Origin of the sequence: Pseudomonas sp. IT-P74 (assembly GCF_949768175.1) — a bacterium.
In the GTDB taxonomy this organism is placed as follows: domain Bacteria; phylum Pseudomonadota; class Gammaproteobacteria; order Pseudomonadales; family Pseudomonadaceae; genus Aquipseudomonas.
Genome location: NZ_CATKQD010000044.1, coordinates 1 through 56,643 on the forward strand (window position 1 = coordinate 1; position 56,643 = coordinate 56,643).

Genomic DNA, 56,643 nt, shown 5'->3' on the forward strand with positions numbered 1-56,643 from the left:
TAAAAAAAGCACCCCGCAGGGTGCTTTTTCTGTCGCTGGAAGCTTAGCGCTTCAGCGAGGCCGGCAGGTGCGGCTGGATCGCCGTCAATACTGCCTTGAAGCACTTGGTGTTACCGGCAACGACGTGGCCTTTTTCAAGGAAGTCGTGACCGCCGGTGAAGTCGCTCACCAAACCGCCGGCTTCCTGGATCAGCAGGGCGCCTGCAGCCATGTCCCACTCGGACAGGCCCGACTCCCAGAAGGCGTCGAAACGGCCGGCGGCCACGTAGGCCAGGTCCAGGCTCGCCGAACCTGCGCGGCGGATGCCGGCAGTCTGGCCAACCAGGGCGCGGAACATGCCCAGGTAGTTGTCGAGGTTGTCCATCTGGTCGTCACGGAACGGGAAGCCGGTACCCAGCAGGGCGCCGTCCAGGCTGGTGCGGCCGCTGACGCGCAGGCGACGACCGTTCAGTTGAGCGCCGCGACCACGGCTGGCGGTGAATTCTTCCTGGCGAACCGGGTCCAGAACAACAGCGTGCTCAAGACGACCGCGGTATTTGCAGGCAATGCTGACAGCGAAGTGAGGAATGCCGCGCAGGAAGTTGGTGGTGCCATCCAGCGGATCGATGATCCACAGGTACTCTTCGCCTTCGATGCCGGTGCCGGCGTGCATGCCGGTCTCTTCACCCAGGATCGAGTGATTCGGGTAGGCCTTGCGCAGGGCGTCGATGATTTTCTGTTCGGCGGCGCGATCCACCTCGGATACGTAATCCTTGGCGTCTTTTTCGTCGACCTTGATGGTATCCAGGCGCTCGATGGAGCGGAAGATCAATTCACTGGCGCTGCGGGCGGCGCGCAGCGCGATATTCAGCATGGGCTGCATGGATGTGTCACCTAAGGTTGTTAAAGAAAGCCGGGCATTCTATCAGAAAGTTTCTACAGGAGAAGGACGGCGTTCGCTTTCATGGCTTAACGGTAGGATGAGCTGTAAGATTCCGCTCCCGATTATCGTGTTCGAGAGCGCCTCCCTTGCTGCAAAACATTCGTGTCGTCCTGGTCAATACCAGCCATCCGGGCAATATCGGCGGGGCTGCGCGTGCCATGAAGAACATGGGGCTGTCGCGGCTGGTGCTGGTCGAGCCTCGTGTGTTCCCGCATCACGAGGCCGATGCCCGCGCCTCCGGTGCCGGTGACATCCTTGAAAACGCGCAAGTCGTCGCCACCTTGGAAGATGCCTTGGTCGGTTGCAATCTGGTGCTTGGCACCAGTGCTCGCGACCGGCGCATTCCCTGGCCGCTGCTCGATCCCCGCGAATGCGGAACGAAAGTGGTCGAGGAAGCCGGGCAGGGCGCGGAAATCGCTTTGGTGTTCGGTCGTGAAGACTCCGGCCTGACCAACGAAGAGCTGCAGCGATGTCATTATCACGTTCACATTCCATCAGACCCGGAGTTCAGTTCGTTGAACCTTGGGGCGGCGGTGCAGGTGTTGGGTTATGAAGTGCGCATGTCCTGGCTGGCGGCCCAGGGTCAGCCGAGCAAGGTCGAGAAGGACGAAGTGGCTTCGGTCAAAAGCGCCGAGCTTGCGACCATGGATGAGCTGGAGCGATTCTATGAACACCTGGAACAGACCCTGGTGGCCATCGAATTCCTCGATCCGGAAAAGCCACGGCACTTGATGGCGCGCCTGCGCCGGTTGTACGGACGCAGCTCGGTCAGTCGGGCGGAAATGAATATTTTGCGTGGCATCCTCACGGAAACCCAGAAAGCGGCCCGTGGTGAGCTCCTTAAGCGGAAGGATTAATGATGTTCGAGCGTTTGCGTGAAGATATCCAGAGCGTATTCCACCGAGACCCGGCGGCGCGTAACGCTTTTGAAGTCCTGACCTGCTATCCCGGCATGCATGCCATCTGGATTCACCGTTTGTCGGCGATGCTGTGGCGCGCGGACCTGAAGTGGCTGGCGCGGCTGGTGTCGAACTTCGGGCGCTGGTTGACCGGGATCGAGATCCATCCGGGGGCCAAGGTCGGCAGGCGCTTCTTCATTGACCATGGCATGGGCATTGTCATCGGCGAAACCGCCGAGATCGGCGATGACGTGACCATTTATCAGGGCGTGACCCTCGGTGGTACCAGCTGGAATAAAGGCAAGCGCCACCCGACGCTGGGTGATGGTGTCGTTGTCGGTGCCGGCGCCAAGGTGCTTGGCCCGTTCACTGTTGGTGCGGGAGCCAAGGTTGGTTCCAACGCCGTGGTGACCAAGGAAGTGCCGCCGGGCGCCACTGTGGTGGGTATTCCGGGGCGGATCATCGTCAAGCCCGACGAAGAGCAGGACGCCAAGCGCAAGGCCATGGCCGAGAAGATCGGTTTTGATGCCTATGGCGTGACTGAAGACATGCCTGACCCGGTGGCGCGTGCCATCGGTCAACTGCTTGATCACCTGCAGGCGGTCGATGGGCGTCTGGAGGGGATGTGCGGAGCGTTGAAGGACTTGGGCAGCAATTACTGTGCGAAAGATCTGCCTGAGTTGCGTGAAGAAGACTTTGCCTGTGTGAAGGACAAGGATCAGAGTCAGGCCAGTTAGACCGAGTTGGGCTTATCGCGAGCAGGCTCGCTCCTACATTTGAAATGCGTTCCCCTGTAGGAGCGAGCCTGCTCGCGATGAACGATGACTCGGTATTACTGGCTGTTCACAGCCAGCCTTTGCTATGATGCTGCCGCTCTTTTGCGGGTAATCCTGACTAAAGTACTAGGTCTTATAGTTGACTTAAATACTCGGGAATTGCATACTCGCCTCATTCCGATTTCCGTGGTAATTGTCCATGCGACTGACTACAAAAGGCCGATACGCCGTGACCGCCATGCTCGATTTGGCGTTGCACGCGCAGCACGGGCCCGTGTCCCTGGCCGATATCTCCGAGCGCCAAGGCATCTCCCTGTCCTACCTCGAACAGCTTTTTGCCAAATTGCGCCGTAGCAATCTGGTGTCCAGCGTCCGTGGTCCAGGCGGCGGCTACCAGCTGTCCCGCGACATGCAGGGCATCCAGGTCGCCCAGGTGATCGATGCGGTGAACGAATCGGTCGATGCAACCAAATGCCAAGGGCAGGGTGATTGCCATTCCGGCGACACTTGCCTGACCCACCACTTGTGGTGCGATCTGAGCCTGCAGATTCACGAATTTCTGAGCGGTATCAGCTTGGCTGACCTTGTGACTCGCCGTGAGGTGCAAGAAGTAGCCCAGCGTCAGGACCAGCGCCGTTGCAACAGCAAGGCGCCACGCCTGGACAAGATTGAAGCGTCCGCCGTCGAATGACAGCCGAAGAGCTAGCGGCACGCCAGCCAGCCTGATTTAGGAGATAGTCCATGAAATTGCCGATTTACCTTGATTACTCTGCGACCACCCCGGTTGATCCGCGTGTTGCGCAAAAAATGAGTGAATGCCTGCTGGTCGACGGAAACTTCGGTAACCCGGCGTCCCGTTCCCACGTGTTCGGCTGGAAAGCCGAAGAGTCCGTCGAAAACGCCCGTCGTCAGGTCGCTGACCTGGTCAACGCCGACCCGCGTGAAATCGTCTGGACCTCCGGTGCCACCGAATCCGACAACCTGGCAATCAAGGGTGCGGCGCATTTCTATGCCACCAAGGGCAAGCACCTGATCACCACCAAGATCGAGCACAAGGCTGTCCTGGACACCATGCGCCAGCTGGAGCGTGAAGGTTTCGAAGTGACCTACATCGAGCCTCGTACCGATGGCCTGGTGACCCCTGAGATGATCGAAGCCGAACTGCGCGACGACACCATCCTGGTTTCGGTCATGCACGTGAACAACGAAATCGGCACCATCAACGACATCGCAGCGATCGGCGAACTGCTCCGTTCCAAGGGCATCCTGTTCCACGTCGACGCCGCTCAGTCCACCGGTAAGGTCGAGATCGACCTTTCGAAGCTGAAAGTCGACATGATGTCGTTCTCCGCCCACAAGACCTACGGCCCTAAAGGCATCGGCGCCCTGTACGTCAGCCGCAAGCCGCGCGTACGTATCGAGGCGACCATGCATGGTGGCGGCCACGAGCGCGGCATGCGTTCCGGCACCCTGGCGACCCACCAGATCGTCGGCATGGGTGAAGCTTTCCGCGTAGCCAAGGAAGACATGGCTGCCGAGAACGCGCGCATCAAGGCGTTGAGCGACCGCTTCTACAAGCAGGTCGAGCACCTGGAAGAGCTGTACGTCAACGGCAGCATGACCGCCCGCGTTCCGCACAACCTGAACCTGAGCTTCAACTACGTTGAAGGCGAGTCGCTGATCATGGCGCTCAAGGATCTGGCGGTGTCGTCCGGTTCGGCCTGCACCTCGGCATCCCTTGAGCCTTCGTACGTGCTGCGCGCCCTGGGCCGCAACGACGAACTGGCGCACAGCTCGATCCGCTTCACCTTCGGCCGTTTCACCACCGAAGAAGAAATCGACTACGCCGCGCAGAAAGTCTGCGAGGCCGTTACCAAGCTGCGCGCTTTGTCGCCGCTGTGGGACATGTACAAAGACGGCGTCGATATCTCGAAGATCGAGTGGGCGGCACACTAAACAAAGAAGCCGCCGGATACAGGTCCTGTAGCAGCGCGGCGGTAAACGCAGCGTAACTACAGGGTCTCAAGAGCGGCCCTGATGAGTGAGGATTGAGAATCATGGCTTACAGCGAAAAGGTCATCGACCACTACGAAAACCCGCGCAACGTCGGCAAGATGGACGCGCAAGATCCTGATGTCGGCACCGGCATGGTCGGCGCTCCGGCGTGCGGTGACGTGATGCGCCTGCAGATCAAGGTCAACGACGCCGGCATCATCGAAGATGCCAAGTTCAAGACTTACGGCTGCGGTTCGGCTATCGCTTCCAGCTCCCTCGCCACCGAGTGGATGAAGGGCAAGACCCTGGACGAAGCGGAAACCATCAAGAACACCCAGCTGGCTGAAGAACTGGCCCTGCCGCCAGTGAAAATTCACTGCTCGGTACTCGCTGAAGACGCCATCAAGGCGGCTGTTCGCGATTACAAGCAGAAGAAAGGCTTGATCTGATTTTTGGCGACGAGTAAGGAGTCACCGATGGCTATCAGCATGACAGAAGCGGCTGCTCGACACGTGCGGCGCTCCCTCGACGGGCGCGGCAAAGGTGAAGGGATTCGTCTGGGTGTTCGCACCACAGGCTGTTCCGGCCTTGCCTACGTGCTGGAGTTTGTCGACGAGGTGGTTGCAGAGGACCAGGTGTTCGAAAGTCACGGCGAAAAAGTGATCATCGACCCGAAAAGCCTGGCCTACCTGGACGGCACCGAGCTCGATTTCGTCAAGGAAGGGTTGAACGAAGGCTTCAAGTTCAACAACCCCAACGTGCGCGGTGAATGTGGCTGCGGCGAAAGCTTCAACATCTGAGGCTTGTCGTGGGTACTCCTTGTCATTTCGCTTTATTTGAGCTGCAGCCGAGTTTCGATCTGGACCTCGATCAGCTGGCTACGCGCTACCGTGAGTTGGCGCGCAGTGTTCATCCGGACCGCTTTGCCGACGCTTCCGAGCGTGAGCAGCGCTTGGCGCTGGAGCAATCGGCGAGCCTCAACGAGGCCTACCAGACGCTCAAGAGTCCGCCCAAGCGCGCGCGTTACCTGCTCGCCCTGAATGGTGGCGAACTGCCGCTGGAGGTCACGGTGCATGATCCGGAGTTCCTTCTGCAGCAGATGGAGTTGCGTGAAGAGCTCGAAGACCTGCAGGACAGCGCCGACCTCAATGGCGTTGCCGTCTTCAAGCGTCGCCTGAAGGCTGCCCAGGATGAACTGAACCAAAGCTTCGCAGCTTGCTGGAACGATGCCGCTCACCGTGAACAGGCCGAACGCCTGATGCGGCGCATGCAGTTCCTCGACAAGCTCACCTACGAAGTGCGCCAGTTAGAAGAGCGCCTCGACGATTAACCCAGTGCCGCTCCGGTCGCACGCCTGATATACAGATAAGTCCTGATAACGATGGCCCTACTGCAGATCGCCGAACCCGGCCAAAGTCCTCAACCGCACCAGCGTCGTCTGGCTGTGGGGATCGACTTGGGCACTACCAATTCGCTGGTCGCTGCATTGCGCAGTGGTCTTTCCGAGCCGCTTGCCGACGCAGAAGGGCGGGTCATCCTGCCGTCTGCCGTGCGCTACCACGCCGATCGCGTCGAGGTTGGCGAATCCGCCAGGCTGGCCGCCGCCACCGATCCGTTGAACACCGTGCTGTCGGTCAAGCGCTTGATGGGTCGTGGTCTGTCCGACGTCAAGCAGCTGGGTGATCAGTTGCCGTACCGCTTTGTCGGTGGCGAGTCGCACATGCCGTTCATCGAGACGATCCAGGGCCCGAAAAGCCCGGTGGAAGTGTCCGCCGACATCCTCAAGGTCCTGCGCCAGCGCGCTGAAGCGACTCTGGGTGGTGAATTGGTGGGTGCGGTCATCACCGTTCCGGCCTATTTCGACGACGCCCAGCGTCAAGCCACCAAGGACGCGGCCAAGCTGGCCGGTCTGAACGTGCTGCGCTTGCTCAATGAGCCGACCGCTGCAGCCGTGGCTTACGGCCTGGACCAGCACGCCGAAGGCCTGGTCGCGATCTACGACCTGGGCGGCGGTACCTTCGATATTTCGATTCTGCGCCTGACCGGCGGTGTCTTCGAGGTTTTGGCTACCGGTGGCGACAGCGCCCTGGGTGGTGATGACTTCGACCACGCAATCGCTGGCTGGATCATCGAGAGCGCCGGCCTGTCCGCCGATCTCGATCCGGGCGCGCAACGCAATTTGCTGCAAACTGCCTGTACGGCCAAGGAAGCCCTGACCAATGCGGCGGCCGTTGAAGTGGCCCATGGCGACTGGAAAGCCGAGCTGACCCGCGAAGCCTTCAATGCGCTGATCGAGCCGATGGTCGCTCGCAGCCTGAAAGCCTGCCGCCGCGCCGTTCGCGACTCCGGTATCGAACTGGACGACGTGCATGCCGTGGTCATGGTCGGTGGTTCGACTCGTGTGCCTCGCGTTCGCGAAGCCGTTGCCGAAGCCTTCGGTCGCCAGCCGCTGACTGAAATCGACCCGGATCAAGTGGTCGCCATCGGTGCTGCGATCCAGGCCGATACCCTGGCCGGCAACAAGCGCGACGGCGACGAACTGCTGCTGCTCGACGTGATTCCGCTGTCCCTGGGGCTGGAAACCATGGGCGGCCTGATGGAGAAGGTGATTCCGCGCAACACCACCATCCCCGTCGCCCGCGCTCAGGACTTCACCACTTACAAAGACGGCCAGTCGGCCATGGCCATCCACGTATTGCAGGGCGAGCGCGAGCTGATCAGCGACTGCCGCTCCCTGGCGCGCTTCGAGCTGCGCGGCATTCCGGCGATGGTGGCTGGTGCGGCGAAGATTCGCGTGACCTTCCAGGTCGATGCCGATGGTCTGCTGAGCGTTTCCGCTCGGGAACTGGGTTCGGGCGTTGAGGCGAGCATTCAGGTCAAGCCGTCCTATGGCCTGACCGACGGCGAAATCGCCAAAATGCTCAAGGATTCGTTCCAGCACGCCAATGACGACAAGGTTGCCCGTGTATTGCGTGAGCAGCAGGTCGACGCCCAGCGCCTGATCGAGGCGGTGCAGGCTGCTCTGGAGGCCGATGGCGAGCGCTTGCTCGACGCCGAAGAGCGCCTGGTCATCGACATGCAGGTGCAGGAACTGACCGAACTGATGAAAGGTACCGATGGTTACGCCATCGAGCAGCAGACCAAGCGTCTGTCGCAAGTGACCGACGCCTTTGCTGCCCGCCGCCTGGACTCGACGGTGAAAGCCGCGCTGGCGGGGCGCAACCTGAATGAGATTGAGGAATAACGATGCCGCAGGTCATTTTTCTGCCACACGAGAAGTTTTGCCCCGAAGGCATGGTTGTTGAGGCTGAGCCGGGGATTTCCATCCTCGAGCTGGCCCACGAGCACCACATCGAGATGGAAAGCGCCTGTGGCGGCGTCTGCGCCTGCACTACCTGCCACTGCATCATTCGCGAGGGTTTCGACTCGCTGGAAGAGGCTGACGAGCTGGAAGAGGACTACCTTGACAAGGCTTGGGGTCTTGAACGCGAGTCTCGTCTGGGGTGCCAGGCCAAGGTCGGCACCGAAGACCTGACCGTCGAGATTCCGAAGTACTCGCTCAACCACGCAGCCGAAGCACCGCACTGATTCAAGGAATTGTCATGAAACTCAAGTGGACTGATGTGCTGGAGATCGCGATCCAGCTGGCTGAAAGCAAGCCCGACGTGGACCCTATGTCGGTCAACTTCGTCGATCTGCGTAAATGGGTGATGGAACTACCCGATTTCGACGACATGCCTGAGCATTGTGGCGAAAAGATCCTGGAGGCCATTCAGGCCCACTGGATCGAAGAACGCGACTGAGCCACGCCGCAGGTTAGGCAATACCCGAGAACCCGCGTATAATTCGCGGGTTTAATTTTTCGTAAATTACCGTTTCTGGAGTTACACCATGGCTGTTCAACGTACTTTCTCCATCATCAAGCCTGACGCCGTTGCTAAAAACGTGATCGGCGAGATCACCACTCGTTTCGAAAAAGCTGGCCTGCGCGTTGTAGCTTCGAAACTGAAGCAACTGTCCAAAGCCGAAGCTGAAGGCTTCTACGCTGAGCACAGCGCTCGTGGTTTCTTCAACGACCTGGTTGCTTTCATGATCTCCGGTCCGGTTGTCGTTCAGGTTCTGGAAGGCGAAAACGCTATCGCTCTGAACCGTGAGCTGATGGGCGCTACCAACCCTAAAGAAGCTGCTGCCGGCACCATCCGTGCTGACTTCGCTGACTCCATCGACGCCAACGCTGTACACGGTTCGGACTCCGAAGCCGCTGCCGCTCGCGAAATCTCGTACTTCTTCGCAGCTACTGAAGTAACCACTCGCTAAGCATTGGCTTAAGAGTGAAGGTGAATCCATGACTACATCGACTGTAAAAACTAACCTGCTGGGTCTGACTCAGCTGGAAATGGAAAAATTCTTCGACTCAATCGGGGAGAAGCGTTTCCGTGCCGGTCAGGTAATGAAATGGATTCACCACTTTGGTGTCGATGATTTCGATGCCATGACGAACGTCAGCAAGGCCTTGCGCGAAAAGCTCAAGACTGTTGCCGAGGTCCGTGGTCCGGAAGTGGTCAGCGAGGACATCTCCAGCGACGGCACCCGCAAGTGGGTGGTGCGCGTGGCGTCCGGCAGCTGCGTCGAGACCGTGTACATTCCCCAGGGCAAACGCGGCACCTTGTGCGTTTCGTCCCAGGCAGGCTGTGCCCTGGATTGCAGTTTCTGCTCCACCGGCAAGCAAGGCTTCAATAGCAACCTCACCGCCGCCGAAGTCATCGGCCAGGTGTGGATTGCCAACAAATCCTTTGGCAGCGTCCCGGCAACCGTCGACCGTGCCATCACCAACGTGGTGATGATGGGCATGGGTGAGCCGCTGCTGAACTTCGACAACGTCGTCGCGGCCATGCATCTGATGATGGACGACCTGGGCTACGGCATTTCCAAACGCCGCGTGACCCTGTCGACCTCCGGCGTGGTGCCGATGATCGATGAGCTGTCCAAGCACATCGACGTCTCCCTGGCGTTGTCCCTGCACGCACCGAATGACGCATTGCGTAACCAATTGGTGCCGATCAACAAGAAGTATCCGCTTAAGATGCTGCTCGAGTCGTGCCAGCGCTATATGTCGAATCTCGGCGAAAAGCGCGTGCTGACCATCGAATACACCTTGCTCAAAGACATCAATGACAAGGTCGAGCACGCGGTGGAAATGATCGAGCTGCTGAAGAATATTCCGTGCAAGATCAACCTGATCCCGTTCAACCCGTTCCCGCACTCCGGTTACGAGCGCCCGAGCAATAATGCGATTCGTCGCTTTCAGGATCAGCTTCACCATGCAGGTTTCAATGTCACCGTCCGTACCACCCGTGGTGAAGACATCGACGCCGCATGTGGTCAACTGGTAGGGCAGGTGCTGGATCGCACCCGTCGCAGCGAACGTTATATCGCCGTGCGTGAACTGAACGCCGAAAACGATGTAGCGCAAGACGCCGCGAAATAACCAAGAGAGGATCTCTATGTCCCTGCGCTTTGCGCTGCTTTTGCTGTTGGCCAGCCTGTGTGCTGGCTGCGTGCTTTCGGGCGATTACAACCCGATGAAGACCAGCAAGGGCCGTGATGAAGCGCGTGAGGCGTACGTGCAACTCGGTATCGGGTATTTGCAACAAGGCATGACCGAGCGTGCCAAGGTCCCACTGAAGAAAGCGTTGGAGCTCGATAGCTCCGATCCTGATGCCAACGCGGCGCTGGGGCTGGTGTTCCAGGCCGAGATGGAACCGGAGCTTGCCGACGAGCATTTTCGCAAGGCACTGTCTTCCCGTCCCGCCGATGCACGGATCCTCAATAACTACGGCAGTTTTTTGTTCGAGCAGAAGCGTTACAGCGAAGCCTACGATCGCTTTGAACAAGCCGCTGCCGATACCCTGTATCCTGAGCGTTCGCGGGTGTTCGAGAACCTGGGCATGACCGCTGCAATGCTCGGTCAGCGGGATCTGGCCCAACAGCAACTGGAAAAAGCCCTGCGCCTGAACCACCAACAACCACGTGCATTGCTGGAAATGGCTGAGTTGTCTTACGAAGACAGGCATTATGTGCCCGCGCGTGACTATTACGACCGTTTTAGCCAGCTCTCCGAGCAAAATGCACGTAGTCTATTGCTCGGCGTTCGGCTGGCAAAAGTGTTCGAAGACCGCGACAAGGCCGCAAGCAAAGGCCTGCAACTAAAAAGACTCTATCCCGGTACGCCGGAATATCAGCAATACCTGTCGGAGCAATGATGAAAGCGGCGCATCCCGAAGTTGTAGCAGCGAATCGCGTAAACCCCGGTGAGACCTTGCGCCAGGCCCGCGAAAGCAATGGCTGGTCGCTGGCCGAAGTGGCCCTCAAGCTCAACCTCACCACCACTTCCCTGAGCAATCTGGAAGCCGGCGCCTTCGACAAGCTGCCCGGGCATACCTTTGCCCGCGGTTACATTCGTGCCTATGCCAAATTGCTCGGCATGGACCAGGCCGTTCTGGTCCGGCAATTCGATCAATCCACCGGTACCGATTCCCAGGGCAGCAATGTTCACAGCCTGGGTCGTATTGAAGAGCCGGTGCGGGTTTCACACACCATTTTGCGAATCGTCAGCCTGCTGTTGCTGGTCGCGGTGATCGGTGGCGGTTTCGTCTGGTGGCAGGATCAGACCTCGATGCGCACCAAGGACCTGATCGGTCTGGCACCCGAGCACGTAGAAGTCGAAGGCGCCGACGGTACGACTCAGATTCACCCGCTGGACGAGCCGGAAGACCAGGCCGTCGCGGAAGGTCAATCCGAAGGCGGAACCGCCCTCGCGCTGCCACAGGCTGATGCTCCGGCTGAAGCACCAGAACCGGCTCAAGCGACTGCGCCAGCCGCTCCGGCAGCGCCGACCACGCCAGCCGCGCCTGTTGTCGCAGCGCCGGTGACCCCGGTAACTCCGGCTCCGGCAGCTCCAGTCGTTCCGGCCCCGGTGGCGACTACACCGATAGCCCCTGTTGCTCCAGCGCCAGCCGCGTCGGTGGCCGGTCAAGGCCAGGTTCAGGTGCAGTTCACCTCCGATTGCTGGACACAAGTGACCGACGGTAGCGGCAAGGTGCTGTTCAGCGGTCTCAAACGCAAAGGCGACAGCCTGGCAGTCAATGGCAAACCACCGTTTGCCGTGCGTCTGGGCTTTGCCCGCGGCGCTCAGGTCAGCTACAACGGCCAGCCGGTCGATGTCGCTCCGTTCACCAGTGGCGAGACTGCTCGCCTGAAGTTGGGTCAATAAGTCATGCACGGCGAATCTCCAATCAAACGTCGCGAATCCCGCAAGATCTGGGTCGGTAACGTGCCTGTTGGCGGCGATGCGCCTATCGCTGTGCAGAGCATGACCAACAGCGACACCAACGATGTCGCGGCCACGGTCGCGCAAATCAATCGCCTGGAAGCGGCCGGCGTCGATATCGTGCGGGTTTCCGTACCGGACATGGACGCCGCCGAAGCTTTCGGCAAGATCAAGCAGCTGGTCAAAGTACCCTTGGTTGCCGACATTCACTTCGACTACCGGATCGCTTTGCGCGTAGCCGAACTGGGTGTCGATTGCCTGCGGATCAACCCGGGCAACATCGGTCGCGAAGACCGTGTGCGTGCGGTGGTGGATGCCGCCCGTGACCGCGGGATCCCGATCCGTATCGGCGTCAATGCCGGTTCCCTGGAAAAAGACCTGCAAAAGAAATACGGCGAGCCGACCCCGGCTGCGCTGGTCGAGTCTGCCTTGCGCCACGTCGAACACCTTGAACGCCTGAACTTCCAGGACTTCAAGGTCAGCGTGAAGGCCTCCGACGTGTTCATGGCCGTCGAAGCCTACCGCTTGCTGGCCAAGGAAATCGTCCAGCCACTGCACCTGGGCATCACCGAAGCCGGTGGTTTGCGTTCCGGCACGGTGAAATCTGCCGTGGGCCTCGGTATGCTGCTCGCCGAAGGGATTGGCGATACTATCCGCATCTCGTTGGCGGCCGACCCGGTCGAGGAAGTGAAAGTCGGCTACGACATTCTCAAATCCCTGCACCTGCGTTCCCGTGGCATCAACTTCATCGCCTGCCCGAGTTGCTCGCGGCAGAACTTCGATGTGGTCAAGACCATGAATGAGCTGGAAGGGCGCCTCGAGGATTTGCTGGTGCCGCTGGATGTTGCGGTCATCGGTTGTGTGGTCAACGGCCCGGGTGAAGCCAAGGAAGCCCATATCGGCTTGACCGGCGGCACGCCGAACCTGATTTACATCGACGGCAAGCCGTCGCAGAAGCTGACGAATGACAATCTGGTGGATGAGCTTGAACGCTTGATCCGCCAGAAAGCGGCCGAAAAGGTCGAAGCTGACGCTGCCGTTATCGCGCGCGGCTGAACCTGACTGTAGAGCCGAATGAATTTAAGGATTTAAAGTGAGCAAGTCATTGCAAGCCATTCGTGGCATGAACGACATCCTGCCCGAACAGACTCCCCTGTGGCGTCATTTCGAAGGCACCGTTTCGCGCCTGCTGGATAACTATGGTTACAAGCAGATCCGCATGCCGATCGTCGAGTTCACCGAACTGTTCAAGCGTTCCATCGGTGAAGTGACCGACATCGTCGAAAAAGAGATGTACACCTTCGACGACCGCAACGGCGACTCCCTGACCCTGCGCCCCGAAGGCACGGCGGCCTGTGTGCGCGCGGTACTGGAACACGGCATCACCGGCGGCGGCCAGGTTCAGAAACTCTGGTACATCGGCCCGATGTTTCGCCACGAGCGTCCGCAGAAAGGCCGTTATCGCCAGTTTCACCAGATCGGTGTGGAGGTGTTCAACCTCGACGGTCCGGACATCGACGCCGAGCTGATCGTGCTGACCTGGCGCCTGTGGGGCGAACTGGGCATCCGCGATGCGGTCAAGCTCGAACTGAACAGCCTGGGTACCAGCGAGTCCCGTGGCCGTTATCGTGAAGCGCTGGTCGAGTTCCTGTCGCAACACCTGGACAAGCTGGACGAAGACAGCCAGCGCCGCCTGAAGACCAACCCGTTGCGCGTCCTGGACACCAAGAACGCCGAGACGCAGGCAATTCTGGTCGATGCGCCGAAAATGGCCGACTACCTCGACGAAGAATCCCGCGTGCATTTCGAGGGCCTCAAGGCTCGCCTGGACGCCGCCGGCATTCCTTACGTGATCAACCCGAAGCTGGTTCGCGGGCTGGATTACTACAGCAAGACCGTTTTCGAATGGGTCACCGACAAGCTCGGCGCCCAGGGCACCGTGTGTGCCGGTGGTCGTTACGACGGTCTGGTGGAGCAGATGGGCGGCAAGCCGACCGCCGGCGTTGGCTTTGCCATGGGCATCGAACGCCTGGTCCTGCTGCTGGAAACCCTGGAGCAGATTCCGCAAGAGATCTCCCGTCAGGTCGACGTCTACCTCTGCGCCTTCGGTGAAGCCGCCGAACTGGCTGGCCTGACCCTGGCGGAGCGCGTTCGTGACCAGTTGCCCAACCTGCGCCTGCAAGTGAATGCCGGCGCCGGCAGTTTCAAAAGCCAGTTCAAGAAGGCCGACAAGAGCGGTGCGCTGTACGCGCTGATCCTCGGTGACGACGAAATGGCCCAGCAAGTGGTAGGTTTCAAACCCCTGCGTGGCCAGGGCGAACAACAAAGCATTGCCTGGGATGCGCTTGCTGCACACCTGGCCACCTGCGTCGTGCAGGGTTGAAGCTGTCTAAACAGCCGAATTAGCGATTAAGGAGTATTGGGGTGTCGAGTACCGAAGACGAACATTTGATGGAACTGAAGGAATGGTGGTCACGCAACGGTAAGCCCCTGGTCACTGGTGGCCTGTTGGCGCTGGTCATCGTGTTCGGCTGGCAGGCGTTCCAGAAGTATCAGAGCAATCAGTCGCAAGGCGCCTCGATTCTCTATCAGCAATTGCTCGAAACCACGCTGACGCCTGACGGCAAGCCTGATGCGGCCCGTGTTTCGGACCTGGCCGGCAAGCTCAACAGCGAGTTCGGCGGCAGCGCCTATGCGCAGTACGGCAGCCTGTTCGTGGCCAAGGTGGCGGTCGACAGCGGCAAGCTGGACGACGCGGCCAGCGAGCTCAAAGCTATTGTTGCCAAACCGGCCAACCCGGCGCTGGGCGAAATCGCCCGTCAGCGTCTGGCTCAGGTGCTCGGTGCGCAGAACAAGGCCGACGAAGCACTGAAGCTGCTCGAAGGCGTTGCCGACAAGGCATTCCTGGCCACTCGCGAAGAACTCAAGGGCGACCTGCTGGTGCAGTTGGGTCGTACCGACGAGGCGAGCGCGGCGTATCAAAAAGCCAAGGCGGCACTGTCGGATGAAGCGGCGGTCGGTGGCCTGCAAATCAAGCTGGACGACCTGGCCAAAGGGGATGCGTGACGTGATTCGTTGGAAACATGCAGCATTGCTGGCCCTGGCCATTTTGGCCGCGGGTTGCAGCAGCAACAGCAAAAAAGAACTGCCTCCGGCCGAACTGGTCGACTTCAAAGAAGAAGTGGTTCTGCAAAAGCAGTGGAGTCGTTCGATCGGTGACGGTCAGGGCGAAACCTACAACATGCTGGTTCCGGCCATCGATGGCGATACCATCTATGCCGCCGACGTCACTGGCGTGTTGATGGCGATGGACCGCAACACCGGCGACGTCAAGTGGAAGAAAGACCTCGAACTGCCTGTCTCCGGCGCCGTTGGTGTCGGTTACGGTCTGGTCACCATTGGTACGATCAAGGGTGAAATCGTTGCCCTGGACGCGATCAACGGTGAAGAAAAGTGGCGCGCTCGCGTGTCCAGCGAAGTATTGGCGCCGCCAGCCAACAACGGCGACGTCGTGGTGGTTCAGACCCAGGACGATCGTCTGATCGGTCTGGATGCCTCCACCGGTGACCGTCGCTGGATCTATGACAGTACGCCTGCGGTACTGACCCTGCGCGGTACCAGTGCGCCGATCGTGACCAACCGTCTCGCGGTGGCTGGCCTGTCGACCGGTAAAGTGGTTGCCGTGGACATCACCAACGGCGTACCGGTGTGGGAACAGCGCGTAGCGATCCCGCAAGGTCGTTCGGAGCTGGAACGCGTGGTCGACATCGACGGTGGCTTGCTGCTGTCGGGCGAGACGCTGTATGTCGCCAGCTATCAGGGGCGCGTTGCCGCTCTGGACCTGCAAAGCGGCCGTCAGCTCTGGCAGCGTGATGCTTCCAGCTATGCCGGTGTCGCCCAGGGTTTCGGTACCGTGTACGTGAGCCTGTCTTCGGGCACCGTTGAAGGCGTCGACGAGCGTTCCACCACAGCGTTGTGGAGCAACGACTCGCTGGCCCGCCGTCAACTGTCGGCTCCGGAAGTGTTCTCCAGCTACGTTGCAGTCGGTGACCTGGAAGGTTACCTGCACCTGCTGAGTCAGGTGGACGGTCGTTTCGTCGGCCGCGAGCGCATCGACAGCGACGGCCTGCGCGCCCGTCCGCTGGTGGTGGGTGACACGATTTATGTGTATGGCAACAGTGGCAAACTGGAAGCCCTGACCATCAAGTAAGAACTATGCTTGGGGTTAACCACCCCAGGCTGCTTCACTTGTGGGTATGAATGTGGGAGCGAGCCTGCTCGCGATGGACGTCAACGATTACGTTTGCGTCCTGAATAAACGCGGTGCCCTGGCGTTTTTCGTCGGAACGCCGCCCGGAGCCGGCTCGCTCCCACAGACAAGCGCGCAGTGTTGCCCCGAGCACCAGCCGCTGCCTCGCAGCGGCTTTTGTATTTTCTGAAATAACGAAGTGGAGAGCCGCATGGTTCCCGTAATCGCCCTGGTGGGCCGACCGAACGTCGGCAAGTCCACCTTGTTCAACCGCCTGACCAGGACTCGTGACGCCATCGTCGGCGACTTGTCCGGTCTGACCCGTGATCGCCAGTACGGTGAGGCCAAGTGGCAAGGGCGTTCCTACATTCTGATCGACACCGGCGGTATCTCCGGTGACGAGCACGGTATGGACGAAAAGATGGCCGAGCAGTCGCTGCTGGCCATCGAAGAAGCGGATGTCGTTCTGTTCCTGGTAGATGCCAAGGCCGGTTTCACCGCCGCCGACCAGATGATCGCCGAGCATTTGCGCAAACGTAACAAGCGTTCCTACGTGGTTGCCAACAAGGTCGACAACATCGACCCTGAAATGGCCCGCGCCGAATTCGCCCCGTTGGGCATGGGCCATGCGATTCCGATCGCCGGTGCTCACGGTCGTGGCATCACCCAGATGCTGGAAATCGCCCTGAGTGACTTCCCGAAAGACGACGACGAGCTGGAAGAAGGCGAGGAAGAAGACGTCGCCGAAGGCGAGGAAGCCAAGCGCATTCCTGGCCCAAGCGAAAAAGACGGGATCAAGATCGCGATCATCGGCCGTCCGAACGTCGGCAAGTCGACCCTGGTCAACCGCATGCTCGGGGAAGACCGGGTCATCGTCTACGACCAACCCGGTACCACCCGCGACAGTATCTACATCCCGTTCGAACGTAACGACGAGAAGTACACGCTGATCGACACCGCCGGTGTGCGCAAGCGCGGCAAGATCCACGAAGAAGTCGAAAAGTTCTCCGTGGTCAAAACCCTGCAAGCGATCAAAGACGCCAACGTGGTGATCTTTGTGATGGACGCCCGCGAAGGCGTGGTGGACCACGACCTCAACCTGCTGGGCTTTGCCCTTGAGGCCGGTCGTGCATTGGTCATCGCGATCAACAAGTGGGACGGCATGACGCCGAGCGAGCGCGACTTCGTCAAGATCGAGTTGCAGCGTCGTCTGTTCTTCGTCGAGTTTGCCGATATTCACTTTATCTCGGCACTGCACGGCACCGGTGTGGGCAACCTCTACGCCTCGGTACAGAACTCGTTCAAGTCCGCGGTTACCCGCTGGCCGACCAGCCGCCTGACCCAGATCCTGGAAGACGCGGTCAGCGAGCACCAGCCGCCGATGGTCAACAGCCGCCGGATCAAGCTGCGTTATGCCCACCTCGGTGGCGCGAACCCGCCGATCATCGTGATCCACGGTAACCAGATCGAGAAGGTGCCGAAGTCCTATGTGCGTTACCTGGAAAACACGTACCGCCGTGTGCTGAAGCTGGTCGGTACGCCGATCCGCATTGAGTTCAAGGGTGGCGAGAACCCGTACGAAGGCAACAAGAACACGCTCACCGACCGTCAGGTCAACAAGAAGCGTCGCTTGATGTCGCACCACAAGAAGGCCGACAAGAAGCGTCGCGACAAGCGCTGATTGGGGTTTTTCCTGTGGGAAGAAGAGGGCGCCAATGGCGCCCTTTTTCATGCCTGCCGTTTGGGCTATTCTCGGACTCCCCCGCGCCGCCGTAGAGCCGGGTGTAGAGCAGGGAACCACCGATGATCACCAGTAAGCTGCCGAATGTCGGCATCACTATCTTCACTCAGATGTCTCAGCTCGCGGCTCAGACCGGCGCGCTCAATCTGTCCCAGGGTTTCCCCGATTTCGATGCCCCGCAGGCCCTGTGCGATGCGGTCGGCCGGCATATCGCCAGCGGCCATAACCAGTATTCGCCAATGACCGGGCTGGCGCTGTTGCGTCAGCAGATCGCAGCGAAGATCACCCGTAGTTATGGCGTGCAGGTGGATGTCGATAGCGAAGTGACGGTCACCCCTGGCGCGACCCAGGCAATTTTCTGTGCCATCCAGGCGGTTATCCACAGTGGCGACGAAGTCATCGTGTTTGACCCGGCGTACGACAGTTACGAACCTTCGGTGGAGCTGGCCGGCGGTCGTTGCGTGCATGTGCAGCTGGGTCTCGACGATTTCAGCATCGATTTCCAGAAGCTCGCCGATGCCTTGAGCCCGCGTACGCGGATGATCATCCTCAACACTCCGCACAACCCCAGTGGCGCATTGATCAGCCGTGCCGAACTCGACCAGTTGGCAGCCTTGATCCGCGATCGCGACATCTACGTGATCAGCGACGAAGTCTATGAACATCTGGTGTTTGATGGCGTGCCCCACGTCAGCGTGCTGAATCATGAAGAGCTGTATAAGCGCGCCTTCGTGGTCAGCTCGTTCGGCAAGACCTACCACGTCACCGGCTGGAAAACCGGCTATGTGGTAGCGCCACCGGCCCTGACGGCGGAACTGCGCAAGGTGCACCAGTACGTCAGTTTCTGCGGCGTGACCCCGCTGCAATACGCCTTGGCCGATTACATGGCCGAGCATCCCGAGCACGTCGAAGAGCTGCCGGGTTTCTATCAGGCCAAGCGTGATCTGTTCTGCGATCTGCTGGCGCCGTCGCGTTTCAGCTTCACCCGGGTGACCGGCACCTATTTCCAGTTGGTCGATTACTCGCAGATCCGTCCGGACCTCAATGACGTCGAGATGGCCCTGTGGATGACTCGCGAACATGGCGTGGCCAGCATCCCGATCTCGGTGTTCTACCAGACGCCGCCGGTCGGCCAGCGCCTGGTGCGGCTGTGCTTTGCCAAGCGTGAGGAGACCCTGCGTGAAGCAGCGGAAAAACTATGCGTGATCTGAGTGCATTGCCCAAGCTGACCGTTGCGCTGATCCAGACGTCCCTGGCCTGGCACGACCGCCAGGCCAACCTCGAGCATTTCGAGCCGTTGCTGGAGCAGGCTCGCGGCGCCGACCTGATCATTCTGCCGGAGATGTTCACCACCGGGTTCTCCATGGAGTCCGAGGCCCTCGCCGAAGCGGAAAACGGCCCCACCAGCAAATGGCTGCGGGCTCAGGCAGCAAAGCTTGATGCGGTGATCACCGGTAGCGTGATCGTTCAGGCCGCCGATGGCAGTCATCGCAATCGCCTGCTGTGGGCACGCCCGGATGGCGAGGTGCTGCACTACGACAAGCGTCACCTGTTCCGCATGGCCGGTGAGCATAACCACTACACCCCCGGCGAGCGCCAGGTGCAGTTCGAGCTCAAGGGCTGGCGCGTGCGACCGCTGATTTGCTACGACCTGCGCTTCCCGGTGTGGAGCCGTGACGCCCAGGACACCGATCTGCTGCTGTACACCGCCAACTGGCCGGGTGCGCGGCGTCAGCACTGGAACCGCTTGCTGCCGGCGCGGGCGATCGAGAACCTGTGCTATGTGGCGGCGGTCAACCGCATCGGGACTGACGGCAAGGGCTTTGCCTATACCGGTGACAGCCAGGTGCTGGATTTCCAGGGTGAGACATTGCTCAGTGCGGGGGAGGCTGACGGGGTGTTCAAGGTGGTGCTGGATGCGGCGGAACTGGCGGCGTATCGCACGCGGTTTCCGGCGAATCTGGATGCCGATACCTTCGAGTTCACCTGAAATTCGCGGCGCCTGACAGGACCTCATCGCCAGCAGGCTGGCTCCCACATTGGAATGCGATCTCCTGTGGGAGCCAGCCTGCTGGCGATGGGGCCAGAACAGGCAACGCAAAACGGACAGGCAAACAAAAAGGCCCCGAGGTTCACACCCCGGGGCCTTTTGCTTTTCGGCTGACAGTTTACGCCGCTTTCGCTTCCGGCTGGCTCAGCGAACGGTTCAGTGCGCTGAACAGGGCCTTGAAGCTGGCGGTGGTGATGTTTTCGTCGATGCCGACGCCATGCACCGCACGTTCACCGTTCACACGCAGTTCAATGTAGGCCGCAGCCTTGGCATTGGTACCCGCGCCGATGGCGTGCTCGTTGTAGTCCATGATTTCCACCGGTACGGGCAGGCCGGCCACCAGCGCTTCCAGGGCGCCGTTGCCCTTGCCGCGCCAGTGCAGGTTGGTCTCGCCCTGGCCTTGGCTGGCCACTTCCACTTCAACGGCGCTGTGACCGTTTTCTTCCTGCAGGCGATGGCTGACCAGCGCGTACGGGGTGTTGGCCTGCAAGTACTCGCTGTGCAGCAGTGCGTGGATCTGCTGGGCGGTCATTTCCAGGCCCAGGCGGTCGGTTTCACGCTGCACGACCTGGCTGAACTCGATCTGCATGCGACGCGGCAGGCTGATGCCGTATTCCTGTTCCAGGAGGTAGGCGATACCGCCCTTGCCCGACTGGCTGTTGACGCGGATCACCGCCTCGTAGCTGCGGCCGATGTCGGCCGGGTCGATTGGCAGGTACGGTACTTCCCACAGTGCATCGGATTTCTGCTGGGCAAAGCCCTTGCGGATCGCATCCTGGTGCGAGCCGGAGAACGCGGTGTGTACCAGGTCGCCGACGTACGGGTGACGCGGGTGCACCTGGATCTGGTTGCACTCTTCGACGACTTTGCGCACGCCGTCGATGTCGGAGAAGTCCAGCTCAGGGTTCACGCCCTGGGTGTAGAGGTTCAGGGCCACGGTCACCAGGTCGACGTTACCGGTACGCTCGCCGTTGCCGAACAGGCAGCCTTCGACGCGGTCGGCACCGGCCATCAGGCCCAGTTCGGTGGCGGCAACGCCAGTGCCGCGGTCGTTGTGCGTGTGCAGGCTGATGATCACGCTGTCACGACGGTTGATGTGACGGCCGAACCATTCGATCTGGTCGGCATAGATGTTCGGGGTCGCGCATTCCACCGTGGCCGGCAGGTTGAGGATCATCTTGTGCGCGGGCGTCGGGTTCCAGACTTCGATCACCGCGTCGCAGACTTCCTTGGCGAACTCCATTTCGGTGGCGCTGAAGGTTTCTGGCGAGTACTCGAAGGTCCACTCGGTGTCCGGCTGCATGGCCGCGTATTTGACGAACAGCTTGGCGGCGTTCACGGCAATGGCCTTGACCCCGTCCTTGTCCTGGTTGAAGACAATGCGGCGGAAGGAGGGGGAGGTCGCGTTGTACAGGTGAACGATGGCTTTCTTCGCGCCGCGCAGGGATTCGAAGGTGCGCTCGATCAGGTCTTCACGGCCCTGGGTCAGCACCTGGATGGTGGTGTCGTCAGGGATGTGGTTGCCTTCGATCAGGGTGCGGACGAAGTCGAAGTCGGTTTGCGAGGCGGCCGGGAACGACGCTTCGATTTCCTTCACGCCAACCTGCACCAGGGTTTTCCAGAAGCGCAGCTTCTTGACGGCGTCCATCGGTTCGATCAGCGACTGGTTGCCGTCGCGCAGGTCGGAGCTGCACCAGATCGGCGCGGCGGTGATGGTTTTCGATGGCCAGGTGCGGTCCGGAATGTCGATGGTTGGGAACGCGCGGTATTTCGAAGACGGGTCTTTGAGCATGCTCATCGGGAAATCCTTATTGTGTGGGCCGAAAAAAGGCGGCCTGCCGGTGGATCAAAAGTTCTTGGAGTACGGTTTGGGACGAGACACCACGATTCAGCCCGGCAGTCGTGCACTGACGAGGCACAGGCTGCGGTGCTGGCGGAGCTGAATGAGGGTGTGAGAGGTTTTCATGCCTTCAACCCTAACCGCGAGGGTGAAGGTTGGCAAGCAGTCGAAAAAAATTGAGAGGAATACTCGAAGGGCAAGGTTCTGCGAGATTTTATTGTGCGTAACGACACAGATTGTTTTGATGATTGCGCAGGGTTTGATTGGTGCGCAATTGAGATTTTGGTGTGCATGATCGAGTTTCGATGGCTGTGAGTCTGTCATCGCTAGCAGGCTAGCTCCCACAGGGGATTTGTATTGTGAACACGATCCAATGTGGGAGCCAGCCTGCTGGCGATGAAGGTATTCGCCTCAAAACATATCTCAAGGCTGAAACGCACCAATGAAGATAGCCGGATCGACCCGCGCATCGTTCAGGCTGATGTTCCAGTGCATGTGCGGTCCGGTCGCGCGGCCGGTCGCGCCGACTTTGCCAACCACGCCACCACGGGCCAATTGTTGACCCACCTTCACGTCGATTTTCGACATGTGGCAGAACATGCTGATAAAGCCCTGGCCATGGTCGACGAACACCGTGTTGCCATTGAAGAAGTAGTTGCCGATCAGGATCACCTTGCCGGCGGCCGGGGTTTTGATCGGTGTGCCGGCGCCCACGGCGAAGTCCAGGCCGGAGTGAGGGTTGCGCTCTTCACCGTTGAAAAAACGACGTACGCCGAACTTGCTCGACAGCGGCCCGTTCACCGGCTTGTCCAGCAGCAGGTTGCTCGGGGTATTGGGGCTGAACGTGCGGTAGGCGGTAATCTGCTCGGCCAGTTCACGCTCGATGCGCTTGAGATTCTCCGGGTCCGGATTGACCTGCTGGGTGTTCTTCAGGGTGATGCGCTGTTCCGGGTATTTCTTGTTGCCAACTGTAAAACTCAGATGACGACCGCCGCTGCTGAGCGATTGAGCCCCTGGCTTGACCGTCAGCGGCAGGCCGACGATGGCCAGCCAGTTGTTCTGTTCCTTGACCACCAGCACCGGATTGCCTTGATAAGTGGCTTTTGGCGCTTGGGCGGACGTGCCCAAGTCCACTACCGCCACGCCGCCCGGCACCGGTTTGTTCAACTGGCGGGTGATGTAGCTGTCGGCGTGGGCGTTGAAGGTCAGGAGCAGCAACAGCAACGGAGCAAAGAAACGCGGCATGGATCAATCCAGTAAAGAAAGGGTGACGGGCGTCAGGTGATTGTCTTCGACCCGCACTTGCAGTTCGCCTTCGCCCAGCTTGGCCTTCAGGCGCTGGCCGGTATGGGTTTGCGCGGCGTTGCGGATGGCGTTGCCACGCTCGTCCAGCAAAATGCTGTAACCACGGCCGAGGGTCGCCAACGGGCTGACCACATGCAGCGTCTGCATCTGGCTGTGCAACTGCAGGCGACGGTTCTTCAGTCCTTCGCGGATGGCGCGTGGCAGGCGTTCGGCCAGGCTGTCGAGGCGCTGGCGCAGCATTGCCAGTTGCCGCCCCGGATGTTGTGCGGCCAGACGGGTTTCCAGGCGGATCAAGCGTTCGCGACGGGTGTTGAGGCTGCGCTCGAACGCACGGCGCATGCGCATGTCCAGGTCATCCAGGCGTTGCGCTTGCTGGCGCAGGCGCTCGCCGGGATGACGCAGGCGCCGGGAAATGCCTTCCAGGCGCAGGCGATCGCGCATCAAGCGATCACGCATGCGCATCACCAACCGCCGGTGCAGGCTTTCGACCCGACGTACCAGATCGCTGGAGTCCGGTGCCAGCAGTTCGGCGGCAGCGGAAGGGGTGGGCGCGCGAACGTCGGCCACGAAGTCACTGATCGAAACGTCTGTTTCATGGCCGACCGCGCTGACAATAGGCGTCACGCAAGCGTCTACGGCACGGGCCACGGCTTCTTCGTTGAAGCACCAGAGGTCTTCCAGGGAACCGCCGCCCCGGGCCAGGATCAGTGCGTCGAAACCGCGGGCATCCGCCAGTTTCAACGCGCGGACAATCTGTGTCGTGGCTTCGCGGCCCTGTACGGCGGTAGGGATCAGGGTCAACTGCACCTGCGGCGCACGGCGACGGAACACGCTGATGATGTCGCGGATCACCGCCCCGGTGGGCGAACTGATGATGCCGATGCGTTGCGGGTGCGCCGGCAGCGGCACCTTGCGTTCGGCACTGAACAGGCCTTCGGCGCTGAGCTTTTCCTTGAGTGCATCGAAGGCCAGGCGCAAGGCGCCGTCGCCAGCCGGCTCCACGGTGTCGAGGATCAACTGATAATCACCGCGTCCCTCGAACAGCGAGACCTTGCCGCGGACCTTGACCGCCAGGCCGTCCTTCAAGGCCTGGCGAACCCGTGCCGCGTTCTGCCGGAACAGCGCGCAACGCACCTGGGCGCCGCTGTCCTTGAGGGTGAAATACACGTGGCCGGACGCCGGGCGGGCGAGGTTGGAGATTTCGCCTTCGACCCAGATGTTGCTGAACACGTCTTCGAGCAACACCCGCGCGCGGCCGTTGAGCTGGCTGACGGTCAGGACTTCGCGGTCCAGGCCGAGTCTTGCAAAGGGATCTTTAATCATGGGGCGCAGTTTAAAGGCATTCGGTGGTCAATCTCCATGCATCCGCACAATTCCCTTGTGGGAGCGAGCCTGCTCGCGAAGAGGGAGTGTCAGGCAACATAATGTAACTGACACACCGCTTTCGCGAGCAGGCTCGCTCCTACAGGAGGTAAAGTCGTCAGCGGTATTCAAGGAAGATGGAAGAATGAATGTGTTCGAACTGTTGAACCAATGGCCCTTCGGCCCGCTGGACTGGATGGTAATCGGCGCAGGCATCGCCCTGGCCTACATCGTGTTCGGCGTCGCCGGTTTTGGCACCGCTCTGGTGGCGGGACCGATTCTGATTCTGTTCATGCCGCTGTCGAAAATCGTCCCGCTGCTTGTGCTGCTGGACTTTGTCGCGGCGTTCGGCAACCTGTTGCCCTCGCGGCGTGATGTGGCGAAACCGGAACTGCTGCGCTTGCTGCCGTGCATGGCGGTGGGCTGCACCCTCGGCGTGATATTCCTGCTGAACCTCAAGTCCGATCTATTGCTGCTGCTGATGGGGCTGTTTATCAGCGCCTATGCCATTTACAGCCTGTGGATAAAGGTCCGTCCGGCGCAGTTGTCCGCCGCGTGGGCGCTGCCGATGGGGACGGTGGGCGGAATGTTTGGCGCGTTGTTTGGCAGCGGCGGCTTTCTCTATGCGATCTATTTGAACAGCCGGTTGCCCAAGGAGGCGGCCCGGGCCACCCAAAGTGCGCTGATCAGTTGCAGCACGGTGGTGCGTCTGAGCCTGTTTGCAATCGCCGGTGTGTATGCCGATTTGCCGTTGCTGGCGCTGGCGGTTTGTCTATTGCCGGCGATGGCGCTGGGGCTGTGGTTCGGACGACGGTTGACCATGCGCCTGTCCCGCGAGGCGTTCGTGCGCCTGGTGACGTGGCTGGTGCTGGCCAGCGGGATCGCGTTGATCGGGCGTTACTTGAGCACTTGAACATTCAAACTGTGGCGGGGAGCTTTGTGTGGGAGCGAGCCTGCTCGCGATGGAGTCCCCGTCAACACCTATGTGGCTGACACACCATCGCGAGCAGGCTCGCTCCTACAGAAGCGCCTGCAGGTTATTCAGTCGTTGTACTGGCTCAACAACCGCTCCAGGCGTGCACTGAGGCGGCGTTTGATTTCGGTCTCGATGTGCGGGGCGAAGTCATCGATCACGTCTTGCATGATCAACTGCGCGGCGGCGCGCAATTCGCTGTCCAGGTGCAGCAAGTCATCCGGGTTCTTGATGGCGGCGGGCGCCGGCGGCGCCGTGGTAACGGGTTCAACGATGGGGGCAGGGGTTGTCGCTACGACGGGTGGCGAAGGTTCGCTCACGGTGTCGAACAACATCGGAATCTGTTCCTGATCGCCGTCCTCGACCGTGTCGGTCAGCAGAGGCGGTTGCAGGTTGTCATCGCCGAGCAATTGGCGGATCGACTCAAGGTCATCCAGCAGGTGCGCGGACTGTTGCAGCGGTTTTGGAGTGTCCATTGGAAGGCTCAGAGTCGCTGTAATCGGTGATCTTGCAGAGGATAGCCCTGTTCGCGGTAGAAACGGAAACTCTCCCGCGCGGCCGCTCTGATCGTCGGATCCTCCACCACCACTTCCGCCACCCGGGCGAACCTGTTGGCGAAGGTCGGGACTTTCAGGTCGAGATTGACCAGCAAATCCTGATGCTGACCGCAGTCATCGCCCAACCCCAGGACAATCAAACCCTCAGGCTCGCTGTCGGCAGGGCCGTGGGGCACGAAGCTTTCGCCCTTGAACGCCCACAGCCGCGCATCGAGATCGTCACGCTGGGCCGCGTCGCTGCAGTGCAGGTAGATGCGGTGACCCATGCGCCAGGCTTTCTCGGTGAGCTTGCAGGCAAAGTCCAGGCGTGCCGAAGGATCGGCGCTGGGCAGGATATAGAAGTCGACTTTGGTCATTGCGGTTCCAGAGCGGCAAGCGGCGTCACCGGGAAGTGACGCCGCCTTTCAACGGTTTCAGGCTTTGGCGCGGTCCAGCAGGTATTGGGTCAGCAGTGGAACCGGACGGCCAGTGGCGCCCTTGTCCTTGCCGCCGCTGGTCCAGGCCGTGCCGGCGATGTCCAGGTGCGCCCAGTTCAGGTTCTTGGTGAAGCGCGACAGGAAGCAGGCCGCGGTGATGGTGCCGGCTTTCGGGCCGCCAATGTTGGCGATGTCGGCGAACGGGCTGTCCAGCTGTTCCTGGTACTCATCGAACAGCGGCAGTTGCCAGGCGCGGTCGTCGGCGGTCTTGCCTGCGCTCAGCAGTTGGTCGATCAGTTCGTCGTTGTTGCCCAGCAGGCCCGAGGTGTGGGAACCCAGGGCAACCACGCAGGCGCCGGTCAGGGTCGCGATGTCGATGACCGCTTGCGGCTTGAAGCGCTCGGAGTAGGTCAGGGCGTCGCACAGCACCAGGCGGCCTTCGGCGTCGGTGTTGAGGATTTCCACGGTCTGGCCGCTCATGGTGGTGACGATATCGCCCGGGCGCGAAGCGTTGCCGCTCGGCATGTTCTCGGCGCAGGCCAGGATGCACACCAGGTTGATCGGCAGCTTCAGTTCGAGCACGGCACGCAGGGTGCCGAACACGCTGGCGGCGCCGCCCATGTCGTACTTCATTTCATCCATGCCGGCACCCGGCTTGAGGCTGATGCCGCCGGTGTCGAAGGTGATGCCTTTGCCGACCAGCGCGTACGGCTTCTCGGATTTCTTGCCGCCGTTGTACTGCATGACGATCAGGCGCGGAGGCTGGGCGCTGCCCTGACCGACGGCGTAGAACGAGCCCATGCCCAGGGCCTTGATCTTCTTCTCGTCGAGGACTTCGACCTTCAGGTCCTTGAATTCCTTGCCCAGGTCTTTGGCCTGCTCACCGAGGAAGGTCGGGTGGCAGATGTTCGGCGGCAGGTTGCCCAGGTTGCGGGTGAAGGCCATGCCGTTGGCGATGGCGGTGGCGTGGGTCACGGCGCGTTGCACTTCAGCCTGGGCGGCCTTGATGGTCAGCAGGGTGATTTTCTTCAGGGCGCGGGGTTCGGCTTTCTGGCTCTTGAACTGGTCGAAGCTGTACTCGCCGTCCACCAGGGTTTCGGCCAGCAGGCGGGTCTTGCCGTAGCTGTCGCGGCCTTTGATGACCACTTCATCCAGCGCGAGCACTGCATCGCTGCCGCCCAGGCCTTTGAGGGTATTGAGGATGCCGGCGATGATCTTGCGGAACGGGCGGTCACCCAGCTCGTCGTCCTTGCCCACGCCCACCAGCAGCACGCGCTCGGCCTTGAGGTTCGGCAGGCTGTGCAGCAACAGGCTCTGGCCAACCTTGCCGGCCAGGTCGCCGCGCTTGAGCACTGCGCTGATCGCGCCGCCGCTCAATTCGTCGAGTTGTCTGGCAACCGCGCCGAGCTTGCGGCCTTCGCCGACGGAGACCACGAGAGTGGCGGTCTTCAACGTTTCGGGGTTGACGCTTTTTACAACCAGTTCCATGTCCGGGTCCCTGAATTGATGGTTATCACGCATGCGCCCGACACTTTATGTGCGTCGATTGCTTATAGATAGAAAGGCGCCAGGATCGACCGGCGACAAAGGCCGCAGTTTGAACCTCGCTACCGGCGGCTGACAACCCTCGGTTGTACGATTGTAGGAGCGAGCCTGCTCGCGAAGAACCTGAGGCCGCCTCGGGGTTTCAGGCTTATCGCGTAATCGTTGACGACCATCGCGAGCGAGCTCGCTCCTACAAGCCCGGGATGCATTGCGCAGTGACAGGCGCACCCAATCACAGGATAATGCGCCATCTTTTTTCGGCGGCTCTGCCTTGCGGGCTGTCCGATACGTTTGCTTGTTTGGCCGCCTTAGCCTGACAACCCTGGAGTGTCTGGTTTGATCGTCTTCCGTTATCTATCCCGCGAAGTCCTGTTGACCTTGAGCGCCGTCAGTGCCGTGCTGCTGGTCATCATCATGAGCGGTCGCTTCATCAAATACCTCGCCCAGGCGGCTTCGGGTCTGCTGGATCCGGGCTCGCTGTTCCTGATCATGGGCTTTCGCCTGCCGGGTTTCCTCCAGCTGATCCTGCCGCTGGGGCTGTTTCTCGGGATCCTGTTGTCCTACGGGCGCCTGTACCTCGAAAGCGAAATGACCGTGCTCTCGGCCACCGGCATGAGCCAGCAGCGGCTGTTTTGCATGACGCTGTTCCCGGCCACCCTGGTTGCGCTCATCGTGGCGTGGCTGAGCCTGAGCCTGGCGCCACAGGGGGCCAATCAGTTTCAACTGCTGTTGAACAAGCAGGATGCCCTGACCGAATTCGATACCCTGGAGCCGGGGCGCTTCCAGGCTTTGCGTGACGGCACCCGGGTCACCTATACCGAGCGCATGTCCGATGATCGCGTCAATCTGGAGGGGGTGTTCATCTCGCAAAAAAACATCAGTTCCAATAACAAGGATCGCGGGATTTCCGTGCTGGTGGCGGAAAAGGGGCGCCAGGAGATTCGTCCGGACGGCAACCGCTACCTGATCCTTGATAACGGCTATCGCTATGACGGTAGTCCGGGGCAAGCCGACTACCGGGCGATCAAGTACGACGAGTATGGCGTATTGCTGCCAAAACCGGACGTCAGCGACGAAGTCACCGACCGTGACGCGATGCCGACCAGTACGTTGATCGGCAGTGACGACATTCGTATGCGCGCCGAACTGCAATGGCGCATGTCTCTACCGTTGCTGGTGTTCATCGTGACCCTGATGGCGGTGCCGCTGTCGCGGGTCAACCCGCGTCAGGGCCGATTCCTCAAATTACTGCCGGCGATTCTTCTTTATATGGCTTACCTGACCATTCTGATTGCCGCCCGCGGTGCCCTCGACAAGGGCAAGATCCCCGCGGTGTTTGGCTTGTGGTGGGTGCACGGGATTTTCCTGTCCATCGGCCTGGGCTTGCTCTACTGGGAGCCCTTGCGCTTGAAGAGGGCGAGTCGCCGTAGCGCGCTGGAGGTGGCCCGTGGTTAAGCTGGATCGCTACATTGGTAGCAGTGTATTCATGGCGATCCTGGCGGTGCTCGGGATCATTCTCGGTCTGGCGACCCTGTTTGCCTTCATCGACGAGATGAGTGAAGTCAGCGATACCTACACCCTGGTCGATGCGTTGAGTTATGTGTTGTTGACCGCTCCGCGCCGGATGTACGAAATGCTGCCGATGGCTGCGCTGATCGGCTGTCTGATCGGTCTGGGCAGCCTGGCCAGCAACAGCGAGCTGACCATCATGCGCGCCGCCGGTGTGTCGATCGGCCGGATCGTCTGGGCGGTCATGAAACCGATGCTGGTATTGATGCTGGCCGGTGTACTGGTCGGCGAGTACGTCGCTCCGCCCGCTGAAACCACGGCGCAGGCCAATCGCTCGCTGGCCCAGGGCAGCGGTGATGCACAAAGCGCCAAGCACGGCTTGTGGCACCGCCAGGGCGATGAGTTCATTCACGTCAACTCGGTACAACCCAACGGCATCCTGTATGGCGTGACCCGTTATCGCTTCGACAATGAACGGCACATGCTGTCGGCGAGTTTCGCCAAGCGTGCCGACTTCGAAAACGAACAATGGGTGCTGTCGGATGTCACGACCACGCTGTTCCACGAGCGCAGCACCGAAGTGGTTTCGACTCCGGAAGAGCGCTGGAACGTTGCGTTGAGCCCGCAGTTGCTGAACACCGTGGTCATGGTGCCCGAGTCGCTGTCGATCAGCGGCCTGTGGAGTTACATCCACTATCTGGCGGACCAGGGGCTGAACAATGGCCGCTACTGGCTGGCATTTTGGGTCAAGGTATTGCAACCGCTGGTGACTGCCGCTCTGGTGTTGATGGCGATTTCCTTCATCTTTGGTCCGCTGCGTTCGGTAACCCTGGGTCAACGGGTGTTCACCGGCGTGCTGGTGGGCTTCACCTTCCGCATCGTTCAGGATCTGCTGGGGCCTTCGAGCCAGGTATTCGGCTTCCCGCCGTTGCTTTCGGTGCTGGTGCCGGCGGGTATTTGTGCCGTGGCGGGGCTCTGGCTGTTGCGTCGAGCTGGTTGATGGCGGGCATTTTCCGACCGCTTTGACGTTAAAAAACGCCCTTGTCGCAAGACCGGGGCGTTTTTGTAGGCACCGTCTGACCTGCGAACGTGACGCTAGCGCCGTGGATCAGGTACAATTCCCGGCTATTTTTCGGCGGGCCATGCCTGCAGCCTTTTTGAGTGTTGATCCGTGAGTGATTTGAGTCATATCCGCAATTTCTCCATCATCGCCCACATTGACCATGGCAAGTCGACGCTGGCCGATCGCTTCATCCAGATGTGTGGCGGCCTCGCCGAGCGCGAAATGGAAGCCCAGGTCCTGGACTCCATGGACCTTGAGCGTGAACGCGGGATCACCATCAAGGCGCACAGCGTTACTCTGTATTACAAGGCCAAAGACGGCATCAACTACCAGTTGAACTTCATTGACACCCCCGGCCACGTTGACTTCACCTATGAGGTGAGCCGTTCGCTGGCTGCCTGTGAAGGCGCGCTGCTGGTGGTCGACGCCGGTCAAGGCGTTGAAGCACAGTCGGTTGCCAACTGCTACACGGCGATCGAGCAGGGCCTGGAAGTGATGCCGGTGCTGAACAAGATCGACCTGCCACAGGCCGATCCGGACCGCGTCAAAGAAGAAATCGAAAAAATCATCGGCATCGATGCCACCGACGCGGTCGAGTGCTCGGCCAAGACCGGCCTGGGCGTCGACGCAGTGCTCGAGCGCCTGGTCGCCACCATTCCTGCACCGACCGGCAACTACGAAGATCCGCTGCAAGCGTTGATCATCGACTCCTGGTTCGACAACTACCTGGGCGTTGTTTCCCTGGTACGCGTGCGCCACGGTCGTGTGAAGAAGGGCGACAAGATCCTGGTCAAGTCCACCGGCAAGATCCACCTGGTGGACAGCGTCGGTGTATTCAACCCGAAGCACACCCCTACCGCTGACCTCAAGGCCGGTGAAGTGGGCTTCATCATCGCCAGCATCAAGGACATTCACGGTGCGCCAGTGGGCGACACCCTGACCTTGAGCTCGACGCCGGACGTTGATGTACTGCCAGGCTTCAAGCGTATTCAGCCGCAGGTTTATGCCGGTCTGTTCCCGGTCAGCTCCGACGACTTCGAAGACTTCCGCGAAGCGCTGCAAAAGCTCACCCTGAACGACTCGTCGCTGCAATACACCCCGGAAAGCTCCGACGCCCTGGGCTTCGGTTTCCGTTGCGGGTTCCTCGGCATGCTGCACATGGAAATCATCCAGGAGCGCCTGGAGCGCGAGTACAACCTGGACCTGATCACCACGGCGCCGACGGTAATCTTCGAGCTGCTGCTCAAGACCGGCGAGACGATCTACGTCGATAACCCGTCGAAGCTCCCGGACCTGTCCTCGATCGAAGACATGCGTGAACCGATCGTGCGGGCCAATATTCTTGTGCCGCAAGAGCACCTGGGCAACGTCATTACCCTGTGCATCGAAAAACGTGGTGTGCAGGTTGACATGCTGTTCCTCGGCTCCCAGGTACAAGTGACCTACGACCTGCCGATGAACGAAGTGGTGCTGGACTTCTTCGACCGTCTGAAGTCCACCAGTCGCGGCTATGCTTCGCTGGACTACCATTTCGATCGTTATCAATCGGCCAGTCTGGTGAAACTGGACGTGCTGATCAACGGTGACAAGGTCGACGCCCTGGCGCTGATCGTGCACCGCGACAACTCGCACTACAAAGGTCGCCAGTTGACCGAGAAGATGAAAGAACTGATTCCGCGGCAGATGTTCGACGTGGCAATCCAGGCCGCCATTGGCGGGCAGATTGTGGCGCGGACGACCGTCAAGGCGCTCAGAAAGAACGTATTGGCCAAATGCTACGGTGGTGACGTCAGCCGTAAGAAGAAGCTGCTGGAAAAGCAAAAGGCCGGTAAGAAACGCATGAAGCAGGTCGGCAACGTGGAAATTCCACAGGAAGCCTTCCTTGCAGTGCTCAGGTTGGATAGTTAGGTCCTATGTCGCTAAATTTCCCGCTGTTGCTGGTCATTGCCGTGTTCGTCTGCGGCCTGTTGGCGTTGCTCGATCTCTTGGTCCTGGCCCCGCGCCGGCGTGCCGCCATCGCCTCCTATCAGGGCAGCGTCAGCCAGCCTGACAGGGGCGTGGTCGAGAAGCTGAACAAAGAGCCGCTGCTGGTTGAATACGGCAAGTCGTTCTTCCCGGTGTTGTTCATCGTGCTGGTGCTGCGTTCGTTCCTGGTGGAACCGTTCCAGATTCCTTCCGGTTCGATGAAGCCAACCCTGGATGTCGGCGACTTCATCCTGGTGAGCAAGTTTTCCTACGGGATCCGCTTGCCGGTGATCGACAAAAAAGTCATCGATGTCGGTGACCCGCAGCGCGGCGATGTGATGGTGTTCCGCTACCCGAGCGACCCGAACGTCAACTACATCAAGCGTGTGGTTGGCTTGCCGGGCGACACGGTTCGCTACACCGCCGACAAGCGCTTGTTCGTCAACGGTCAATCGATTGCCGAGCAACTGGTCGGCTCCGAGCCGGGCACGCTGGGCAGCGCCGAGCTCTACAAGGAAAAACTCGGTGCGGCCGAGCACATGATCCGCAAGGAAATGAGCCGCTACCGGGCCATGCCGGACCATTCGTGGACCGTGCCGGCCGGGCACTACTTCATGATGGGCGACAACCGCGACAACTCGAACGACAGTCGCTACTGGGATGATCCGAACATTCCCAAGGATTTGCTGGGCATGGTTCCCGACAAGAATATCGTCGGCAAGGCCTTTGCGGTCTGGATGAGCTGGCCGGAACCCAAACTCAGCCACCTGCCGAATTTCTCGCGGGTTGGCCTGATCAAGTAATCAGACACGGCGCTGTTGAACACAGCGCCGAATGCATTTCTGGAGCCAGCACAATGGGCGCCAGAGGCATGAAAACAATGATATTCAGGACGTTATTTTTGAACACAGCTTTAATTGTCCCAAGCCTGCGCCAACTTATGGCGATGGCGGTGGAATCCAGCCACGAACTCAGCGTGGGTAAACCGTGAGCGTCTCCTTAAGCCGTCTAGAGCGTCAGCTCGGCTACACCTTCAAGGATCAGGAACTGATGGTCCTGGCCCTGACTCACCGCAGCTTTGCCGGGCGTAACAACGAACGCCTGGAATTCCTCGGTGACGCCATTCTCAACTTCGTCGCCGGCGAGGCGCTGTTCGAGCGTTTCCCGCTGGCTCGCGAAGGCCAGTTGTCGCGTTTGCGCGCGCGTCTGGTCAAAGGTGAGACCCTGGCCGTACTGGCCCGTGGTTTCGATCTGGGCGAATACTTGCGCCTGGGTTCCGGCGAGCTGAAAAGCGGCGGCTTCCGTCGCGAGTCGATTCTGGCCGATGCCCTCGAAGCGCTGATCGGTGCGATCTACCTCGATGCCGGCATGGAAATGGCCCGCGAGCGTGTGCTCGCCTGGCTGGCTGGCGAGTTCGAAGGCCTGACACTGGTCGACACCAACAAAGATCCAAAGACCCGCCTGCAGGAATTCCTGCAGTCCCGTGGTTGTGAGCTGCCGCGTTACGAAGTGGTGGATATCCAGGGTGAGCCGCATTGCCGGACGTTCTTCGTCGAATGCGAAATCATCTTACTGAATGAAAAAAGCCGAGGTCAGGGTGTGAGCCGTCGTATTGCCGAACAGGTAGCGGCCGCCGCAGCACTGATTGCCCTGGGTGTGGAGAATGGCAATGACTGATACAAACGCAACTCGCTGTGGCTATGTTGCCATCGTCGGCCGTCCGAACGTGGGCAAGTCCACGCTGCTGAACCACATCCTGGGTCAGAAGCTGGCGATCACCTCGCGCAAACCGCAAACCACCCGTCACAACATGCTCGGTATCAAGACCGAGGGCGATGTGCAGGCGATCTACGTCGACACCCCCGGTATGCACAAGGGTGGCGAGAAGGCCCTGAACCGCTACATGAACAAGACCGCTTCGGCGGCGTTGAAAGACGTCGACGTGGTGATCTTCGTGGTCGACCGCACCAAGTGGACCGAAGAGGACCAGATGGTTCTCGAGCGCGTCCAGTACGTGACCGGCCCGCTGATCGTGGCGTTGAACAAGACCGATCGCATCGAAGACAAGGCCGAGCTGATGCCGCACCTGAGCTGGTTGCAGGAGCAGTTGCCGAATGCGCAGATCATCCCGATTTCCGCACAGCACGGGCATAACCTCGATGCATTGGAGCGCGTGATCGCCGAGCACCTGCCGGAAAACGATCACTTCTTCCCGGAAGACCAGATCACCGACCGCAGCAGCCGTTTCCTCGCCGCCGAACTGGTGCGTGAGAAAATCATGCGCCAGATGGGCGCCGAGCTGCCGTACCAGATCACCGTTGAAATCGAAGAGTTCAAGCAGCAGGGCAAGACCCTGCACATCCATGCCCTGATCCTCGTCGAGCGCGATGGCCAGAAGAAAATCATCATTGGCGACAAGGGCGAGCGCATCAAGCGCATCGGCACCGAAGCGCGCAAGGACATGGAGCTGCTGTTCGACTCCAAAATCATGCTCAACCTGTGGGTCAAGGTTAAGGGTGGCTGGTCCGATGACGAGCGTGCGTTGCGTTCGTTGGGTTATGGCGACTTGTAATACCTGATCTGGATGTACGAGGATCCCCTGTGGGAGCGAGCCTGCTCGCGATAGCGGTCTGTCAGTCAACAACTCTGTTGAATGTTAGTCCCCCATCGCGAGCAGGCTCGCTCCCACAGTGGTTTTGGGGTTGTCAGTAATACCGTGCTCACTCATTGAGATCTGCGATTTCCATGTCCCAACCCATCGCCCAACCCGCCTATGTCCTGCATTCCCGCGCCTACCGTGAAAACAGTGCGCTGGTGGACTTCCTCACGCCGCAAGGTCGGCTGCGGGCGGTATTGCGCAGTGCGCGGGGCAAGGCCGGGACGCTGGCGCGGCCATTCGTGCCGCTGGAAGTCGAGTTCCGGGGCAAGGGCGAGCTGAAGAACGTCGGGCGCATGGAAAGTGCCGGGGTTTCCACCTGGCTCAACGGCGAGGCGCTGTTCAGTGGGCTTTATCTCAATGAGCTGCTGATTCGCCTGCTGCCCGCTGAAGATCCGCTCCCCTCGGTGTTCGATCATTACGCCGCCACTTTGTTGGCCCTGGCCGAAGGTCGCCCACTGGAGCCCTTGCTACGCTCCTTCGAGTGGCGCTTGCTCGATGACCTCGGCTACGGGTTTTCCCTGACTGCTGATGTTCATGATCAGCCCATCGCGCCGGACGGCCTCTACCGCCTGCAAGTGGATGCGGGGCTTGAACGGGTCTATCTGCTGCAGCCGGGCCTGTTCAATGGTGCCGAGCTGTTGGCCATGGCTGAAGCCGACTGGTCCGCCCCCGGCGCTCTGTCCGCCGCCAAGCGCTTGATGCGCCAGGCGTTGGCCGTTCACCTGGGCGGCCGTCCACTCGTCAGTCGCGAGCTGTTTCGCAAGCCCTGATCACACCGTATGCTGTGCACCGAACTTTCTCTTCTTCTGGAGCGCTTCCGTGACCACCAGCACCCGTATTCTTCTTGGCGTGAACATCGACCACGTTGCCACCCTGCGTCAGGCCCGGGGCACCCGTTACCCGGACCCGGTCAAGGCAGCACTGGACGCGGAAGAGGCGGGTGCCGACGGCATCACCGTGCACCTGCGCGAAGACCGTCGGCATATTCAGGAGCGCGACGTTCTGCTGCTCAAGGACGTGCTGCAAACCCGCATGAACTTCGAAATGGGCGTCACCGAAGAAATGATGCAGTTCGCCGAGCGCATCCGCCCGGCGCACATTTGCCTGGTGCCGGAAACCCGTCAGGAGCTGACCACCGAAGGCGGCCTGGACGTGGCGGGGCAGGAAGCGCGGATCAAGGCGGCGGTCGAACGTCTGTCGAAGATCGGCTCCGAAGTGTCGTTGTTCATCGATGCCGATGAGCGCCAGATCGAAGCCTCCCGCCGTGTCGGCGCCCCGGCCATCGAGTTGCACACCGGGCGTTATGCCGATGCCGAGACCCCGACCGAAGTCGCCGAAGAACTCAAGCGGGTGGCCGATGGCGTTGCGTTTGGTTTGGCCCAGGGCCTGATCGTCAATGCCGGCCATGGCCTGCACTATCACAACGTTGAAGCCGTGGCGGCGATCAAGGGCATCAACGAGCTGAACATCGGCCATGCGCTGGTGGCCCATGCGCTGTTCGTGGGCTTCAAGTCGGCTGTTTCGGAGATGAAGGCGTTGATTCTGGCGGCGGCTGCAAAAGCTTAAAAGCCAATACAAAACCCACTGTAGGAGCGAGCCTGCTCGCGATAGCGGTTTATCATTCAACAGTTTGTTGTCTGACACACCGCTTCGCGAGCAGGCTCGCTCCTACATTGGTTCGGTGATGATTGTCAGAGCGGGGCTGGCTCTTGGGCCGGTTTTGATTTGTCGATCCCCGGAACAAGCAGTTTGCCCTCGGCGACCTGATCGCCTTCAAGCTGCGGCTGCGTGACCCAGGTCAGGATGTCGTAGTAGCGACGGATGTTCGCCACGAAATGCACCGGTTCGCCGCCACGGGCGTAGCCGTAACGGGTTTTGCTGTACCACTTCTTTTCCGACAGGCGCGGCAGGATCTTCTTCACGTCCAGCCATTTGTCCGGGTTCAACCCTTCCTTGGCCGCCAGTTTGCGGGCGTCGTCGAGGTGGCCGCTGCCGACGTTGTAGGCTGCCAGGGCAAACCAGGTCCGGTCCGGTTCCTGAATCGAATCGTCGAGCTGGTCTTTCATGTAGGCCAGGTACTTGGCGCCGCCCATGATGCTCTGCCGGGGGTCCAGGCGGTTGGACACGCCCATGGCCTGCGCGGTGTTCTGCGTCAGCATCATCAGGCCGCGCACGCCGGTCTTGGACGTGACCGCCGGTTGCCACAACGATTCCTGGTACCCGATGGCCGCCAGCAGGCGCCAGTCGACTTTCTCCTTCTTGGCGTAGGCCTTGAAGTGCTGTTCGTACTTGGGCAGGCGTTGCTGCAAGTGTTGGGCAAAGGTGGTGGCGCCCATGTAGCCGAGGACGTCGACATGCCCGTAGTAGCGGTCCTTGAGACGTTGCAGCGTGCCGTTCTTCTTGACCTTGTCGAGGTAATCATTGATTTCGTTGAGCAGGCTGTTGTCGTCGCCCGGGGCGACGGCCCAGCTCTGGTTGCTGGCGTCACCGAGGTCGAAGGCGACCCGGATGTTGGTGAAGTACACCTGGTTCATCGCCACTTCGTTGGAGTCGACCAGTGTCAGGTCGATCTGGCCTTCGTCCACCATGCGCAGGAGATCGACGACCTCGACTGCGTCGGACTCTTCGTATTCGATGCCGGGAAATTTCTGTTTCAGCTGCGCCAGTTGTTCAGCATGGGTGCTGCCCTTGAGCACCATGATCTTCTTGCCCACCAGATCCTTCGCATCGGTCGGCCGGGACTGGCCGTTGCGGTAGATGATCTGCGGGGTGACTTCCAGGTAGGAATGGGAGAAGCGCACTTGCTTCTTGCGCTCTTCGCTGCTGACCAGGCCGGCCGCCGCCAGCACCGGGCCATTGGGCTTGCCGACCTGGTTGAACAGGTCATCGAGGTTGTCGGCGGTCTCGATCTTGAGCTCGACCCCCAGATCGTCGGCGAAGCGCTTCACCAGCTCGTATTCGAAGCCGGTTTCACCGTTGCGATCCTGAAAGTAGGTGGCGGGGCTGTTTCGGGTAACCACCCGCAGCACACCATCCTCCTTTACGCGCTCGAGCGTGTTGGGTTTATCAACACAGCCACCGAGCATCAGGAAGAGTCCGGTTGCGATCAGCCATTTGGCGTACCGCGGACGCAAAGCCGTTGGGAAAAACATCTGCGCAGTATACGCAAAGGACCACGGGCGCCATATCTCGACAGCGAGGGGGTTGTCTGCTAGAGATCACAAAACCGACCGAAACCCCGCAGGAATGGGCTTTGTCTGCATTTTGTTACAGCAAAAATAAGCTGTCGCCACACGCCCCATTAACCTGACTTTCGAGGCAGAAACACAGATCGACACCCGAGTGCAACCGTGCGTAGCGTTTCGGGTGATGTCGCGGCCTGTTTAGGCTAGAATGCACGGCCTCAAAGCACACCCCTTCCCGAGGCTGTCCCGAAGATGTTGATCCTGCGCGGCGCTCCTGCCCTTTCTGCCTTTCGCCACAGCAAACTCCTTGAGCAACTGAGCCAGAAGGTTCCGGCTGTCAGTGGCCTGTATGCTGAATTCGCTCACTTCGCCGAAGTTACCGGCGTCCTGACCGGCGACGAACAGCAGGTGCTTGCGCGCCTTCTGAAGTACGGTCCAAGCGTTCCGGTACAGGAACCGACCGGTCGTCTGTTTCTGGTGCTGCCGCGTTTCGGCACCATCTCGCCATGGTCGAGCAAAGCCAGCGACATCGCCCGCAACTGTGGCCTGGCGAAAATCCAGCGCCTGGAGCGCGGTATTGCGTTCTACGTGGCCGGCCAGTTCAGCGACGCTGAAGCCCAGCTGATCGCCGACGGTCTGCACGACCGCATGACCCAGATCGTCCTGGGCAATCTCGAACAGGCCGCCGGCCTGTTCAGCCACGCCGAACCGAAACCCCTGACCGCGATCGACGTGTTGGGTGGCGGCCGCGCCGCGCTGGAAAAAGCCAACACCGAGCTGGGCCTGGCCCTGGCCGAAGACGAGATCGACTATCTGGTCAACGCCTTCGTCGGCCTTTCGCGCAACCCGCACGACATCGAACTGATGATGTTCGCCCAGGCGAACTCCGAGCACTGCCGTCACAAGATCTTCAACGCCAGTTGGGACATCGACGGCGAGAGCCAGGAAAAAAGCCTGTTCGGCATGATCAAGAACACCTACGTGATGCACAGCGAAGGCGTTCTGTCGGCTTATAAGGACAACGCTTCGGTGATCGTCGGCTCCGTGGCCGGGCGTTTCTTCCCGGACCCTGAGACCCGCCAGTACGGCGCGGTGCAGGAGCCGGTGCACATCCTGATGAAGGTCGAGACTCACAACCACCCGACCGCGATTGCCCCGTTCCCGGGCGCATCCACCGGTTCCGGTGGCGAGATCCGCGATGAAGGCGCCACCGGTCGCGGCGCCAAGCCGAAAGCCGGCCTGACCGGTTTCACCGTGTCGAACCTGCAGATCCCGGGCTTCGAACAGCCGTGGGAAGTGCCGTACGGCAAGCCCGAGCGCATCGTTACCGCGCTGGACATCATGATCGAAGGCCCGCTGGGCGGCGCTGCGTTCAACAACGAATTCGGCCGTCCGGCCCTGACCGGCTACTTCCGTACCTTCGAACAATCGATCACCACCCCGCACGGTGACGAAGTTCGTGGCTACCACAAGCCAATCATGCTGGCCGGTGGCATGGGCAACATCCGTGAAGAACACGTCAAGAAAGGCGAGATCCTGGTCGGCTCCAAGCTGATCGTGCTCGGCGGCCCGGCGATGCTGATCGGCCTGGGCGGCGGCGCGGCTTCCTCCATGGCCACCGGCACCAGCTCGGCGGACCTGGACTTCGCTTCGGTACAGCGCGAAAACCCTGAGATGGAACGTCGCTGCCAGGAAGTCATCGACCGTTGCTGGCAGTTGGGCGACAAGAACCCGATCAGCTTCATCCACGACGTGGGTGCGGGTGGTCTGTCCAACGCCTTCCCGGAACTGGTCAACGACGGCGACCGCGGTGGCCGTTTCGAACTGCGCAACATTCCAAACGACGAGCCGGGCATGGCCCCGCACGAGATCTGGTCCAACGAATCCCAGGAACGTTACGTTCTGGCCGTAGGTCCGGCTGACTTCGAGCGCTTCAAGGCGATCTGCGAACGCGAGCGTTGCCCGTTCGCCGTAGTCGGTGAAGCCACCGCCGAACCGCAGCTTACTGTCACGGATAGCCACTTCGGCAACAGCCCGGTGGACATGCCACTGGAAGTGCTGCTGGGCAAAGCCCCGCGCATGCACCGTTCGGTGGTTCGTGAAAACGAACTGGGCGACGATTTCGATCCGTCGACCCTCGACATCGCCAACTGCGTCGAGCGCGTCCTGCATCACCCGGCCGTGGCGAGCAAGAGCTTCCTGATCACCATCGGCGACCGCACCATCACCGGCCTCGTGGCCCGTGACCAGATGGTCGGCCCGTGGCAGGTTCCGGTGGCCGACGTTGCCGTCACCGCCACCAGCTTCGACGTCTACACCGGTGAAGCCATGGCCATGGGCGAGCGTACTCCGCTGGCACTGCTGGACGCTCCGGCGTCGGGCCGCATGGCCATTGGCGAAACCCTGACCAACATCGCGGCATCGCGCATCGGCAAGATCTCCGACATCAAACTGTCGGCGAACTGGATGTCCGCCGCCGGTCACCCGGGTGAAGATGCACGCCTGTACGACACCGTGAAAGCGGTCGGCATGGAACTGTGCCCTGAGCTGGGCATCACCATTCCCGTGGGCAAGGACTCGATGTCCATGGCCACGCGCTGGAACGACGAAGGCGTGGACAAGTCCGTGACTTCGCCAATGTCCCTGATCGTGACCGGTTTCGCGCCAGTGACTGACATCCGTCAGACCCTGACCCCGCAACTGCGCATGGACAAGGGCACCACCGACCTGATCCTGATCGACCTGGGCCACGGCCAGAACCGCATGGGCGCTTCGATCCTGGCACAGGTTCACGGCAAGCTCGGCAAGCAGGCGCCGGACGTCGATGACGCCGAAGACCTCAAAGCCTTCTTCGCCGTGATCCAGGGCCTCAACGCCGACGGTCACTTGCTGGCTTATCACGACCGTTCCGACGGTGGTCTGCTGACCAGCGTAGTGGAAATGGCCTTCGCCGGTCACTGTGGCCTGAGCCTGAACCTCGACGGTCTGGCGGAAACCTCCGCCGACATCGCTGCCATCCTGTTCAACGAAGAACTGGGTGCCGTGATCCAGGTTCGCCAGGATGCTACCCCGGACATCCTCGCGCAGTTCAGCGCCGCCGGCCTGGGCGACTGCGTGTCGGTGATCGGTCAGCCGATGAACAACGGCGAGATCAGCATCACCTTCAACGGCGACACCGTGTTCGAAGGCCAGCGTCGTCTGCTGCAACGCCAGTGGGCCGAGACCAGCTACCAGATCCAGCGTCTGCGTGACAACGCCGACTGCGCCGAACAGGAATTCGACGTACTGCTGGAAGAAGACAACCCGGGCCTGAGCGTCAAGCTGAGCTATGACATCAACCAGGACATCGCCGCGCCTTACATCAAGAAAGGCATTCGCCCACAGGTTGCCGTACTGCGTGAGCAGGGCGTCAACGGTCAGGTGGAAATGGCGGCTGCGTTCGACCGCGCCGGTTTCAACGCGATCGACGTGCACATGAGCGACATTCTGGCCGGCCGTGTCGACCTGAACGAGTTCAAGGGCATGGTCGCTTGCGGTGGTTTCTCTTACGGCGACGTACTGGGTGCCGGTGAAGGCTGGGCGAAATCCGCACTGTTCAACAGCCGTGCCCGCGATGCGTTCCAGGGCTTCTTCGAACGCAACGACAGCTTCACCCTCGGCGTGTGCAACGGCTGCCAGATGATGTCCAACCTGCATGAGCTGATCCCGGGCAGCGAGTTCTGGCCGCACTTCGTGCGCAACCGTTCCGAGCAGTTCGAAGCCCGCGTTGCCATGGTGCAGATCCAGGAATCGAACTCGATCTTCCTGCAAGGCATGGCCGGTTCGCGCATGCCGATCGCCATCGCCCACGGCGAAGGCCACGCCGAGTTCGCCAGCGAAGAAGCACTGCTGGAAGCCGATCTGTCCGGTTGCGTGGCGATGCGTTTCGTCGACAACCACGGCAAGGTCACCGAAAGCTACCCGGCCAACCCGAACGGCTCGCCGCGCGGGATCACCGGTTTGACCAGCCGCGACGGTCGCGTGACCATCATGATGCCGCACCCGGAACGTGTGTTCCGCGCCGTGCAGAACTCGTGGCGCTCTGATGACTGGAACGAAGATGCACCGCTGATGCGTATGTTCCGTAATGCTCGGGTCTGGGTAAACTAAAAGCGGGTGAACTAAGCGCCGTGTACAAGCTCAGCTTTTTCGTTCCAACCAGTCACGTCGAAGACGTGAAGAGTGCCGTATTCGCCGCCGGTGGCGGACGAATCGGTGACTATGACCACTGCGCCTGGCAGGTGTTGGGCCAAGGCCAGTTTCGCCCACTGGATGGCAGTCAGCCGTTCATTGGCGAGGCAGGGCAGGTCGAACAGGTCGAGGAATGGAAGGTTGAGCTGGTGGTGGCCGATGAGTTGATTCGCGCGGTGGTGGCGGCTCTGAAGCAGAGCCATCCCTACGAGACACCGGCTTATGAAGTGTGGCGGTTGGAGGATTTCTGATCTTCCTGGCTGCTGAAATGAGAAACCCGCTGAAAGTGATTTCAGCGGGTTTTTTGTTGCTCAGGATTCAGTGGTGTCAGTGAGGGCCTCATCGCGAGCAGGCTCGCTCCTACAGTGGTGCGGTGTACGCAGAGCAAATGTAGGAGCGAGCCTGCTCGCGATGGCGGCCTGTCATGCACCGAGGATCTAAACCTTGGCACTCACCTCACTGCGATTGACCAACGCTTCCAGCGCATCGCTCAAGCTCGGCGCCTTGTCGCCGATCAGCAAATGCCAGATGCCGCCTTCCAACTGGCTGACACCCTGGCAACCCAACGCTTTCAAATCACATTCCGACAACGCCTTGCCATTGGCCAGTTGCAGGCGGATGCGGGTCATGGCGATGCAGTCGAGTTGCAGCACATTGTCGCCACCACCCAAGGCGTTGAGCCATTGCTGCGCCTCGGGTGCCGCTACGGCGGCAGGTGGCGGTGCGTCGATTTCTACCGCCGGTGAGGACACGATGGCCCGGCCCAGCGCCGGCATCGCCAGGCGAATCTCATCGGCAATCGCGTCGGCCATCGGTCCGACCACCACCTGCAAACTTCCGCCCTTGCCCGGACGCACCACAGCCATGGCGCCGAGCGCTTTCAAATCGGTATCCGAGGCCTTGTTGCGATCCACCATGTCCAGGCGCAAGCGGGTGGTGCAGGCGCCGACAGTGATCAGGTTTTCGGCACCGCCCAGGGCCTTGATGTAAGCCCCGGCGCGTTCATTGTCGGCCACTGCAACCTGCGGGGTGGCAGTGCTGGTTTCGCGGCCTGGTGTCTTCAGGTCGAAGCGGCGGATACAGAAATCAAACACCACGTAATAGATCACCGCATAGGCCAGGCCCACCGGGAACACCAGCCAGCCGTTGGTGGACTTGCCCCAGCCAAGAATCATGTCGATGAAGCCGCCGGAGAAGGTGAACCCCAAGTGAATGTTCAGCGCATTGGTGATGGCCATCGACAAACCGGTCAACAACGCATGCAGCAGAAACAGCAACGGCGCGAGGAACATGAAGGCGAATTCGATCGGCTCGGTGACGCCGGTCAGGAACGCGGTCAGGGCCATCGACAGGAAGATCCCGCCCATCACCTTGCGCCGTTCCGGCAGGGCGTTGCGGTACATCGCCAGGCAGGCGGCGGGCAGGCCGAAGATCATCATCGGGAACATGCCGGTCATGAACTGGCCACCTTTCGGGTCGCCGGCGAAGTAGCGCGACAGGTCGCCAGTCACCAGCGCGCCGGTGGTGGGGTCGGTGAAATTGCCGAACACGAACCACGCCATGTTGTTGAGGATGTGGTGCAGGCCGGTGACGATCAGCAGGCGGTTGAACACGCCGAAGACGAACGCGCCGAAGCTGCCGCTTTCCATCATCAGCGTGCCGAAGCTGTTGATGCCGTGCTGGATCGGCGGCCAGATGTAGCCGAACACCACGCCCAGGCCTACAGCGGCAAACCCGGTGACAATCGGCACAAAACGCCGGCCCCCGAAGAACGCCAGGTACTCCGGCAACTTGATGTCCTTGAAGCGGTTGTACAGCGCGCCGGCCATCAGGCCGCTGACGATCCCGGCGAGCATGCCCATGTTGATGCTCGCATCCAGCACCTTGAGGGTGGAGATCATCACCAGGTAGCCGATCACCCCGGCAAGACCCGCCGTGCCGTTGTTGTCCCTGGCGAAACCGACCGCGATGCCGATGGCGAAGATCATCGCCAGGTTGGCGAAAATCACCTGGCCGGCGTCGTGGATGATCGCGATATTCAGCAGGTCGGTATCGCCCAGGCGCAGCAGCAGGCCGGCAATCGGCAGGATCGCGATCGGCAGCATCAGCGCGCGGCCGAGGCGTTGCAGGCCTTCGATGAAAAGTTGGTACATGGCGGTTCTCCGTGGATTCTTGTTGTTCTTTAGCCCAGCGGCCAATGCTGGTGACAGGCGTGACGTACCGCGCTGGCACTGCTCAGCTTGAGCAGGCCCTGGCTGATGCGCCGGCATTCGCTGGCGTCGAGATGACGCACGCGGTCCTTGATTTCACCGACTTGTACCGGGCTCACCGACAGTTCACTGACCCCCAGGCCGATCAACACTGGCGTGGCCAGCGGATCGGACGCCAGTGCGCCGCACACGCCCACCCAACGGTTGTGCAACGCAGCACCGGCGCAGGTCTGGGCGATCAGCCGCAGCAGTGCCGGGTGCAGCGCATCGACGCGGGCGGCGAGCCCGGCGTGGTCACGATCCATCGCCAGGGTGTATTGCGACAGGTCGTTGGTGCCGATGGACAGGAAGTCCGCGTGCTCGGCCAGTTGCTCGGCCAGCAGCGCGGCGGCCGGAACCTCGATCATCACCCCCAGCTCCGGGCGTTGCGCCAGGCCGAGTTCACCGCACAAGGCGTCGAGGCGCTGGCGGATGTGCAGCAGTTCATCGACTTCGGTGATCATCGGCAGCAGGATCCGGCAGCGTGACAATGGGCGAGTGTGCAGCAGCGCGCGCAGTTGCTGGTCGAGCAGTTCAGGGCGAACCTGAGCCAGGCGAATGCCGCGCAGGCCGAGCACCGGATTGGCCTCGGCAGGCAGTGGCAGGTAGTCCAGTTGCTTGTCGCCGCCGACGTCGATGGTGCGGATGATCACCGACTTGTCGCCCATGGCATCGAGCACCGCTTGATAGGCATGGTGTTGTTCCTGTTCGTTCGGGGCGGTGTGGCGGTCGACGAAGAGAAACTCGGTGCGCAGCAAGCCGACACCGTCGGCGCCATTGGCCAATGCGTCTGCTGCTTCCGTGCTGGACGCCACGTTGGCGGCGACTTCGATGCGCAGGCCATCGCAGGTCAGCGCGGGGGTGTGCGCCTGGGCCTGCTGTTCGGCCCGGCGTTGCTGCTGTTGCTGTTGCAACTGGCGCACGTCGGCCAGGCGCTCGGCATCGGGTGTCAGTTCGAGGCGGCCGCCGTCGGCGTCCAGCACCACCGCTTGCCCCTGTTGCTGATCGAGCAGCGTCGAACCCAGCGCCACCATGCACGGCAAGCCTTTGCCCCTAGCCAGAATCGCTACGTGGGAGGTCGCGCCACCTTCGGCCATGCACAGCCCGGCGACGCCTTGCTGGCTCAGTTGCAGCAAATCCGATGGCGTCAGTTCATGGGCCGCGACGATGGCGCCGGCCGGCACGTCGTAATGCCAGGTATCGCCGAGCAATGCGCGCAGCACCCGTTGCTTGAGGTCGCGCAGGTCGTTGGCGCGTTCGGCCAGCAGCGTGCTGCCGGTTTGCTGGAGGACTTCGCATTGCGCGTCGATGGCCTGGCTCCAGGCGTGGGTCGCGGCCGTGCCCTGGGCGACGCTTTGACTGGCGGCGTCCACTAGGGCCGGGTCTTCGAGCAGTGCCAGGTGTGCGGCGAAAATCGCCTCTTCAGCGGTGTCCTTGTGTTTTTTCGCCAGGGTCAGTGTGTGTTCGATTTCACTGCGCACCTGGCTCAGTGCCGCGTCCAGCACTTGCTGTTGTTGCTGCGGATCATGATGGCCGGCATCCACCGGCAGGCTGATCGCATTCAGGCGAAACAACGGCCCGCCGACCAGACCGGGCGCCGCGCAGACGCCGTGCAACACACCGGCTTCGGCAGTGCGATTGCGTTGGGCAATCGTGGCTGGCGCGGCGGCGTGGTGGTCTTCGGCCAGGGCTGTGGATAACGCGGTCAACAAGGCTTGCAGTGCGGCTTCGGCATCCGGGCCCTGGCAACTGACCTGGACCTCCGCCTGTTCGCCGATGGCCAGCCCCATCAGGCCGATCAGGCTGTCGCAGGTGGCCGACTTGCCGGCGAAATGCAGCTGCGATTTGCTTTTGAACCCTTGCGCGGTCTGACGGATCAACGCGGCCGGCCGCGCGTGCAGACCACCACGGTGAGCAATGCGCACCTGACCGACAATCTCGACGCCGGCAAACTCGGTTTCGACCTGTGCGCCCGACGTCTGTCGACGAATGATGTGCAGCAGCGGCTCGCCGACCTTTACCGACTTGAGGGTGATGGGCCGTGCCTGAAAGTCCTGGCTGTTGGTGAGGATCAGCAGGCTGACCAGGCTTTTGCACTGTTGCGCGACCTTGTCCAGGTCGTAGCGCAGCAGCGGTTGGCCGTTGGCGACACGCGCGCCTTCCTTGACCAGCATCGAGAAGCCCTGGCCTTGCAGCTCGACGGTGTCGAGGCCCAGATGCAGGAGCAATTCCGCGCCATTGTCGGCACGCAGGGTCACGGCGTGGCCGGTGCGGGCGACATGCACCACCACGCCGGCGCAGGGAGCGTGAAGCGTGTCGTTGAGCGGATCGATGGCAATGCCGTCACCCATGGCGCCGCTGGCGAACACCGGGTCCGGGACTTTGGCGAGCGTGAGCACCGGGCCGCTGAGCGGGGCGCTTAAGGTCAGCTCTTTATTGTTGTTATGCATGGGCTCGGTCTCATAAAAAGTTCAGATCAGCTCGCCCTCTGTAGGAGCGAGCCTGCTCGCGAAGAACCCGAGAACAACGCGTGCATTCAGGAAGAACGCGTCATCGTTGACGTCCATCGCGAGCAGGCTCGCTCCTACAGGGGGGGGGTTAATGCGTACGAGTGACTTTGCTCAGGTGCCGCGGCTGGTCCGGGTCCATGCCACGGGCCACGGCCAGGCCGGCGGCCATCACGTAGAAACTCTGGATCGCCAGAATCGGGTCGAGGGCCGGGTGTTCGGCGCGGGTCAGGGTCAGGTCGCGTTCAAGCACGTCATCCGGCGCGGCCAGCAGGACCCGGGCGCCGCGTTGGCGCATGTCGGCGGCCAGGCTCAGCAAACCGGCCTGTTCGGCACCCCGTGGGGCAAACACCAGCAACGGGTAGTTGTCGCCGATCAAGGCCATCGGGCCGTGACGGACTTCGGCGCTGCTGAAGGCTTCGGCCTGGATCGCCGAAGTCTCCTTGAACTTGAGCGCCGCTTCCTGGGCGATGGCGAAACCGGCGCCACGGCCGATCACCATCAATTGCTGGCAATCGCGCAAGGCGTCGATGGCCGGGCTCCAGTCCTGTTGCGCGGCGTGGCGCAGGCCTTCGGGCAAGGCACGACCGGCTTCGAGCAATTCGGCGTCTTCTTTCCAGTGGCCAATCAGCCGCGCGCTGGCGCTGAGGGTGGCGATGAAACTCTTGGTCGCGGCGACACTGCTTTCAGTGCCTGCCAACAGCGGCAGGCTGAATTCGCAGGCCGCTTCCAGTGGCGAGTCGGCGGCGTTGACCATCGACACGCTCAGTGCGCCGCGCTTGCGTAGCAATCGCAGGCTGTTGACCAGGTCCGGGCTTTGCCCCGATTGGGAAAAGGCGAATGCCACCTGGCCACTGACTTTCAACGGCGCCTGCTGCATGGTCACCACCGACATCGGCAACGAGGCCACCGGAAAACCCAGCAGTTGCATGGTCAGGTAGGCGAAGTAGCTGGCGGCGTGGTCGGAGCTGCCGCGCGCGACGGTCATCACCACTTGCGGCGGCTGACGACGCAGGCGCCCGGCGATCTCGATCATCTGTGGGTCGAGTGTTTGCAACTGGGCCTGCACGGCTTCGAACGAGGACAGCGCCTCTTCAAGCATTTTTGAAGTCAATGTCTTCTCCTTCGACCATGACAGCGGTCAGTTTCAGTGAGCGATCCAGCCGCACGCAGTCGGCCCAGGCGCCTGGTTGCAGGCGCCCGCGTTCGGTGATGCCGAGGTAATCGGCGGGGAATTGCGACAGGCGCTGCGAAGCTTCGGCGATGGGCAGGCCGATCTTCACCAGGTTGCGCAGGGCCTGATCCATGGTCAGGGTGCTGCCGGCCAGGGTGCCGTCGGGCAGGCGCACGCCGCCCAGGCATTTGGTCACGGTGTGGCTGCCGAGCTTGTATTCACCGTCGGGCATGCCGGCGGCGGCGGTCGAGTCGGTGACGCAGTACAGGCACGGAATCGAGCGCAGAGCCACGCGGATGGCGCCGGGGTGCACGTGCAGCAAGTCCGGAATCAGTTCGGCGTATTTGGCGTGGGCCAGGGCTGCGCCGACGATCCCCGGCTCGCGGTGATGCAGCGGGCTCATGGCGTTGTAGAGGTGAGTGAAACTGCTGGCGCCGGCCTCCAGCGCGGCCACGCCTTCCTCGTAACTGCCCAGGGTGTGGCCGATCTGCATACGCACGCCACGGCCGCTCAGGTCGCGGATCAAGGCGTCGTGACCGGCGATTTCCGGGGCGATGGTGATCACCCGGATCGGTGCGAGCGCCAGGTACGCTTCGACTTCGGCCATCAGCGCGGTGTGGGCGAAGTTGGGTTGCGCGCCGAGTTTGCCGGGGTTGATGTAGGGGCCTTCGAGGTGCACGCCGAGTACCCGGGCGCAGCCTTGGGGGCGCTGCTCACAGAATTCGCCGACGGCCTTGAGCACGCTGGAGATTTCTTCGCTCGGTGCGGTCATGGTGGTGGCCAGCAGCGACGTGGTGCCGAAGCGCACATGGGTTCGGGTGATGGTTTCGAAAGCGGGCGCGCCTTCCATGATGTCTTTGCCGCCGCCGCCGTGAACGTGCAGGTCGATGAAGCCCGGTAGCAGGTACGGCAGGTCGTTGTCCGCCGGATCGCAGGGCTGGCCTTCGATCGACACGACCTTGCCGTGCTCATGAACCAGTCGGCCGCGAACCCAGCCGTGGGGGGTGAGGATGTTGTCTTCGGACATGATCTGTTCTCGATATTCGGCGGCTATTTGTTAGCGACGCAGCTCTGCGACAAAGTCGTAGTAGTCGTTACGGCAATAGGTGTCGGTGACTTCGATGGGCGTGTTGTCTTCCAGGTAGCCGACCCGGGTCATCAGCAACATGGCGGTGCCGGGGGGGATGCCCACCAGTGCGGCGAACTCGTCCGAGGCGTTGATCGCCTGGATGTGCTGCAGGGCGCGGACCACCGGCTTGCCGATGCCGTCGAGGAATTCGTAGAGGGAGTCACCGACTATTTGCGGCTTGGGAATGATCGAGGCGGGCAGGGTGCTCATCTCGATGGCCATCACCGTGTCGTCGGCCTTGCGCAGGCGTTTGAGGCGCGCAACCTTGTCGTTGGGCGACAGACCGAGGCGGATCAGCTCTTCATGGGTCGGCAGGGTGATTTCCCGCTCCAGCCATTGCGAGCCGGGCACGAACCCCTTGAGGCGGAGCATTTCACTGAAGCCGGAAAGGCGCGACAACGGTTGTTCGAGGCGCGGCGTGATGAAGGTGCCGGAGCCCTGGTTGCGGCGGATCAGGCCTTGTTCGAACAACACTTCCAAGGCCTTGCGGGCGGTGACGCGGGAGATGCCCAGCGTCTCGCTCAGATTGCGTTCCGATGGCATCGCCTGCTCGGCTTTCCACTGGCCGGCGTGGATCGCGGCTTCCAGGTTACGTGCCAGTTGCAGGTACAACGGCGTGGGTTGGGTGTCGTCGGGGCGCAGGGCCTGGAGATCGTTCATGGCGGTTGTCCGGGGCGGATATTGGAATGTTTTTGCCCGTGAATGGGCGAAAACTAATACCACTTGAATACCATGTCAACGCCAGAGCTTTGCTGTTTGTGGAAGGAAACCTGCCTTGTCGGCTGGTTGGAGTGGAGGGTGGTTTGAAGTGGTATTAGATGGGCGGATTTTGAAGGCAAAGATCGCAGCCTGCGACAGCGCCTGCAGTGCGAAATGGTATTCACGCTGCAGGCGCTGCCGAAGGCTGCGATCTTTTGAATTTATTTTTCGATGGCGACCAACGGTCGTGGGGGATTACGGGCGGATTTCGATCATCGTGCCGTCCGGCACCAGGTTCCAGACTTCGCGCATGTCCATGTTACGCATGGCGATGCAGCCGTCGGTCCAGTCCAGGGTGTGGAACAGGTCTTCGGGGGTGTCTTCGCTGTCCGGGGTGCCGTGGATCATGATCATGCCGCCGGGCTCGACGCCCTCACGACGGGCACGGGCAGAGTCGCTGATGTTCGGGTAGGAAATGTGCATCGCCAGGTTGAAGCGATCGCTGATCTTGCGCCAGTCGACCCAGTAGAAGCCTTCCGGGGTGCGCTTGTCGCCTTCCATCAGCTTGGGCCCCTTGGGACGCTTGCCCAGGGAAATGCGATAGGTCTTGAGCGGCTTGCCGTCATTGATCAATTGCAATTGATGGGAAGACTTGAGAATCAGGATCTTCTCGATGACCTTGCCGTCCAGGGTTTCCACGGCAGAAGCCTGGGACACCGTGACGAACGACAAACAGAACAGGGCAAGCAACCAGCGCATTGAAACGATTCCCCAGGAGGTGTCGCGACTATTTATGTATAGAAGTTTTTGCAGGAGCTGCCGCAGGCTCGTGCCGCGTTCGGGCGGTCTTTCGGCGCCTTTGAGTGATGCCGGGATGACATCAGATAATGGCAGACTGAGCAAGTGGCGGGATCGATTCAGACCGAACGGGATAGACCTCGGTCCGCCGGTCAGCGAAGAAGCATTCTAAGGTACGGCCCACCGTGCGGAAAGCCAGCTCATCCCATGGAATGTCCGCTTCGTCGAATAGTTGCACTTCCAGGCTCTCGGGGCCGGCTGAAAAGTCCAGGTCCGCCAGTTCTGCACGGAAGAACACATGCACCTGGCTGATGTGCGGCACGTCGATCAGGGTATAGATGCTCAGGTTGCGCACCCGGGCGCAGGCTTCCTCGGCGGTTTCGCGAATGGCGGCCTGTTCGATGGTCTCGCCGTTCTCCATGAAACCGGCGGGCAGGGTCCAGTACCCGCGACGTGGCTCGATGGCCCGTCGGCACAACAACACCCTGGTGCCCCAGGTCGCCACGCAGCCGGCGACGATGTTGGGGTTCTGGTAGTGAATGGCCTGACAACTGTCGCAGACAAAACGCAGGCGCGAATCGCCTTCGGGAATGCGCTGGGTCACCGGGTTACCGCACTGGCTGCAAAATTTCATGCTGGGGTTCCTGAATGCTGCGCCTATCTTGGCGTGCGGCAGTGCCGGTCGGCAAGTTGTCGTTTCGCGACATGGGGCGGTTGCGGGGGTTGGGCGGCCGCAGCGATTGGTGCATGATGCCGGGTAAGGCACAGATCGAGAACACTCATGCTGGATGAGCTACTGCATCGGGTTAGTCACCACACACCACGCACACTGGAGACCGACCGTCGTTTTCCCGAGGCCGCGGTGCTGGTGCCCATCACCCGCAGTGACGAGCCCGAGCTGGTGTTGACCCTGCGTGCCAGCGGCCTGTCGACCCATGGCGGCGAAGTCGCCTTCCCGGGCGGGCGCCGTGACCCCGAAGACCCCGACCTGATTTTCACCGCCCTGCGTGAAGCCGAAGAAGAGATCGGCCTGCCGCCTGGGCTGGTCGAGGTGATCGGCCCGCTCAGCCCGCTGATCAGCCTGCATGGCATCAAGGTCACGCCCTATGTCGGGGTGATCCCGGACTTTGTCGAATACCGGGCCAACGATGCCGAGATCGCCGCGGTGTTCAGTGTGCCCCTTGAGTTCTTCCGCAAAGACCCTCGCGAACATACCCATCGCATCGATTATCAGGGCCGCAGCTGGTACGTGCCGAGCTATCGCTTTGGCGAATACAAGATCTGGGGCCTGACGGCGATCATGATCGTCGAGTTGATCAACCTGCTGTATGACGCCAAAATCAGCCTGCATCAGCCTCCCAAAAGCTTTATCAATATCTGAAGCCATCGTTCGAATGGCCTGAATCCTGGTTTTGCTGACAAAAGCCCGCCTGAGCCTTGAGGAATACCACAATGAAATACCGCCTGGGCGACGCCCGCGTCGAAACCCATCCACAGAGCTGGGTCGCACCCAATGCCGTGCTGGTGGGCAAGGTCAAGCTGGAAGAGGGCGCCAACGTCTGGTTCAACGCCGTATTGCGCGGCGACAACGAGTTGATCCTGATCGGCAAGAACAGCAACGTCCAGGACGGCACCGTGATGCACACCGACATGGGCTACCCGCTGACCATCGGCACCGGCGTGACCATCGGCCACAACGCCATGCTCCACGGCTGCACTGTCGGCGACTACAGTCTGATCGGCATCAACGCGGTGATTCTCAATGGCGCGAAGATCGGCAAGAACTGCATCATCGGCGCCAATTCGCTGATCGGCGAAGGCAAGGAAATTCCGGACGGATCGCTGGTCATGGGCTCGCCCGGCAAAGTGGTGCGCGAGTTGACCGAGCCGCAAATCAGGATGCTGGAGGCCAGCGCTGCTCACTATGTACACAACTCGCAGCGTTATGCCCGCGACCTGGCCGAGCAGGAAGAATGACCACCACTGAACGCCCGGTTGCATCGCCCTGCGTGAACATTTGTGCACTGGATGACGATGACATCTGCACCGGTTGCCAGCGCACGGTGGAGGAGATTACCCGCTGGAGCCGCATGGACAACGACGAGCGGCGCAAGGTGCTGGGGTTGTGTCATGAGCGGGCCAAGGCCAGTGGGTTGGTGTGGACGGTCGGGGCAAAACCGCGGTTGTAGGAGCGAGCTTGCTCCGGGCGGCGTTCCGACGATGGACCCGCGAACGCCGCGGGGTGTCAGGTTTGCCGCGTTATCGTTCACGACCATCGCGAGCAAGCTCGCTCCTACAGTATTCTGTGCGGCAAATTGACAGGTACTTTCCCGCCCATGCTCTTCCTGATCGCCTACATCAGCAGCGTCGTGCTGATCAACTACGCCTTTTCCACCGCCCCCCACCTGGACATTATCTGGTCGGCCTGGGGCGGGCTGGTGTTTGTGTTGCGCGACATGGTGCAAGCCCGGTTCGGGCATGGCGCCCTCGCGGCGATGCTGGGGGCGCTGGTGTTGTCCTATGTCACCTCCGATCCGTCCATCGCCCTGGCCAGCGCCACGGCGTTCGCGGTTTCCGAGTGCATCGACTGGCTGGTGTTCAGCATCACCAGGCGCCCGCTGCACGACCGCCTGTGGATAAGTTCGGCCCTGAGCATTCCCCTCGACACCTTTATCTTTTTCGGCATGATCGACGCCCTGACGCCGGGGGTGATCCTCACCGCCCTGGGTTCGAAATTCGCCGGGGTCACCGCCGTGTGGCTGATCATGGCCTGGCGCCTGCGCAAACAGGCTGTCGTCGGCTGAAGTTCATGTAAAATGCCGCGCTTTCTCCCCATGGGAAGCGCGCATGGCGACGCGTCCCTCGATGATCCGCTCCTTGAGGACCTTCAGATGACCCGTATCGGAACCCCATTGTCGCCGACCGCGACCCGCGTATTGATGTGTGGCTGTGGCGAGTTGGGCAAGGAAGTGGTGATCGAGCTGCAACGCCTGGGCGTTGAAGTGATCGCTGTGGACCGTTACGCCAACGCGCCGGCCATGCAGGTGGCGCACCGCAGCCATGTGATCAACATGCTCGACGGTGCCGCCCTGCGCGCCGTGATCGAAGCCGAGAAGCCGCATTTCATCGTGCCGGAAATCGAAGCCATCGCTACCGCGACCCTGGTGGAACTGGAGGCCGAAGGTTTCACCGTGATCCCGACCGCCCGCGCCGCGCAATTGACCATGAACCGCGAAGGCATCCGTCGCCTGGCCGCTGAAGAGCTGGACCTGCCAACCTCGCCGTACCACTTCGCCGACACCTTCGAGGACTACAGCAAGGCCGTCGAGGACCTCGGTTTCCCATGCGTGGTCAAGCCGGTCATGAGTTCCTCGGGCAAGGGCCAGAGCCTGCTGCGCAGCGTCGATGACGTGCAGAAAGCCTGGGACTACGCCCAGGAAGGTGGCCGCGCCGGCAAAGGTCGGGTGATCATCGAGGGCTTCATCGATTTCGACTACGAAATCACCCTGCTGACCGTGCGCCACGTCGGCGGCACCACCTTCTGCGCACCGGTCGGCCATCGTCAGGAGAAGGGCGACTATCAGGAATCCTGGCAGCCCCAAGCCATGAGCCCGATTGCCCTGGCTGAGTCCGAGCGTGTTGCCAAAGCGGTGACCGAAGCCTTGGGTGGCCGTGGTCTGTTCGGCGTCGAGCTGTTCATCAAGGGCGATCAAGTGTGGTTCAGCGAAGTCTCGCCGCGTCCGCACGACACCGGCCTGGTGACCCTGATCTCCCAGGACCTGTCGCAGTTCGCCCTGCATGCACGGGCCATTCTCGGTCTGCCGATCCCGTTGATCCGTCAGTTCGCGCCATCGGCTTCGGCGGTGATTCTGGTGGAGGGACAGTCGACCCAGACCGCTTTCGCCAACCTGGGCGCTGCCTTGAGCGAGGCGGATACCGCGCTGCGCCTGTTCGGCAAGCCTGAAGTCAACGGCCAGCGCCGCATGGGCGTGGCCCTGGCCCGCGACGAATCGATCGAAGCCGCCCGCGCCAAGGCAACCCGCGCTTCCCAGGCGGTTGTCGTAGAACTGTAAAAACAGCTATGGCGGGCCTATACCTTCTATAGGCATCGCGCCATTGCTTTACCTGTAGGAGCGAGCCTGCTCGCGATGGACTCAAGAACACCGCGGGGAACCAGACTCCCCGCATTATCGTTAACGTCCATCGCGAGCAGGCTCGCTCCTACAGGTCATTTATCAATGTTCCAGGCCTGTACCCCCATGAATTCGCAAAGCATCATCGTCCCGAAAATCTCCACCCTGCCGGTGCACGAACCCCGGGCCCGGGCCGTCGTGCGCTGGCTGGTGCGCAAGAACATCATCCAGGAAGAACTGACCACTTGCGGCCGCACCGGCAATCGCATGGCCCACGCCATCGCCGACGGTGCCCGCGCAGTGGTCCTGCACCCGGAGGCCCTGCCATTCGGCGAAGCGGTCAATGGCCTGGAGATCATCACCAAGCGTTGCATCTATACGCCAGCCAAGGGATTCCTTGAAGAGGCAGGCTGCGCCGAGTGCCGCAAGGAAATCGGTGAAGCCCTGTTCGAAAGCCTGGAAGACTGGATGCCGGGGCGCACCGACAACTTCACCTGCCCCGAATGCGGGCATGAAGACGACATCAACGGCTTCCTGTTCCTGCAGGAATGCGGCTTCTCCAACCTGGGTTTCATCTTCAACAACTGGGCCGAAGCCGGGTTCAAGCAGAGCTTTATCGATGAATTCGCCGATTGGCTGGATCAGCCTGTCAGTTGGGTGAAAGTCGAACTCTGATGACCCTGTAGGAGCGAGCCCGCTCGCGATGAACTCAAGAACACCGCGGGGAACCAGAATGTTCGCGTTATGGCTCACGACCATCGCGAGCGAGCTCGCTCCTACAGAAAAGCAGCAATATCATCCCGTACATCAGTAAAGCCAATAATAGACAGAGTTTTACATTGAACCCGAGGGGGTGTCTGACTATAATGGCGCGCTTCCATTTTCCCGCTCGGGAGCCCCCGCGATGCTGCGTATCAGCCAAGAAGCTCTGACATTCGACGACATTCTCCTAGTGCCCGGTTATTCCGAGGTGCTTCCTAACGAAGTCAGTCTCAAGACCCGCCTTACCCGTGGCATCGAGCTGAATATTCCACTGGTCTCCGCCGCCATGGACACCGTCACTGAAGCCCGTCTGGCAATCGCCATGGCTCAGGAAGGTGGTATCGGTATCATCCACAAGAACATGACCATCGAGCAGCAAGCTGCCGAAGTGCGCAAGGTCAAGCGTTACGAAGCCGGTGTGGTCAAGGACCCGATCACCATCGTCGCCGACGCCACCGTGCGCGAGTTGTTCGAACTGACCCGCATGCACAACATCTCCGGCGTTCCGGTGCTGCACAATGGCGACCTGGTCGGCATTGTCACCTCCCGTGACGTGCGTTTCGAGAACCGTCTGGAAGCCACCGTCCGTGAAGTGATGACGCCTAAAGAGCGTCTGGTCAC

55 protein-coding genes (1 of these 55 only partly in view) are annotated in these 56,643 nt (G+C 61.1%); 40 read left to right on the plus strand and 15 right to left on the minus strand.

Annotation, left to right across the window (positions count from 1 at the left end; translation table 11 throughout):
* Positions 1–43: 43 nt before the first annotated feature.
* A complete protein-coding gene (suhB, locus tag ACM6J5_RS18505) occupies positions 44–862 on the minus strand; it encodes an inositol-phosphate phosphatase (protein WP_008053258.1) in 819 nt (272 codons plus the stop codon).
* Positions 863–1,008: 146 nt separating this feature from the next.
* Here suhB and trmJ point away from each other — a divergent pair, with 146 nt between their 5' ends.
* From trmJ to ACM6J5_RS18610, 21 genes are all read left to right on the plus strand, one after another.
* A complete protein-coding gene (gene trmJ / locus ACM6J5_RS18510) occupies positions 1,009–1,779 on the plus strand; it encodes a tRNA (cytosine(32)/uridine(32)-2'-O)-methyltransferase TrmJ (protein ID WP_414929112.1) in 771 nt (256 codons plus the stop codon).
* Between the two features lie 2 nt (positions 1,780–1,781).
* On the plus strand, positions 1,782–2,558 hold the full coding sequence (cysE, locus tag ACM6J5_RS18515) for a serine O-acetyltransferase (RefSeq protein WP_095945783.1): 777 nt from the start codon (positions 1,782–1,784) through the stop codon (positions 2,556–2,558).
* Positions 2,559–2,796: 238 nt separating this feature from the next.
* Positions 2,797–3,288 (plus strand): Fe-S cluster assembly transcriptional regulator IscR, encoded by a 492-nt coding sequence (gene iscR, locus ACM6J5_RS18520; RefSeq protein ID WP_003227911.1) that lies wholly within the window; start codon positions 2,797–2,799, stop codon positions 3,286–3,288.
* A 50-nt stretch (positions 3,289–3,338) separates the two neighbouring features.
* The gene (locus ACM6J5_RS18525) at positions 3,339–4,553 is read left to right on the plus strand and encodes an IscS subfamily cysteine desulfurase (protein WP_095945782.1); all 1,215 of its coding nucleotides are present in this window, start codon (positions 3,339–3,341) and stop codon (positions 4,551–4,553) included.
* Positions 4,554–4,654: 101 nt separating this feature from the next.
* Complete coding sequence (gene iscU / locus ACM6J5_RS18530; protein WP_056721266.1) at positions 4,655–5,041, plus strand: Fe-S cluster assembly scaffold IscU; 387 nt, start codon at positions 4,655–4,657, stop codon at positions 5,039–5,041.
* Between the two features lie 27 nt (positions 5,042–5,068).
* Complete coding sequence (iscA, locus tag ACM6J5_RS18535) at positions 5,069–5,392, plus strand: iron-sulfur cluster assembly protein IscA (RefSeq protein ID WP_003227904.1); 324 nt, start codon at positions 5,069–5,071, stop codon at positions 5,390–5,392.
* A gap of 8 nt (positions 5,393–5,400) precedes the next feature.
* Positions 5,401–5,922, plus strand: coding sequence for a co-chaperone HscB (gene hscB / locus ACM6J5_RS18540; RefSeq protein ID WP_046040913.1), 522 nt, complete (start codon positions 5,401–5,403; stop codon positions 5,920–5,922).
* Positions 5,923–5,973: 51 nt separating this feature from the next.
* Positions 5,974–7,836: a Fe-S protein assembly chaperone HscA gene (hscA, locus tag ACM6J5_RS18545; protein ID WP_095945781.1), complete on the plus strand. Its 1,863-nt coding sequence runs from the start codon at positions 5,974–5,976 to the stop codon at positions 7,834–7,836.
* Between the two features lie 2 nt (positions 7,837–7,838).
* Complete coding sequence (gene fdx, locus ACM6J5_RS18550) at positions 7,839–8,180, plus strand: ISC system 2Fe-2S type ferredoxin (RefSeq protein WP_020795601.1); 342 nt, start codon at positions 7,839–7,841, stop codon at positions 8,178–8,180.
* Between the two features lie 14 nt (positions 8,181–8,194).
* Complete coding sequence (gene iscX / locus ACM6J5_RS18555) at positions 8,195–8,395, plus strand: Fe-S cluster assembly protein IscX (protein ID WP_007973999.1); 201 nt, start codon at positions 8,195–8,197, stop codon at positions 8,393–8,395.
* Positions 8,396–8,483: 88 nt separating this feature from the next.
* Positions 8,484–8,909 carry a nucleoside-diphosphate kinase gene (ndk, locus tag ACM6J5_RS18560; RefSeq protein ID WP_007903599.1) on the plus strand — a complete coding sequence of 142 codons (426 nt, stop codon included), beginning with the start codon at positions 8,484–8,486 and terminating at the stop codon, positions 8,907–8,909.
* Positions 8,910–8,937: 28 nt separating this feature from the next.
* The gene (rlmN, locus tag ACM6J5_RS18565) at positions 8,938–10,080 is read left to right on the plus strand and encodes a 23S rRNA (adenine(2503)-C(2))-methyltransferase RlmN (protein WP_056721259.1); all 1,143 of its coding nucleotides are present in this window, start codon (positions 8,938–8,940) and stop codon (positions 10,078–10,080) included.
* Positions 10,081–10,096: 16 nt separating this feature from the next.
* Positions 10,097–10,855: a type IV pilus biogenesis/stability protein PilW gene (gene pilW / locus ACM6J5_RS18570; RefSeq protein WP_414929113.1), complete on the plus strand. Its 759-nt coding sequence runs from the start codon at positions 10,097–10,099 to the stop codon at positions 10,853–10,855.
* Positions 10,855–11,865, plus strand: a complete 1,011-nt coding sequence (locus ACM6J5_RS18575) for a helix-turn-helix domain-containing protein (protein ID WP_150674279.1) — start codon at positions 10,855–10,857, stop codon at positions 11,863–11,865. The genes pilW and ACM6J5_RS18575 overlap by 1 nt, the downstream gene beginning before the upstream one ends.
* Positions 11,866–11,868: 3 nt before the next feature.
* Positions 11,869–12,978: a flavodoxin-dependent (E)-4-hydroxy-3-methylbut-2-enyl-diphosphate synthase gene (ispG, locus tag ACM6J5_RS18580; RefSeq protein WP_003185136.1), complete on the plus strand. Its 1,110-nt coding sequence runs from the start codon at positions 11,869–11,871 to the stop codon at positions 12,976–12,978.
* Positions 12,979–13,015: 37 nt separating this feature from the next.
* Positions 13,016–14,305: a histidine--tRNA ligase gene (hisS, locus tag ACM6J5_RS18585; RefSeq protein ID WP_046040930.1), complete on the plus strand. Its 1,290-nt coding sequence runs from the start codon at positions 13,016–13,018 to the stop codon at positions 14,303–14,305.
* A 41-nt stretch (positions 14,306–14,346) separates the two neighbouring features.
* On the plus strand, positions 14,347–14,988 hold the full coding sequence (locus ACM6J5_RS18590; protein WP_414929114.1) for a YfgM family protein: 642 nt from the start codon (positions 14,347–14,349) through the stop codon (positions 14,986–14,988).
* Entirely contained in the window at positions 14,981–16,132 is a 1,152-nt protein-coding gene (gene bamB, locus ACM6J5_RS18595; protein ID WP_095945777.1) for an outer membrane protein assembly factor BamB, read from the plus strand. Before ACM6J5_RS18590 ends, bamB begins: the two co-directional genes overlap by 8 nt.
* 250 nt (positions 16,133–16,382) lie before the next feature.
* Complete coding sequence (der, locus tag ACM6J5_RS18600) at positions 16,383–17,852, plus strand: ribosome biogenesis GTPase Der (RefSeq protein WP_046040936.1); 1,470 nt, start codon at positions 16,383–16,385, stop codon at positions 17,850–17,852.
* 122 nt (positions 17,853–17,974) lie between these two features.
* The gene (locus tag ACM6J5_RS18605) at positions 17,975–19,123 is read left to right on the plus strand and encodes a pyridoxal phosphate-dependent aminotransferase (RefSeq protein WP_414929115.1); all 1,149 of its coding nucleotides are present in this window, start codon (positions 17,975–17,977) and stop codon (positions 19,121–19,123) included.
* A complete protein-coding gene (locus ACM6J5_RS18610; RefSeq protein WP_414929116.1) occupies positions 19,111–19,902 on the plus strand; it encodes an amidohydrolase in 792 nt (263 codons plus the stop codon). The genes ACM6J5_RS18605 and ACM6J5_RS18610 overlap by 13 nt, the downstream gene beginning before the upstream one ends.
* A 178-nt stretch (positions 19,903–20,080) precedes the next feature.
* Here the strand turns inward: ACM6J5_RS18610 and leuA are convergent, their stop codons facing one another.
* The 3 genes from leuA to xseA form a co-directional block, all read right to left on the minus strand.
* The gene (gene leuA, locus ACM6J5_RS18615; protein ID WP_095945774.1) at positions 20,081–21,760 is read right to left on the minus strand and encodes a 2-isopropylmalate synthase; all 1,680 of its coding nucleotides are present in this window, start codon (positions 21,758–21,760) and stop codon (positions 20,081–20,083) included.
* A gap of 465 nt (positions 21,761–22,225) precedes the next feature.
* Complete coding sequence (locus ACM6J5_RS18620) at positions 22,226–23,047, minus strand: peptidoglycan DD-metalloendopeptidase family protein (protein WP_414929117.1); 822 nt, start codon at positions 23,045–23,047, stop codon at positions 22,226–22,228.
* A gap of 3 nt (positions 23,048–23,050) precedes the next feature.
* Positions 23,051–24,430 (minus strand): exodeoxyribonuclease VII large subunit, encoded by a 1,380-nt coding sequence (gene xseA, locus ACM6J5_RS18625; RefSeq protein ID WP_414929118.1) that lies wholly within the window; start codon positions 24,428–24,430, stop codon positions 23,051–23,053.
* Positions 24,431–24,614: 184 nt separating this feature from the next.
* Here xseA and ACM6J5_RS18630 point away from each other — a divergent pair, with 184 nt between their 5' ends.
* Positions 24,615–25,382, plus strand: coding sequence for a sulfite exporter TauE/SafE family protein (locus ACM6J5_RS18630; protein ID WP_150672972.1), 768 nt, complete (start codon positions 24,615–24,617; stop codon positions 25,380–25,382).
* A 128-nt stretch (positions 25,383–25,510) separates the two neighbouring features.
* Here ACM6J5_RS18630 and ACM6J5_RS18635 read toward each other — a convergent pair whose 3' ends face one another.
* The 3 genes from ACM6J5_RS18635 to ACM6J5_RS18645 are packed head-to-tail and all read right to left on the minus strand — an operon-like array spanning position 25,511 to position 27,903.
* Positions 25,511–25,918: a DNA polymerase III subunit chi gene (locus tag ACM6J5_RS18635; protein WP_150672973.1), complete on the minus strand. Its 408-nt coding sequence runs from the start codon at positions 25,916–25,918 to the stop codon at positions 25,511–25,513.
* 8 nt (positions 25,919–25,926) lie between these two features.
* Positions 25,927–26,355, minus strand: coding sequence for a DNA polymerase III subunit chi (locus ACM6J5_RS18640; RefSeq protein WP_414929119.1), 429 nt, complete (start codon positions 26,353–26,355; stop codon positions 25,927–25,929).
* 57 nt (positions 26,356–26,412) lie between these two features.
* Positions 26,413–27,903, minus strand: a complete 1,491-nt coding sequence (locus tag ACM6J5_RS18645) for a leucyl aminopeptidase (RefSeq protein ID WP_414929216.1) — start codon at positions 27,901–27,903, stop codon at positions 26,413–26,415.
* Positions 27,904–28,296: 393 nt separating this feature from the next.
* Here ACM6J5_RS18645 and lptF point away from each other — a divergent pair, with 393 nt between their 5' ends.
* The 8 genes from lptF to pdxJ all read left to right on the plus strand — a co-directional run bounded on the left by lptF (position 28,297) and on the right by pdxJ (position 36,722).
* Entirely contained in the window at positions 28,297–29,415 is a 1,119-nt protein-coding gene (lptF, locus tag ACM6J5_RS18650; RefSeq protein WP_150672974.1) for an LPS export ABC transporter permease LptF, read from the plus strand.
* The gene (gene lptG / locus ACM6J5_RS18655) at positions 29,408–30,469 is read left to right on the plus strand and encodes an LPS export ABC transporter permease LptG (RefSeq protein WP_150672975.1); all 1,062 of its coding nucleotides are present in this window, start codon (positions 29,408–29,410) and stop codon (positions 30,467–30,469) included. Before lptF ends, lptG begins: the two co-directional genes overlap by 8 nt.
* A gap of 171 nt (positions 30,470–30,640) precedes the next feature.
* The gene (lepA, locus tag ACM6J5_RS18660; protein ID WP_103394308.1) at positions 30,641–32,440 is read left to right on the plus strand and encodes a translation elongation factor 4; all 1,800 of its coding nucleotides are present in this window, start codon (positions 30,641–30,643) and stop codon (positions 32,438–32,440) included.
* A 5-nt stretch (positions 32,441–32,445) separates the two neighbouring features.
* Entirely contained in the window at positions 32,446–33,300 is an 855-nt protein-coding gene (lepB, locus tag ACM6J5_RS18665) for a signal peptidase I (protein WP_414929120.1), read from the plus strand.
* 184 nt (positions 33,301–33,484) lie between these two features.
* Positions 33,485–34,174, plus strand: coding sequence for a ribonuclease III (gene rnc, locus ACM6J5_RS18670; RefSeq protein ID WP_008053221.1), 690 nt, complete (start codon positions 33,485–33,487; stop codon positions 34,172–34,174).
* Positions 34,167–35,069 (plus strand): GTPase Era, encoded by a 903-nt coding sequence (gene era, locus ACM6J5_RS18675; protein ID WP_007973959.1) that lies wholly within the window; start codon positions 34,167–34,169, stop codon positions 35,067–35,069. Before rnc ends, era begins: the two co-directional genes overlap by 8 nt.
* Positions 35,070–35,242: 173 nt before the next feature.
* Positions 35,243–35,926: a DNA repair protein RecO gene (gene recO / locus ACM6J5_RS18680; protein ID WP_095945764.1), complete on the plus strand. Its 684-nt coding sequence runs from the start codon at positions 35,243–35,245 to the stop codon at positions 35,924–35,926.
* A gap of 49 nt (positions 35,927–35,975) precedes the next feature.
* Entirely contained in the window at positions 35,976–36,722 is a 747-nt protein-coding gene (gene pdxJ / locus ACM6J5_RS18685; RefSeq protein ID WP_008053219.1) for a pyridoxine 5'-phosphate synthase, read from the plus strand.
* Between the two features lie 125 nt (positions 36,723–36,847).
* Here the strand turns inward: pdxJ and mltF are convergent, their stop codons facing one another.
* Positions 36,848–38,308, minus strand: a complete 1,461-nt coding sequence (gene mltF, locus ACM6J5_RS18690) for a membrane-bound lytic murein transglycosylase MltF (RefSeq protein ID WP_095945762.1) — start codon at positions 38,306–38,308, stop codon at positions 36,848–36,850.
* A gap of 285 nt (positions 38,309–38,593) precedes the next feature.
* Here mltF and purL point away from each other — a divergent pair, with 285 nt between their 5' ends.
* Both purL and ACM6J5_RS18700 read left to right on the plus strand, forming a co-directional pair.
* The gene (gene purL, locus ACM6J5_RS18695) at positions 38,594–42,490 is read left to right on the plus strand and encodes a phosphoribosylformylglycinamidine synthase (protein WP_150672977.1); all 3,897 of its coding nucleotides are present in this window, start codon (positions 38,594–38,596) and stop codon (positions 42,488–42,490) included.
* Positions 42,491–42,510: 20 nt separating this feature from the next.
* On the plus strand, positions 42,511–42,822 hold the full coding sequence (locus ACM6J5_RS18700; RefSeq protein ID WP_414929121.1) for an NGG1p interacting factor NIF3: 312 nt from the start codon (positions 42,511–42,513) through the stop codon (positions 42,820–42,822).
* A 186-nt stretch (positions 42,823–43,008) separates the two neighbouring features.
* Here ACM6J5_RS18700 and nagE read toward each other — a convergent pair whose 3' ends face one another.
* The 7 genes from nagE to ACM6J5_RS18735 form a co-directional block, all read right to left on the minus strand.
* Positions 43,009–44,724 carry an N-acetylglucosamine-specific PTS transporter subunit IIBC gene (gene nagE / locus ACM6J5_RS18705; RefSeq protein WP_414929122.1) on the minus strand — a complete coding sequence of 572 codons (1,716 nt, stop codon included), beginning with the start codon at positions 44,722–44,724 and terminating at the stop codon, positions 43,009–43,011.
* A gap of 29 nt (positions 44,725–44,753) precedes the next feature.
* A complete protein-coding gene (gene ptsP / locus ACM6J5_RS18710) occupies positions 44,754–47,270 on the minus strand; it encodes a phosphoenolpyruvate--protein phosphotransferase (RefSeq protein WP_414929123.1) in 2,517 nt (838 codons plus the stop codon).
* A gap of 148 nt (positions 47,271–47,418) precedes the next feature.
* A complete protein-coding gene (locus ACM6J5_RS18715; protein ID WP_414929124.1) occupies positions 47,419–48,441 on the minus strand; it encodes an SIS domain-containing protein in 1,023 nt (340 codons plus the stop codon).
* Entirely contained in the window at positions 48,422–49,528 is a 1,107-nt protein-coding gene (nagA, locus tag ACM6J5_RS18720; protein WP_095943061.1) for an N-acetylglucosamine-6-phosphate deacetylase, read from the minus strand. The genes ACM6J5_RS18715 and nagA overlap by 20 nt, the downstream gene beginning before the upstream one ends.
* 30 nt (positions 49,529–49,558) lie before the next feature.
* On the minus strand, positions 49,559–50,290 hold the full coding sequence (locus tag ACM6J5_RS18725) for a GntR family transcriptional regulator (protein WP_095943062.1): 732 nt from the start codon (positions 50,288–50,290) through the stop codon (positions 49,559–49,561).
* A gap of 294 nt (positions 50,291–50,584) precedes the next feature.
* Positions 50,585–51,088, minus strand: a complete 504-nt coding sequence (locus tag ACM6J5_RS18730; RefSeq protein WP_007982819.1) for a L,D-transpeptidase family protein — start codon at positions 51,086–51,088, stop codon at positions 50,585–50,587.
* Positions 51,089–51,209: 121 nt separating this feature from the next.
* Positions 51,210–51,761, minus strand: a complete 552-nt coding sequence (locus ACM6J5_RS18735) for an NUDIX hydrolase (protein ID WP_095943063.1) — start codon at positions 51,759–51,761, stop codon at positions 51,210–51,212.
* A gap of 14 nt (positions 51,762–51,775) precedes the next feature.
* Here ACM6J5_RS18735 and ACM6J5_RS18740 point away from each other — a divergent pair, with 14 nt between their 5' ends.
* The 8 genes from ACM6J5_RS18740 to guaB all read left to right on the plus strand — a co-directional run.
* Entirely contained in the window at positions 51,776–51,919 is a 144-nt protein-coding gene (locus tag ACM6J5_RS18740) for a hypothetical protein (RefSeq protein WP_172435319.1), read from the plus strand.
* Positions 51,909–52,508 (plus strand): CoA pyrophosphatase, encoded by a 600-nt coding sequence (locus tag ACM6J5_RS18745; RefSeq protein ID WP_095943064.1) that lies wholly within the window; start codon positions 51,909–51,911, stop codon positions 52,506–52,508. The genes ACM6J5_RS18740 and ACM6J5_RS18745 overlap by 11 nt, the downstream gene beginning before the upstream one ends.
* A gap of 71 nt (positions 52,509–52,579) precedes the next feature.
* Complete coding sequence (locus tag ACM6J5_RS18750; RefSeq protein WP_057716270.1) at positions 52,580–53,104, plus strand: gamma carbonic anhydrase family protein; 525 nt, start codon at positions 52,580–52,582, stop codon at positions 53,102–53,104.
* The gene (locus ACM6J5_RS18755; protein ID WP_414929125.1) at positions 53,101–53,316 is read left to right on the plus strand and encodes a DUF1289 domain-containing protein; all 216 of its coding nucleotides are present in this window, start codon (positions 53,101–53,103) and stop codon (positions 53,314–53,316) included. Before ACM6J5_RS18750 ends, ACM6J5_RS18755 begins: the two co-directional genes overlap by 4 nt.
* Before the next feature lie 147 nt (positions 53,317–53,463).
* Entirely contained in the window at positions 53,464–53,931 is a 468-nt protein-coding gene (locus tag ACM6J5_RS18760) for a preQ0 transporter (protein WP_414929126.1), read from the plus strand.
* A gap of 87 nt (positions 53,932–54,018) precedes the next feature.
* A complete protein-coding gene (gene purT / locus ACM6J5_RS18765) occupies positions 54,019–55,200 on the plus strand; it encodes a formate-dependent phosphoribosylglycinamide formyltransferase (RefSeq protein WP_414929127.1) in 1,182 nt (393 codons plus the stop codon).
* A 186-nt stretch (positions 55,201–55,386) separates the two neighbouring features.
* Positions 55,387–55,935 (plus strand): sugar ABC transporter ATPase, encoded by a 549-nt coding sequence (locus tag ACM6J5_RS18770; protein WP_095943068.1) that lies wholly within the window; start codon positions 55,387–55,389, stop codon positions 55,933–55,935.
* Between the two features lie 229 nt (positions 55,936–56,164).
* A protein-coding gene (gene guaB, locus ACM6J5_RS18775; protein ID WP_008053208.1) for an IMP dehydrogenase crosses the window boundary here: on the plus strand, positions 56,165–56,643 show its beginning. 991 nt of this gene lie beyond the right edge of the window; 479 of the gene's 1,470 nt are visible here — the first part of the coding sequence; the start codon lies at positions 56,165–56,167; its stop codon lies off the right edge, out of view.

Bases quoted from the DNA above. Each gene is read 5' to 3' on its own strand.
- suhB (WP_008053258.1), bottom strand. From the start codon at position 862: ATGCAGCCCATGCTGAATATCGCGCTGCGCGCCGCCCGCAGCGCCAGT.
- cysE (WP_095945783.1), top strand. From the start codon at position 1,782: ATGTTCGAGCGTTTGCGTGAAGATATCCAGAGCGTATTCCACCGAGAC.
- iscR (WP_003227911.1), top strand. From the start codon at position 2,797: ATGCGACTGACTACAAAAGGCCGATACGCCGTGACCGCCATGCTCGAT.
- ACM6J5_RS18525 (WP_095945782.1), top strand. From the start codon at position 3,339: ATGAAATTGCCGATTTACCTTGATTACTCTGCGACCACCCCGGTTGAT.
- iscU (WP_056721266.1), top strand. From the start codon at position 4,655: ATGGCTTACAGCGAAAAGGTCATCGACCACTACGAAAACCCGCGCAAC.
- iscA (WP_003227904.1), top strand. From the start codon at position 5,069: ATGGCTATCAGCATGACAGAAGCGGCTGCTCGACACGTGCGGCGCTCC.
- hscA (WP_095945781.1), top strand. From the start codon at position 5,974: ATGGCCCTACTGCAGATCGCCGAACCCGGCCAAAGTCCTCAACCGCAC.
- fdx (WP_020795601.1), top strand. From the start codon at position 7,839: ATGCCGCAGGTCATTTTTCTGCCACACGAGAAGTTTTGCCCCGAAGGC.
- iscX (WP_007973999.1), top strand. From the start codon at position 8,195: ATGAAACTCAAGTGGACTGATGTGCTGGAGATCGCGATCCAGCTGGCT.
- ndk (WP_007903599.1), top strand. From the start codon at position 8,484: ATGGCTGTTCAACGTACTTTCTCCATCATCAAGCCTGACGCCGTTGCT.
- rlmN (WP_056721259.1), top strand. From the start codon at position 8,938: ATGACTACATCGACTGTAAAAACTAACCTGCTGGGTCTGACTCAGCTG.
- pilW (WP_414929113.1), top strand. From the start codon at position 10,097: ATGTCCCTGCGCTTTGCGCTGCTTTTGCTGTTGGCCAGCCTGTGTGCT.
- ACM6J5_RS18575 (WP_150674279.1), top strand. From the start codon at position 10,855: ATGAAAGCGGCGCATCCCGAAGTTGTAGCAGCGAATCGCGTAAACCCC.
- ispG (WP_003185136.1), top strand. From the start codon at position 11,869: ATGCACGGCGAATCTCCAATCAAACGTCGCGAATCCCGCAAGATCTGG.
- bamB (WP_095945777.1), top strand. From the start codon at position 14,981: ATGCGTGACGTGATTCGTTGGAAACATGCAGCATTGCTGGCCCTGGCC.
- der (WP_046040936.1), top strand. From the start codon at position 16,383: ATGGTTCCCGTAATCGCCCTGGTGGGCCGACCGAACGTCGGCAAGTCC.
- ACM6J5_RS18605 (WP_414929115.1), top strand. From the start codon at position 17,975: ATGATCACCAGTAAGCTGCCGAATGTCGGCATCACTATCTTCACTCAG.
- ACM6J5_RS18610 (WP_414929116.1), top strand. From the start codon at position 19,111: ATGCGTGATCTGAGTGCATTGCCCAAGCTGACCGTTGCGCTGATCCAG.
- leuA (WP_095945774.1), bottom strand. From the start codon at position 21,760: ATGAGCATGCTCAAAGACCCGTCTTCGAAATACCGCGCGTTCCCAACC.
- ACM6J5_RS18620 (WP_414929117.1), bottom strand. From the start codon at position 23,047: ATGCCGCGTTTCTTTGCTCCGTTGCTGTTGCTGCTCCTGACCTTCAAC.
- xseA (WP_414929118.1), bottom strand. From the start codon at position 24,430: ATGATTAAAGATCCCTTTGCAAGACTCGGCCTGGACCGCGAAGTCCTG.
- ACM6J5_RS18630 (WP_150672972.1), top strand. From the start codon at position 24,615: ATGAATGTGTTCGAACTGTTGAACCAATGGCCCTTCGGCCCGCTGGAC.
- ACM6J5_RS18635 (WP_150672973.1), bottom strand. From the start codon at position 25,918: ATGGACACTCCAAAACCGCTGCAACAGTCCGCGCACCTGCTGGATGAC.
- ACM6J5_RS18640 (WP_414929119.1), bottom strand. From the start codon at position 26,355: ATGACCAAAGTCGACTTCTATATCCTGCCCAGCGCCGATCCTTCGGCA.
- ACM6J5_RS18645 (WP_414929216.1), bottom strand. From the start codon at position 27,903: ATGGAACTGGTTGTAAAAAGCGTCAACCCCGAAACGTTGAAGACCGCC.
- lepB (WP_414929120.1), top strand. From the start codon at position 32,446: ATGTCGCTAAATTTCCCGCTGTTGCTGGTCATTGCCGTGTTCGTCTGC.
- era (WP_007973959.1), top strand. From the start codon at position 34,167: ATGACTGATACAAACGCAACTCGCTGTGGCTATGTTGCCATCGTCGGC.
- recO (WP_095945764.1), top strand. From the start codon at position 35,243: ATGTCCCAACCCATCGCCCAACCCGCCTATGTCCTGCATTCCCGCGCC.
- mltF (WP_095945762.1), bottom strand. From the start codon at position 38,308: ATGTTTTTCCCAACGGCTTTGCGTCCGCGGTACGCCAAATGGCTGATC.
- purL (WP_150672977.1), top strand. From the start codon at position 38,594: ATGTTGATCCTGCGCGGCGCTCCTGCCCTTTCTGCCTTTCGCCACAGC.
- nagE (WP_414929122.1), bottom strand. From the start codon at position 44,724: ATGTACCAACTTTTCATCGAAGGCCTGCAACGCCTCGGCCGCGCGCTG.
- ptsP (WP_414929123.1), bottom strand. From the start codon at position 47,270: ATGCATAACAACAATAAAGAGCTGACCTTAAGCGCCCCGCTCAGCGGC.
- nagA (WP_095943061.1), bottom strand. From the start codon at position 49,528: ATGTCCGAAGACAACATCCTCACCCCCCACGGCTGGGTTCGCGGCCGA.
- ACM6J5_RS18725 (WP_095943062.1), bottom strand. From the start codon at position 50,290: ATGAACGATCTCCAGGCCCTGCGCCCCGACGACACCCAACCCACGCCG.
- ACM6J5_RS18730 (WP_007982819.1), bottom strand. From the start codon at position 51,088: ATGCGCTGGTTGCTTGCCCTGTTCTGTTTGTCGTTCGTCACGGTGTCC.
- ACM6J5_RS18735 (WP_095943063.1), bottom strand. From the start codon at position 51,761: ATGAAATTTTGCAGCCAGTGCGGTAACCCGGTGACCCAGCGCATTCCC.
- ACM6J5_RS18740 (WP_172435319.1), top strand. From the start codon at position 51,776: ATGCTGCGCCTATCTTGGCGTGCGGCAGTGCCGGTCGGCAAGTTGTCG.
- ACM6J5_RS18745 (WP_095943064.1), top strand. From the start codon at position 51,909: ATGCTGGATGAGCTACTGCATCGGGTTAGTCACCACACACCACGCACA.
- ACM6J5_RS18750 (WP_057716270.1), top strand. From the start codon at position 52,580: ATGAAATACCGCCTGGGCGACGCCCGCGTCGAAACCCATCCACAGAGC.
- ACM6J5_RS18755 (WP_414929125.1), top strand. From the start codon at position 53,101: ATGACCACCACTGAACGCCCGGTTGCATCGCCCTGCGTGAACATTTGT.
- ACM6J5_RS18760 (WP_414929126.1), top strand. From the start codon at position 53,464: ATGCTCTTCCTGATCGCCTACATCAGCAGCGTCGTGCTGATCAACTAC.
- purT (WP_414929127.1), top strand. From the start codon at position 54,019: ATGACCCGTATCGGAACCCCATTGTCGCCGACCGCGACCCGCGTATTG.
- ACM6J5_RS18770 (WP_095943068.1), top strand. From the start codon at position 55,387: ATGAATTCGCAAAGCATCATCGTCCCGAAAATCTCCACCCTGCCGGTG.